Genomic DNA, 56426 nt, shown 5'->3' on the forward strand with positions numbered 1-56426 from the left:
TCAGGTCGGCGTCACGCTCGCGAACGTCGGCAAGGAATTCGGCTCGGTCACCGGCCGTCCGCGCCGCACCGGCTGGCTCGACGCGGCCGCGCTGCGCCGCTCGATCCAGATCAACGGCGTGTCGGGCCTCTGCATGACGAAGCTCGACGTGCTCGACGGTCTCGACGAAGTCCGGCTGTGCGTGGGCTACAAGATCGACGGCAAGGACGCGGACATCCTGCCGCGCGGCGCCGCCGATGTCGCACGCTGCGAACCGGTGTACGAAACGTTCGAAGGCTGGAAGGAAAGCACGGTCGGCATCAAGACGTGGGACGCGCTGCCGACGAACGCGCAGGCTTATCTGACGCGCGTCCAGGAAGTGGCCGGCGTGCCGATCGACATGGTGTCGACCGGCCCGGACCGCGACGAAACGATCCTGCTCCGCCATCCGTTCAAGGTGTAATTTCCAGATGACGCAGCAAAACACGATCAAGGCGGCCGACCTGATGACGGATCCGCGTAACGACGACAAGAACCTCTGGGTGGGCTGGGACGAATATCACCGGCTCATCGAACTGCTCGCGCTGCAGGTGCACGAGTCCGGCTGGAAGTTCGACCAGATCCTGTGCCTCGCGCGTGGCGGCCTGCGTGTCGGCGATCAGCTTTCGCGCATCTACGACGTGCCGCTCGCGATTCTCGCGACGAGTTCGTACCGCGAAGCGGCCGGCCGCGAGCAGGGCGAGCTCGACATCGCGCAGTACATTACGATGACGCGCGGCAACCTCGCAGGCAACGTGCTGCTCGTCGACGATCTGGTCGACTCGGGCGTCACGCTCGCGCGCGTGCAGGAGCACCTGAAGGAGCGTTATCCGGCCGTCACGGCGGTGCGCTCGGCGGTGCTCTGGTACAAGGGTTGCTCGAAGGTCAAGCCCGACTACCACACGCAGTTCCTGCCGACGAACCCGTGGATCCATCAGCCGTTCGAGGAGTGGGACACCGTGCGTCCGCACAACCTCGAAGCGTGGATCAAGCGCGGTCGCGCGCAGCGCGACGGCGCGGGCGCGTGAGCGCGCCGGTCGATCGACGAAAAGCCTCGTACGGCGCCGCTTGCGGCGCCGTTTTCGTTTGCAGGCCCGGCGGCCGCCGCGCACCCCCGCCGCGCCCCCCGATAGGCAGACGGTGCGGCCCCGGCTATGATGGCAGCCCTGCCACAGCTCGCGCTGCAATGCATGTGCGCGATCGGTTACGTGGCTTCGGGGCAACACGGCGGCGCGGTGTTTGCGGGACGCGCGGGTAGAATAGCGCTCGTTTTGTCCGAATCCGGACCCGATTATTACGCTTCATATGAACGATACGACCCACGCGGCCGACGCCGCTCACGCGCCGCACCCGATGCACCAACACTCGTTGCGGGCGCTGGCGATAGCGGCCATCGGCGTGGTGTTCGGCGACATCGGCACGAGCCCGTTGTATTCGCTGAAGGAGGCGTTCAGCCCCGCGCACGGGATTCCGCTCACGGAAAGCTCGATCCTCGGCGTGATCTCGCTGCTGTTCTGGGCGATCATCCTCGTGGTCGGCGTCAAATATCTGCTGTTCGTGATGCGGGCCGACAACAACGGCGAGGGCGGCGTGCTCGCGCTGATGGCGCTGTCGCTGCGGCCGCTCGACCCGAAGACGCGTGTCGCGGGCGCGCTGATGGCGCTCGGCATCTTCGGCGCGTGCATGTTCTACGGCGACGCGGTCATCACGCCGGCGATTTCGGTGATGTCGGCGGTCGAAGGTCTCGAGATCGCGACGCCGCATCTGTCCCATCTGGTGCTGCCGATCACGATCGTGATTCTGATCGCGCTGTTCTGGATCCAGCGTCACGGCACGGCAACGGTCGGCAAGCTGTTCGGCCCGATCATGGTGCTGTGGTTCATCGCGATCGCGGCGCTCGGCGTGTACCACATCGTGCGTGCGCCCGGCATCGTCGCGGCGATCAATCCGTACTACGCAGCGTCGTTCATGTCCGAGCACTTGCTGCAGGCCTATGTCGTGCTCGGTTCCGTCGTGCTGGTGCTGACCGGTGCAGAAGCGCTCTATGCGGACATGGGCCACTTCGGCGCGAAGCCGATCCGCCTCGCCGCATACGGGCTCGTGATGCCGTCGCTGGTGCTGAACTACTTCGGGCAAGGCGCGTTGCTGATCCAGAATCCGCGTGCGATCGAAAACCCGTTCTTCCTGCTCGCGCCCGACTGGGCGCTGCTGCCGCTCGTCGTGCTGTCGACCGTCGCGACCGTGATCGCGTCGCAGGCGGTGATCTCCGGCGCCTATTCGTTGACGTCGCAGGCGATCCAGCTCGGCTATGTGCCGCGCATGAAGGTGCTGCACACGTCCGAACTCGCGATCGGCCAGATCTACGTGCCGCTCGTGAACTGGCTGCTGCTGTTCGTGATCCTCTGCATCGTGATCGGCTTCAAGAGCTCCGACAACCTCGCGGCCGCGTACGGGATCGCGGTGACCGCAACGATGGTGATCACGACCGTGCTCGCATGCGTCGTGATGGTGAAGGTGTGGAACTGGAACCGGCTGCTGGTCGGCGCGATCATCGCCGTCTTCCTGACGATCGATCTCGGCTTTTTCGGCGCGAACCTGCTGAAGGTCGCGCAGGGCGGCTGGCTGCCGCTCGGCATCGGCGCGCTGCTGTTCTTCCTGCTAATGACGTGGTACAAGGGCCGCCACATCGTAAAGGAACGCACGGCCGCCGACGGCATTCCGCTCGAGCCGTTCCTGCAGGGGCTGCTCGCGCATCCGCCGCACCGCGTGTCGGGCACCGCGATCTATCTGACCGGCAACGACAAGCTCGTGCCCGTGAGCCTGCTGCACAACCTGAAGCACAACAAGGTGCTGCACGAGCGCACGCTGTTCATGACGTTCGTCACGCGCGATATCCCGTACGTGCGCGACGACAAGCGGCTGAGCGCGCGCGACGCCGGCGGCGGCCTGTACATCGTGAAGGCCGAGTACGGGTTCAACGAGACGCCGGACGTGAAGGCCGTGCTCGAAGAGTTCGGCCGCACGCACGACATGACGTTCGAGCTGATGGACACATCGTTCTTCCTCGCACGCGAGACGGTCGTGCCGACGCAGCTGCCCGGCATGTCGATCTGGCGCGAGCGCGTGTTCGCGTGGATGCACCAGAACGCCGCGAAGCCGACCGACTTCTTCGCGATTCCGGCGAACCGCGTCGTCGAGCTCGGCACGAAGATCGAGATCTGAGCGCCACGAGGCGTGCGCGATCGCGCATGCCGCTTGACGGCTCGCTCGCCGAGACGCTGCGCCAACAAAAAGCCCGCCTGACGGCGGGCTTTTCTCATTGCGGCACGGTCCGCACGTTCAGCGCTGCTTGAGCTTCGCGAACGCGGCGGCCATCGCGCCAGCCGGTTCCGGTTCGCGCGCGCGGGGCGGGCGGGCGCCGCCGCGCGCGGCGGTGCCGCGTTCCTGCGCGCCGCGCGAGGACAGGCCGGGCGCCGCTTCGTCGTCGAGCCGCATCGTCAGCGAGATGCGCTGGCGCTTCACGTCGACGTCGAGCACCTTGACCTTCACGACCTGGCCGGCCTTCACGACTTCGTGCGGATCCTTGATGAACTTCGTCGACATCGCGGATACGTGGACGAGCCCGTCCTGATGGACGCCGATGTCGACGAACGCACCGAATGCGGCGACGTTCGTCACGACGCCTTCGAGCGTCATGCCCGGCACGAGGTCCGACACCTTCTCGACGCCTTCGCGGAACGTCGCAGTCTTGAACTCCGGACGCGGATCGCGGCCGGGCTTCTCGAGCTCGGACAGGATGTCGCGCACCGTCGGCAGGCCGAAACGTTCGTCGACGAATTCGGCGGGCGACAGGCCCGACAGCGCGTCGCGATTGCCGAGCACGTCGTCGATGCGCTTGTTGATCTTCGCGAGGATCCGTTCGACGACCGGATACGCCTCCGGGTGCACCGACGAGCGATCGAGCGGATTCTCGCCGCCGTTGATCCGCAGGAAGCCGGCGGCCTGCTCGAACGTCTTGTCGCCGAGGCGCGGCACCTTGCGCAGGTGCTCGCGCGACGGGAACGGGCCGTTCGCGTCGCGGTAGTCGACGATGTTGCGCGCGAGCGTCGCGTTCAGCCCCGACACGCGCGCGAGCAGCGGCGCCGATGCGGTGTTGGCGTCGACGCCGACCGCGTTCACGCAGTCTTCGACGACCGCGTCGAGCGAGCGCGCGAGCTCGCGCTGATTCACGTCGTGCTGATACTGGCCGACGCCGATCGCCTTCGGCTCGATCTTCACGAGTTCGGCGAGCGGATCCTGCAGCCGGCGCGCGATCGACACGGCGCCGCGCAGCGATACGTCGAGTTCCGGGAATTCCTTGGCCGCGAGTTCGGACGCCGAGTAGACCGACGCGCCGGCTTCCGACACGACGATCTTCTGCAACCGCAGCTCGGGGTGCTTCGCGATCAGTTCGCTCGCGAGCTTGTCGGTTTCGCGCGACGCGGTGCCGTTGCCGATGCTGATCAGTTCGGCCCGCGTCTGCGCGGCGAGGCGCGCGAGCTTCGCGATCGAGCCGTCCCAGTCGCGACGCGGTTCATGCGGATAGATCGTGTCGGTCGCGAGCAGCTTGCCGGTGCGGTCGACGACGGCGACCTTCACGCCGGTGCGCAAGCCGGGGTCGAGACCGATCACGGCCTTCGGGCCGGCCGGCGCCGCGAGCAGCAGATCCTTCAGGTTGCGCGCGAAGACGCGGATCGCCTCGGTTTCGGCCGTTTCGCGCAGCTGCGTCAGCAGCTCGTTCTCGATGTGCGGCTGAACCTTCACGCGCCAGCACCAGCGGCACACGTCGCTCAGCCATTTGTCGGCCGGGCGATTCTGGTTCGCGATCCCGAAATGGCGCGCGATCATCGCTTCGCCGGGATGCGGCACCTGCGCGTCGAGTTCCTCGCCGAGGCCCAGCCGGATCGTCAGCACGCCGGCGTTGCGGCCGCGGAACAGTGCGAGCGCACGGTGCGAAGGCACGGTCTTCAGCGTCTCGGCGTAGTCGTAATAGTCGCGGAATTTCTCGCCTTCTTCGTTTTCCTTGCCTTCGACGACCGCCGACGACACGACGCCGCGATCGTGCAGATAGTCGCGCAGCTTGCCGAGCAGCTCGGCCGTCTCGCCGAACTGTTCGGACAGGATGTCGCGCGCGCCGTCGAGCGCGGCCTTCACGTCGGCGACGCCCTTGTCGGCATCGACGTACGCGGCCGCCTCGGTTTGCGGATCGAGCATCGGATTGGCGAGCAGCGCCTGCGCGAGCGGTTCGAGGCCCGCTTCGCGCGCGATCTGGGCGCGCGTGCGGCGCTTCGGCTTGTACGGCAGATAAAGGTCTTCGAGCACCTGTTTGCTGTCGGCCGCATCGATTGCCGCGCGCAGTTCGTCGGTCAGCTTGCCCTGTTCCTCGATGCTCGACAGGATCGCCGCGCGGCGATCCTCGAGTTCGCGCAGATACAGGAGGCGCTCTTCGAGCTGGCGCAGTTGCGTGTCGTCCAGGTTGCCGGTCACTTCCTTCCGATACCGGGCAATGAACGGAACGGTCGAGCCTTCGTCGAGAAGTTGCACCGCGGCCGCGACCTGGCGCGGCTGGACGGACAGTTCGGTGGCGATGCGCTGTACGATCTTGAGTGCTACGGTTTCCGTCATGTCGTTGATGAGCTTCTGCCTGCTGAAATCGCGGCGCGGGCCGGCATGCCCGGCGCGGCGGGCTGCATGGCGGGCCCGCCGGACCAGATGCCGCGGGTGAGTGAAGCGGGGCATTTTGCCATAAATGGCAGAGCGTCCAGCCGGGGGTGATAGAATTTGACACATGTCCCGCAGCTTTCCTACGACGTTGCCAACTTCCCGTTTTTCTCTCGTCGCGCTCGGCGCAGCGCTTGCCGCCGCTTTGTCCGTCGGCACGTCCGGCGTGTACGCGCAGGCCTCGACCGTCACGGCCGATAGCGCCGCGTCGGCGCCTGCCGCGCCCGGTCTCGCGGACGATTTCGCCGCCCGTCAAAAAGTGCTCGATCAACGTTCCGCGGAAAACGATTATCGTTATGCGGTGGCCGAGCACGATTGCTACAGCCGGTTCTTCGTCAATCACTGCCTGGGCGTCGCACGCGACAAGATGCGCGAGGAGCGCGCGAGCATCCGGCAGGCGCAGCTCGCGCTCGACGACGAGCAGCGTGCGGTGCGTGCGAAGCAGCGCGACGAGCAGATCGCGCTGAAGCAGGCGCAGAACGCGGCGGAGGCGCCGCAGCGCGCCGCGAACGAGGCGGCGAACGCGGCCGCGTTCCGCGACAAGCAGGAGCAGAATGCGCTGAAGCAGGCGCAGCGCGGCGCGGAGGCGCCGCAGCGCGCGGCGAACAAGCAGGCGTACGACCAGAAGCAGGCCGATTTCCAGCGCAAGCTCGACGAGGCGCACGCCCAGGCCGCGCAGAAGGCGCAGGCACGTGCGGAGAACGCGACGCGCTACGAGCAGAAGCAGAAGGAGGCCGCGCAGCACAAGGCCGAGGTCGAGCAGCGTCAGCGGGAAGCGGCCGAGAAGGCCAAGCAGCAGCAACAGCAGGGGCAGTAACGTGTTGGGTTGATCCGGAAACAGCTCGTGCGCGTCGGCACGCCGGTCGGCGCGTTGCTTCGATGAGGAGGCGTATATGCAAAACCGTCACGCGGAACAGCAGCAGGAATTGCACAACCGTTTGGCTGCATTGCAGGAACAGCACCAGCAGCTCGCTCGCGAGATCGAACTGAAGGAAGGCCGCTCCGATATCGACGACCTCACGTTGCACAGGCTGAAGAAGGAAAAGCTGCTGGCCAAAGACAAGATCATCATGCTGCAATCGCAGCTCGAACCGGATAAGCGCGCCTGAGCGCGGCCTGGCAAGCGCCGGCGCCGCCCGGGCGCTGGATACAGGAACGCTTGCCTTGAATTCACCGCTTGAAGCCACCCCCGATGCCCGGCGCGACGCGTCGCCCGGGCGCGTTCGTGCGTCCGAAGGCACCTTCGAACTGAGCCGCAAGCGCGTCGACGAACTCGACGCGATTTTCGGCGACGGCGGGTTGCTGGCGCGCGCGCTCGACGGCTATCGTCCGCGCACATCGCAGATCGAGATGGCGCGTGCGGTCGCGTCCGCGATGGAGGCGTCCGCGCGCCGGATGCCGGAGCCGGAAATCTTCGAAGCGCGCAAGCGGCCGGCGCGCCGGCTCGGCGAAACGGGCGGCGGGGGCGGCGCGGCCGACGCCGGCGTGAGCGACGCCGCGAACGAAGCCGACGCCGATGCCGGCGACAACACGCTGATCGTCGAGGCCGGCACCGGCACGGGCAAGACCTATGCGTATCTCGTGCCGGCAATGCTGTGGGGCGGCAAGGTGATCGTGTCGACCGGCACGAAGCATCTGCAGGACCAGCTGTTCCTGCGCGACATTCCGACCGTGCGCAACGCGCTCGCGGTGCCGGTGACGGTCGCGATGCTGAAGGGCCGCGCGAACTATCTGTGCCACTACTATCTGCAGCGCACCGCGGACAACGGCCGCCTGCCGTCGCGGCAGGACACCGCGTATCTGCAGGAGATCGTCCGTTTCGCGAAGATCACGAAAAGCGGCGACAAGGCCGAGCTCGCGAGCGTGCCGGAGACGGCGCCCGTATGGTCGATGGTCACGTCGACGCGCGACAACTGCCTCGGCCAGGAGTGTCCGCACTACAAGGAATGCTTCGTGATGCAGGCGCGGCGCGAAGCGCAACAGGCCGACATCGTCGTCGTCAACCATCATCTGTTCTTCGCGGACATCATGCTGCGCGACACCGGCATGGCCGAGCTGCTGCCGAATGCGAACACGGTGATTTTCGACGAAGCGCATCAGCTGCCGGAGACGGCGACGCTGTTTTTCGGCGAGACGCTATCGACGACGCAGATTCTCGAACTCGCGCGCGACACGGTCGCCGAGGGCCTCAGTCACGCGCGCGACGCCGTCGAATGGGTGAAGCTCGGCGGCGCGCTCGAACGCGCGGCGCGCGACGTGCGGCTCGCGTTCGCCGACGATCAGATCGTGCGGATGTCGCTCGCGCAACTCGGCGACGATCATCCGCTGTTCGCCGCGCTCGATGCGCTCGAAGCGGCGCTCGACGCGCTGGCTTCTGCGCTCGCGAGTCAGGCCGAGCGCGCGGAATCGCTCGGCGCGTGCCTGCGTCGCGCGCGCGAGCTGCAGGATCTGCTCGCGGGCTGGGTCGCGCCCGGCGCGGCCGAGGCCGCTGCGCAGGCCGATGCGGCGGCCGCCGGCGAGGCGGCAGCCGCGGCCGGCGATCCGAACGAGAAGGTGCGCTGGGTCGAGGTGTTCGCGCATACGGTGCAGCTGCACGAAACGCCGCTGTCGGTGGCGCCGATCTTCGCGAAGCAGCGCGCGGGCGTGCCGCGCGCGTGGATCTTCACGTCGGCGACGCTGTCGGTGCGCGGCGACTTCACGCACTACGCGGCGCAGATGGGCCTGAGCTCGCGCCGTTCGATGACGCTCGCGAGCCCGTTCGACTACCAGACGCAGGGGCTGCTGTACGTGCCGCGCAATCTGCCGCAGCCGTCGTCGCCCGCGTTTACCGATGCCGTGTTCGATGCGGCGCTGCCGGCGATCGAGGCCTCGGGTGGCGGCGTGTTCATGCTGTGCACGACATTGCGTGCGGTCGACCGGATCGCCTCGAAACTGCGCGACGTGATCGAATCGCGCGGCTGGAACACGCCGCTGCTCGTGCAGGGCGATGCGAGCCGGACCGAACTGCTCGATCGCTTCCGTGCGTACGGCAACGCGATCCTCGTCGGCAGCCAGAGCTTCTGGGAAGGCGTCGACGTGCGCGGCGACGCGCTGTCGCTCGTCGTGATCGACAAGCTGCCGTTCGCGCCGCCCGACGATCCGGTGCTGGCCGCGCGGCTCGACGCGCTCGCGAAGAAGGGCTTGAGCCCGTTCGCCGTGCATCAGCTGCCGCAGGCCGTCATCACGCTGAAGCAGGGCGCCGGGCGGCTGATCCGTGCGGAGACCGATCGCGGCGTGCTGATGATCTGCGACACGCGGCTCGTCGACAAGCCGTACGGCCGCCGGATCTGGCAGAGCCTGCCGCCGTTCAAGCGCACGCGCGAAATCGCGGTCGTGCAGGACTTCTTCGACGAGCAGCGCGCCGCGCGTCGCGCCTGACGGCAAGGGCGGCCCGTGCGGCCGCCGCCGGTCGCATCGCCGTCGGCCGGCGTCTCGCACCAATGAAAAACCCGGCTCGCACGCCGGGTTTTTCTATGGCTGCCGCGTTCGCGCGGCATGCGGCATCGCTCAGAACTGCCACCACGACTTCTTCGTGCCGGGACGCGCGCGGCCCGTGATGTAGGGGCTGTCCGGGAACGTGCCCGCGAGCACGCGCTTCGTGTCTTCGGCGAGCTGCGGCTGATTCAGCTTTTGGTACGACAGGACCATGATGTGCAGCGCGTCCTCGATGGCCGGCGCGCCCTTGTAGTCCTTGATCGCGAGCTGTGCGCGGTTGATGGCCGCGACATACGCGCCGCGCCGGTAGTAGTAGTCGGCCGCATGCACTTCGTGCGACGCGAGCGCGTTCACGATGTAGCGCATCCGTGCCGCTGCGTCGGGCGCGTATTTGCTCTTCGGATAGCGATCGACGACGACCTTGAACGCGTCGTAGGACTCGCGCAGCGCCTGCGGGTCGCGCTCGCTCATGTCCTGCCCGGAGAAGCGGCCGAACAGCCCGAGATCGTCGTTGAAGTGGATCATCCCTTTCAGGTAGTACGCGTAGGCGATGTCGGGATGATCGGGGTGGAGCTGGATGAAGCGGTCGACGGCCTGATCGGCGGCGGCCGGTTCGTTGTCCTTCCAGTTGCAGTACGCGACGTTGATCTGCGCCTGCTGCGCGAAATGGCCGAACGGATCGCGACCTTGCAGCGCCTCGAAATATTTCGCGCACTTGCCCCAGTCGCCGCCGGACAGGGCGTCCTGGGCCTCTGAGTATAATTTGTTGTTCGACCAGGTAGCCGTCTCGTCCTGCTTCTGCGGCAAGCCGTGGCAGCCGGCGATGAGGGCCGCGGCCGCTACCGCCGCAGCCCGGGCGGCGACGGTTTTAGCCGTGCGTTTGGTCGAATTCGTCATGCTCGCATGTCCTAGCTTCAAGTCTCGGTGACCCAGTCTAAATGACCCGTTCAAGTTCGCAGAATGCCCGCTCGGGCACGTCAAATCGCGAAGATTATAGCCCAAGCGATCGGCCCGCCGACGCTGCCCTCGGGGATTCCCTCGACGACGATCTGATCGGCGACGCGTTGCAGCCGCCTGTTGCGCCGTCCGGCGGCGGCGACGATGCGCCGCGCGTCGTCGAAGTGCCCGCGTCGCTCGCGGGCGAGCGACTCGACAAGGCGCTTGCCCAGTTGTTTCCCGAATTCTCGCGCAGCCGGCTGCAGAGCTGGATCGATGCGCAGCGTGTGCGCGTCGACGGCGCGCCGGCGAAGATCCGCCAGCCGGTGCCGCTCGGCGCGACGATCGAGCTCGTGCCCGATCTGCTGCCCGAACAGCTTGCGTTCACACCCGAGCCGGTGCCGCTCGACATCGTCTACGAAGACGACGCGCTCGTCGTCATCGACAAGCCGGCCGGGCTCGTGGTGCATCCCGCGGCCGGCAACTGGAGCGGCACGATCCTGAACGGGCTGCTGCATCGCTACGGCGACGCCGCGGCCGGCCTGCCGCGCGCGGGCATCGTGCATCGGCTCGACAAGGAGACGTCCGGCCTGATGGTGGTCGCGCGCACGCTGGCCGCGCAGACCGATCTCGTGCGCCAGCTGCAGGCGCGCACGGTCAAGCGCCGCTATTTCGCGCTCGTGTGGGGCGCGATGCCCGACGAAGGGACGATCGACGCGCCGATCGGGCGCGATCCGCGCGAACGCACGCGCATGGCCGTCGTCACCGGCGCGTCGGGCAAGCCGGCGCGCACGCATTTCCGCACGGTTGACACATGCCTGTGGCAACGTCAGCCGGTGTCGGCGATCCAGTGCGATCTCGAAACGGGCCGCACGCACCAGATCCGCGTGCATTGTTCGCATGTCGGGCATCCGCTGCTCGGCGATCCGGTGTACGGACGTGCGCGCGGCAAGCGCTCGGTCGCGCCGCTGCCGGGCGGCTTCGCGCGGCAGGCGCTGCACGCGTGGCGGCTCGGGCTCGTGCATCCGGTCACCGGCAGTGCGATGCAGTGGCGCTGTCCGCTGCCCGACGACATGACCGCGCTCGTCGAAGCGCTCGGTTTCGGGCAGAACGACGAGGAATTCGACGACGACGGCATCGACGACGATTTCGGCGGCGATTACCACGACGAAGCGTCGTATCCGGACGACGAGAGGGAGTAAAGCCGATGACGAACCCCACGCCGCTGAGCTGGCGGGATTGCGTGCTGCCGGACTGGCAGGTGTCGCCGCGCGTGCGCGCGTTGATCACGACGCGCGACGGCGGCGTCAGCGAAGGGCCGTACGGCCGCTGGCAGGACGGTGCCGCGCTGCCGGGCGGCATGAATCTCGGCTTGCATACCGGCGACGATCCCGCGCATGTCGCGCAGAACCGCGCGCGACTGCTCGCGCTGACCGGGCGTCCGCGCGCCGCGTGGCTCGAGCAGGTGCACGGCGCGCAGATCGTGCGCGCGGACGAAGTGATCGCGTCGGCCGGCGACGGCGCGACGCCGGTGCAGGCCGACGCGAGCGTCACCGATCGCGCGGGCGCCGTGTGCGTCGTGATGGTGGCCGACTGCCTGCCCGTGTTGCTGTGCGACGCGCACGGCCGCGCGGTGGGCGCCGCCCATGCGGGCTGGCGCGGGCTCGCGGCCGGCATCGTCGAACGGACGGCCGCGCGCGTCGCGGCGCTGGCCGGCGGCGCGGCGGCCGACGTCCATGCGTTTCTCGGCCCGGCGATTGGGCCGCGCGCGTTCGAAGTCGGTGCGGACGTGCGCGACGCGTTTCTCGACACGGCCACGCAGTCGGAGCATGATGAAACCCGTCGTGCGTTCGTCGCGATCGACGGCGCGCCGGGCAAGTATCTGGCCGATCTGTATGCGCTTGCGCGCGTGCGTGTCGCGCGGGCCGGCGTCGTGCACGTGAGCGGCGGCGATGCATGCACGCTCACCGAGCGCGCGCGTTTCTATTCGTATCGCCGCGACCGCGTGACGGGCAGGATGGCCGCGGCGATCTGGCTGGCCGATTGACCGATGCGTGCGCAGCTTGTTTGCTGCGCCGCGCAATCGATTTATCTCGATATTGATGCGGCAATGGTGGGCAGTATGCTTGACCGATTGAAAAATCCGGGAGTCGCGTTGGACAAAATGTTTTATGTTTCCCCGAAACCCTTGTCCCGCCTGTTTTCCGCCGATTATTGCGGTGTTCGAATGTTCGGTGGTTTGACGCACGGCTTCACATGGGGAAAACGATAATGATAAAAATACCGCACTGCGGCAGAATCTGGAGACGCCTCTCCAGGGCATGACGGCCCGGCTCGCAGCCGGCATGCCGCGCGCGAGCAGGATTTCGCGATTGACGCTCACGAATCACCGGTAAGGCAGGTAATGACAGCATCGAAAAATTCGTCGACGTCCGCTGCGGCGGGCACTTCCGCGGGCAATACGGGATTCGGTTCCGCGGCGCAGCCGATGCAGCAGATGTTCGAAGCTTGGCTGAACGCATGGCGCGATTTTGCCGATCCGGCGCGTGCCGCGACTGCGTCGGCTGCCGTCAATCCGTTCGCTACGTTCCAGTTTCCGAAGTCGTTCCCGTTCCAGATGCCGTCGATGCCCGATTTCGGCGCGATGGCGTCGCCGTTCGCGGGGCTCACGCTGCCGGTCGCGGCGATTCCGCCCGAGCGGCTGCAGAAGCTGCAGGCCGACTATGCGCGCGACTGCGTCGCGCTGATGCAGCAGGCGGCCGCAGCGAAGCTCGAGGCTCCCGAACTGAAGGATCGGCGCTTCAGCGGCGACGCATGGAAGGCATCGCCGGCCCATGCATTCGCGGCCGCGTGGTATCTGCTCAATGCACGCTATCTGCAGGAACTCGCCGACGCGCTCGAGACCGATCCGAAAACGCGCGAGCGCATCCGTTTCGCCGTGCAGCAGTGGACGGCCGCCGCCGCGCCGAGCAACTTCCTCGCGCTGAATCCCGATGCGCAGAAGTCGATTCTCGAAACGCAGGGCGAAAGCCTGCGGCAGGGGATGATGAACTTGCTGGGCGATCTGCAGCGCGGCAAGATTTCGCAGACCGACGAATCGCAATTCGTCGTCGGCAAGAATCTCGGGTGCACGGAAGGCGCGGTCGTCTACGAGAACGACTTGATCCAGCTGATCCAGTACACGCCGAAGACGGCGAAGGTGTTCGAGCGGCCGCTGCTGATCGTGCCGCCGTGCATCAACAAGTTCTACATCCTCGATCTGCAGCCCGAGAACTCGCTCGTCGCGCACGCGGTGTCGAGCGGCCATCAGGTGTTTCTCGTGTCGTGGCGCAATGCCGATGCGTCGGTCGCGCACAAGACGTGGGACGACTACATGAACGAAGGGCTGCTCGCCGCGATCGACGCGGTGCAGCAGGTGAGCGGACGCGAACAGATCAATACGCTCGGCTTCTGCGTCGGCGGCACGATGCTCGCGACCGCGCTCGCGGTGCTCGCTGCGCGCGGCGAACATCCGGCCGCGTCGATGACGCTGCTCACCGCGATGCTCGATTTCTCCGATACGGGCGTGCTCGACGTGTTCGTCGACGAGGCGCACGTGCAGATGCGCGAGCAGACGATCGGCGGCAAGAACGGGACGCCGCCCGGGTTGATGCGCGGCGTCGAATTCGCGAACACGTTCTCGTTCCTGCGCCCGAACGATCTCGTCTGGAACTACGTCGTCGACAACTACCTGAAGGGCCGCACGCCGGCGCCGTTCGACCTGCTGTACTGGAACAGCGATTCGACGAGCCTGCCGGGGCCGATGTACGCGTGGTACCTGCGCAATACGTATCTCGAGAACAAGCTGCGTGAGCCGGGCGCGCTGACCGTCTGCGGCGAGCCGGTCGATCTGTCGCGCATCGACGTGCCGACCTTCATCTACGGGTCGCGCGAGGATCACATCGTGCCGTGGCAGACGGCCTATGCGTCGACGTCGATCCTGACGGGCCCGCTGAAGTTCGTGCTCGGCGCCTCGGGCCACATCGCCGGCGTGATCAATCCGCCCGCGAAGAAAAAGCGCAGCTACTGGGTGAACGACGACGACCTGCCGAGCGCCGCCGACGACTGGTTCGCCGGCGCGATCGAGCATCCGGGCAGCTGGTGGCCGACCTGGATCGAATGGCTCGACCAGTACGGCGGCCGCAAGGTGGCGGCGCCGGCCGAGCTCGGCTCCGCGCAGTTCCCGGTGATCGAACCGGCGCCCGGCCGTTACGTATTGCAGCGCGATTGACGAAAGCCGGACAGCGGCGCACGCTGTCCGACGCACCGCAGTTTTTTTAACAGGGTCGGCAGCGACGCGCCGTGTCGCGCGGGCTCGGAGGAATGGAAAATGACGGACGTAGTGATCGTATCGGCCGCGCGGACCGCGGTCGGCAAATTCGGCGGCTCGCTGGCGAAGGTGGCGGCGCCCGAACTGGGCGCGACGGTGATCCGCGCGGTGCTGGAGCGCGCGGGCGTGAAGCCGGAGCAGGTCAGCGAAGTGATCATGGGACAGGTGCTGACGGCGGGTTCGGGCCAGAACCCGGCGCGCCAGTCGCTGATCAAGGCCGGACTGCCGAGCGCGGTGCCGGGGATGACGATCAACAAGGTGTGCGGCTCGGGGCTGAAGGCCGTGATGCTGGCCGCGAACGCGATCGTCGCGGGCGACGCGGAGATCGTCGTGGCGGGCGGGCAGGAGAACATGAGCGCGGCGCCGCACGTGCTGCCGGGCTCGCGCGACGGGTTCCGGATGGGCGACGCGAAGCTGGTCGACACGATGATCGTCGACGGCCTGTGGGACGTGTACAACCAGTACCACATGGGCATCACGGCGGAGAACGTCGCGAAGGAATACGGCATTACGCGCGAAGAGCAGGATGCGTTCGCGGCGCTGTCGCAGAACAAGGCCGAAGCGGCGCAGAAGGCGGGGCGCTTCAATGACGAGATCGTGCCGGTGTCGATTCCGCAGCGCAAGGGCGAGCCGCTGCAGTTCGCGACCGACGAGTTCGTGCGTCACGGCGTGACGGCGGAGTCGCTCGCGGGGCTGAAGCCGGCGTTCGCGAAGGACGGCACGGTGACGGCGGCCAACGCGTCGGGCATCAACGACGGCGCGGCGGCGGTGCTCGTGATGTCGGCGCAGAAGGCCCAGGCGCTGGGCCTGACGCCGCTCGCGCGGATCAAGGCGTATGCGAACGCCGGTGTGGATCCGAGCGTGATGGGGATGGGCCCGGTGCCGGCATCGCGCCGATGCCTGGAGCGCGCGGGCTGGACGCCGGGCGATCTGGATCTGATGGAGATCAACGAGGCGTTTGCGGCGCAGGCGCTGGCCGTGCACAAGCAGATGGGCTGGGACACGTCGAAGGTGAACGTGAACGGCGGGGCGATCGCGATCGGTCACCCGATCGGCGCGTCGGGCTGCCGGATCCTGGTGACGCTGCTGCACGAGATGGTCAAGCGCGATGCGAAGCGCGGGCTCGCGTCGCTGTGCATCGGCGGCGGGATGGGCGTCGCGCTGGCGGTCGAACGTCCGTAACGGGCGAACCGTATCCCGGCGCCGGCCGGCCCAGCAGCGGGCGGCGCCGTGTGAAGTCGGAGGGCGCTTCGGCGGCTCTCGAAACCCAAAAATGGAGTGAGATTTATGTCTCAGCGAATTGCGTACGTAACGGGCGGGATGGGCGGCATCGGCACCAGCATCTGCCAGCGTCTGTCGAAAGACGGCTTCAAGGTGGTCGCAGGCTGCGGCCCGAACTCGCCGCGCCGCGTGAAGTGGCTCGAGGAGCAGAAGGCGCTCGGGTTCGACTTCATCGCGTCGGAAGGCAACGTCGGCGACTGGGACTCCACGAAGGCGGCATTCGACAAGGTCAAGGCCGAAGTCGGCGAAATCGACGTGCTGGTGAACAATGCGGGCATTACGCGCGACGTCGTGTTCCGCAAGATGACGCACGAAGACTGGACTGCCGTCATCGATACCAACCTGACGAGCCTGTTCAACGTGACGAAACAGGTGATCGACGGGATGGTCGAGCGTGGCTGGGGCCGCATCATCAACATTTCGTCGGTGAACGGCCAGAAGGGGCAATTCGGCCAGACCAACTACTCGACCGCAAAGGCCGGCATTCACGGCTTCACGATGGCGCTCGCGCAGGAAGTCGCGACGAAGGGCGTGACCGTCAACACCGTGTCGCCCGGTTATATCGGCACCGACATGGTGAAGGCGATCCGCCCCGACGTGCTCGAGAAGATCGTGGCGACGATTCCGGTGCGCCGTCTCGGCACGCCGGAGGAAATCGGCTCGATCGTCGCGTGGCTCGCGTCGAACGATTCCGGCTTCGCGACGGGCGCCGACTTCTCGCTGAACGGCGGCCTGCACATGGGCTGAACCCGCGGGCTGCGCGGATCGAACAGCGCGCGGCCCCGGGCTTTCCGAAGCGCCCCGCCACCCGGTTCCGGGCGGCGGGGATTCGTCACTTGCGCTACGCTGCACTCAAAGGCGTTACATGACTACTACAAAGAAGACGGCCGAGCGGCTCATCAAGAAATATCCGAACCGCCGGCTTTACGATACCGAGACGAGCACGTACATCACGCTTACCGACGTGAAGCAACTCGTGCTGGACCAGGAGGATTTCAAGGTCGTCGATGCGAAGTCGAACGAAGACCTGACGCGCAGCATCCTGCTGCAGATCATCCTCGAGGAGGAAAGCGGCGGCGTACCGATGTTCTCGTCGTCGATGCTGTCGCAGATCATCCGTTTCTACGGACACGCGATGCAGGGCATGATGGGCACGTACCTGGAAAAGAACATCCAGGCGTTCATCGACATCCAGCACAAGCTCGCGGATCAGTCGAAGAACCTGTACGAAAACAACGCGATGAATCCCGAGATCTGGTCGCAGTTCATGAACATGCAGGCGCCGATGATGCAGGGGATGATGACCAGCTACATCGAGCAGTCGAAGAACATGTTCGTGCAGATGCAGGAGCAGATGCAGAACCAGGCGAAGTCGATGTTCGCGACGTTCCCGTTCAAGCAGCCGGGCGCATCGGAGCCCGAGAAGAAGTAACGCGCGTTCGAGGCTGGCCGGCTAGCCGCGGCGGCGAGCGCCGCCGAACAGCCGGCGCCGCGACGTGCGGCACGCGTGCAGCGTCGGCGCCGCGGCATGCCGTTGTTGGCGGCCGCGTTTTCAGTACGCCGGATCGAGGCCCTGATCGTCGCCCGGCGGCAGGTCGAGCACCAGCTTGACCGCGCTGAAGTTCGCCTTCAGCGAGAACACGCGGCCGATCACGAGAAACGTCTGCGGCGCATGCTCGAGCTCGACGAAATCGCCCGGCTGCGGCAGGTGCGCGCTCTGATCGTACGAAAAGCTCGTGCTGGTTTGCTCGCCGATGGCTTCCGCGGCCTGGTCGGTGAACTCGATCGTGATGTGGGTCGTCATGCGGGATTCCGTCGCTGTTGCGTTGTAGGGATGAAGGCCTCGATTTTCGCATAGCGGCGCAGTGCGGTCGGGCCGTTCGGTTCGCCAATTCGCGCGGTGCACGGGCAGGGCCCGGCGCCGGGCCGCTCCGGCGCGGCAGCGTCCGTCGCCGAAAGGGCCGCATCGCTGCACGCATTCGCGGCCGGTTTTGGCTCGGCGGACCTAAATGGCTGTAAACTCACGGTTTTGCTGCCACGCCCCCACACTCCAGATGTCTCAATCCCCCAAAGTCGGCTTCGTTTCCCTCGGCTGCCCGAAAGCGCTCGTCGACTCCGAACAGATCATCACCCAGCTGCGCGCCGAAGGCTATGAAATCTCCGGCACCTACGACGGCGCCGACCTCGTCGTCGTCAACACGTGCGGCTTCATCGACGAAGCGGTGCAGGAAAGCCTCGACGCGATCGGCGAAGCGCTGACCGAGAACGGCAAGGTGATCGTGACCGGCTGTCTCGGCGCGAAGAAGAGCGCGAGCGGCTCGGGCCTGATCGAGGAAGTGCACCCGAAGGTGCTCGCCGTCACGGGCCCGCATGCGGTGGGCGAAGTGATGCAGGCCGTGCACTCGCACCTGCCGAAGCCGCACGATCCGTTCGTCGATCTCGTGCCGCCGGCCGGCATCAAGCTCACGCCGCGCCACTATGCGTACCTGAAGATTTCCGAAGGCTGCAACCACCGCTGCACGTTCTGCATCATCCCGTCGATGCGCGGCGATCTGGTGTCGCGTCCCGTCGCCGAAGTGATGCTCGAGGCGGAAAACCTGTTCAAGTCGGGCGTGAAGGAACTGCTCGTGATCTCGCAGGACACGAGCGCGTACGGCGTCGACGTCAAATACCGGACGGGCTTCTGGAACGGCAAGCCGATCAAGACGCGCATGACCGATCTCGTCGCCGCGCTCGGCGAACTCGCCGCGCAGTACGGCGCGTGGGTGCGTCTGCATTACGTGTATCCGTATCCGAGCGTCGACGAAGTGATTCCGCTGATGGCCGAGGGTCCGTTCAAGGGCCATGTGCTGCCGTATCTCGACGTGCCGTTCCAGCACGCGCATCCGGAAGTGCTGAAGCGGATGAAGCGTCCGGCGAACGCCGAGAAGGTGCTCGAACGCGTGCAGAAGTGGCGCGAGATCTGCCCCGATCTGACGATCCGCAGCACGTTCATCGCGGGCTTTCCGGGCGAGACGGAAGAACAGTTCGAAACGCTGCTCGACTTCATCCGCGAGGCGGAACTCGATCGCGTCGGCTGCTTTGCGTATTCGCCGGTCGAAGGCGCGAGCGCGAACGAACTCGACGGCGCGCTGCCGGACGACGTCCGCGAGGAACGTCGCGCGCGCTTCATGGAAGTCGCCGAGGAAGTGTCGGCCCAGCGCATCGCGCGCAAGGTCGGCAAGACGCTCAAGGTGCTGATCGACGAAGTCAGCGACGAAGGCGGTATCGGACGCACGGCGGCCGATGCGCCGGAGATCGACGGCGTCGTCTATGTCGAGCCGGCGACCAAGGCATCGAAGCGCTACAAGGTCGGCGATTTCGTGTCGGTGAAGATCACCGGTGCGGACGGCCACGACCTGTGGGGCGAGGTGTAAGCGATGAGCGCCGCGTTTCCGGAGATCCTCGCGCTTGGCGAGGCGATGATCGAGTTCAACCAGGCGCAGCCCGGCCGTGCCGAGTTCCTGCAGGGCTTCGGCGGCGACACGTCGAATTTCTGCGTCGCGGCCGCGCGCCAGGGCGCGTCGGCGGGCTTCGTGTCGGCCGTCGGCGACGATCCGTTCGGCCGGCTGCTCGGCGAACTATGGCGCACCGAAGGCGTCGACACGCGCTTCGTGCGCATCGACCCTGGCGCACCGACGGGCGTGTATTTCGTCACGCACGGTGCGGACGGCCATCGGTTCGATTATCTGCGCGCCGGTTCGGCCGCGAGCCGCTACGCGCCGGCCGACCTGCCGCTCGATGCGCTGGCGGCCGCGAAGGCCGTGCATCTGTCGGGCATTAGTCTTGCCATCAGCACGAGCGCGTGCGATGCCGCGTTCGCGGCGATCGATCATGCGCGCGCGCATCGCGCGAAGATCAGCTTCGACACGAATCTGCGTCTGAAGCTGTGGCCGCTGCCGCGCGCGCGTGCGGTGATGCGCGAGGCGTTGCGCCACACCGATATCTGTCTGCCGAGCTGGGACGACGTGACGGCGCTGACCGGCGCGAACGATCGCGACGCGATCGTCGACGCGATGCTCGAACACGGGCCGCAGATCGTCGCGCTGAAGCTTGGCAAGGAAGGCGCCTACGTCGCGACGCCGCACGAGCGGCGCGTGGTGCCGGGTTTCGCGGTCGAGGCCGTCGATGCGACCGGTGCGGGCGACTGCTTCGGCGGCGCATTCGTCGCGCGGATCGTCGCCGGCGACGATCCGTTTGCCGCCGCACGCTATGCGAACGCGGCCGCCGCGCTGTCGACGACGGGCTACGGCGCGGTCGCGCCGATTCCGCACCGCGACGCGGTCGAACGGCTGATGCAGGGCTGACGCGCGATGCCGCGTGCCGCCGCGGCGCTCGCGCGCATGGGAAGCAAGGACTGGAGCAAGGAGCAACACAACGTGGGTCGACATTCGAAATCGCACCGGGCGCTCGTCGTCGCGGGGGCGCTGGCGGCCTGTTTCGCGATGCCGGGCGCGTCGATCGCGCAGCCGCTGACGCCGGACGCCCGGCAGCAGGACGACACGGCACCCGCGCGGCCGCTGCGGCCGAATCCCGAGTTCGCGCGGCTGCCGCGCTACGAAGGGACGCTCGGCGGACGGCCGATTGTCGTGCATCTGGGGCCGAAGACGGACGAGGAGGGCGTGCACGGCGAATACCAGTTCGCGGACACCGGCGAAGTCATTCTGCTGGCCGGCGACCGCGACGGCGACACGCTCGAAGTCGAGGAATCGAACGACGGCACGAACATCACCGGCGTCTGGATCGGTCGGTTCGACGCGGCGGGCGGCCTGAAGGCCGACCGGATGAACGCGGACGAATCCGATCCACAGCCGGTCGTGCTGCGCGCGGCGCCCGGCAAGCGCGCGGCATTGCAGGTGCGCGACGGCCGCGCGCAGGAGATCGAAACGGTCGGCAACGTGGTCATGCTGCGCAGCGACGACTGACGTGCGCTGGCTCGGTTGGCGCGCCGCGCATTGTACCGGGCCAAACGCGGCGGTTTTGACTAACCTAGCGACATATCCGCAACCGTAGGCCGCCTGTCCGGCTTCCTTGTCATGACTGAATCCACCTCGAAGCGCGCACTGCAGACCCGTATCGTTCAACCCGACGACGTCATTCCGGAAGGCTTCCGCTCGTTCGTGCCGCCGGTCGCGCGCGCGTCGACGGTCGTGTTTCCCGATCTCGCGACGATGCGCCAGCTCGACTGGCGCAAGGACGGCCAGTGGCGCTACGGGCTGCATGCGACGCCGACGTCGCTCGCGCTCGCGCAGCGGCTCGCCGAGATCGAGGGCGGCACGCACGCGCTGCTGCAGCCGTCGGGGCTCGCGGCGATCATGAACGTGTATTTCGCCGTCGTGAAAGCGGGCGACGACGTGCTGATTCCGCACAACGTGTACGGCCCGAACGCCGATTTCGGCAACTGGCTCGCGAAGGACTTCGGCATTTCCGCGCGCTTCTACGACCCGCTGATCGGTGCCGGCATCGCCGAGCTGATCCAGCCCAACACGCGGCTGATCTGGCTCGAGGCGCCCGGCTCGGTGACGATGGAAGTGCCCGATGTGGGCGCGATCACGGCGGCCGCCCGTGCGCGCGGCGTCGTCACCGCGATCGACAACACGTATTCGGCGGGCCTCGCGTTCAAGCCGTTCGAGCACGGCGTCGACATCTCGGTGCAGGCGCTGACCAAGTATCAGTCCGGCGGCAGCGATCTGCTGATGGGCGCGACGATCACCGCGAACGCCGAACTGCATGCGCAGCTGAAGCTCGCACGCATGCGCTGCGGCGTCGGCGTGTCGGTCGACGACTGCTCGCTCGTGCTGCGCAGCTTGCCGAGCATGCAGCTGCGCTTCGACGCGCACAGCAAGAGCGCGCTGTCGCTCGCGAAGTGGCTGAAGACGCGGCCCGAGATCGCTACCGTGCTGCATCCGCAACTGCCCGACTGTCCCGGCCACGAGTCGTTCGTTCGCGACTTCACGGGCGCGGGCGGGCTGTTCTCGGTGGTGTTCGACGAACGGTACAGCGCCGCGCAGGTCGATCGTTTCGTCGAGTCGCTCGCGTTGTTCGCGATCGGCTGGAGCTGGGGCGGCGCATGCAGCCTCGCGGTGCCGTACGACGTCGCGTCGATGCGGCCCGAGTGGCCGCATCGCGGCACGCTGGTGCGCTTCTACATCGGTCTCGAAGATGAAGCCGACCTGCGCGCGGACATCGAACGCGCGCTGCACGCGGCGCTCGGCTGAGCCCCGCGCAGAACGCTGCAAAAAGAAACGCCGGCGCGAAGCGATTCGCGCCGGCGTTGTCGTTTCTAGTGTCTAGTGTGCGCGGCGTTGCGCGTCAGAGCAGCCGCAGCAGCCCGTCAAGGCCGACGTGATCGAACGCGACCGTCGCCGCGTCGCGCACGACCGGCTTCGCGTGGAACGCGACCGACAGCCCGGCCTCCGCCATCATCTTCAGATCGTTCGAGCCGTCGCCCATCGCGATCGCGCGGCTCGGCGCGATGCCGAGCGACGCGCAGGTGTCGCGCAGCATGCGCGCCTTCACGTCCGCGTTGACGATTTCGCCGAGCACCTTGCCGGTCAGCTTGCCGTCGACGATCTCCAGCGTGTTCGCATGCGTGTAATCGAGACCGAGCCGCGCCTTCAGCCGTTCGGTGAAGAACGTGAAGCCGCCCGATACGAGCAGCGTCTTCAGGCCGGCTGCCTTCACGCCGGCGAGCATCGTCTCGGCGCCCGGCGACAGTTGCAGCCGTTCTTCGTAGACACGTTCCAGCGAGTGCGCGTCGAGCCCCGCGAGCAGCGCGACGCGCCGCGTGAGGCTTTCGTTGAAGTCGCGGATCTCGCCGCGCATCGACGCTTCCGTGATTGCCGCGACCTGGTCCTTCAGCCCGCAGAAATCGGCGATCTCGTCGATGCATTCGATCGTGATCAGCGTCGAATCCATGTCCATCACGACGAGGCCGAAGTCGCGCAGCGTGCGGCCTGCATCGACGAACGCGAAGTCGAGCGCGTGCGTGCCGCAGTACACGGCAAGGTCGCCGCGCTGTGCGGGATCGGCGCCTTCGACGCGCAGCGCGCAATCGTCGGTCTGGACGATGCGGGTGCCGCGCGACAGCGCGAGCAGCGGTTTGTGGTGCGCGTTCGACAGCGGCGCGACGCTCTGGATGACGAGGTTCTGGCTCATGACGGGATGGTTGGGAAGCGAATCAAACGCGTGCGCGGCCGGCATGCGGCCGCCTGCGGACGCGCGCTCCGGTCGGCTGCCGGGCCGGCGCGTCGCGAACGCGACATTGTAGCCGGTCGGCCGCACGCGGCGGCTAGCGGGCGTCGATGCGGTCCCAGTACGGCGGATCGCCGAAATGCTCGGCGAGGAACGCGATGAACGCGAGCGTCTTCAGCGGCACGTGCGCACGACTCGGATAGACGGCCCAGACGGCGATGTCCTCGGCGAACGGATAGTCGTCGAGCACGGTGACGAGCGCGCCGCTCGCGAGCAGCGGGCCGACGTCCCAGGTCGACTTGATCGCGATCCCGAAGCCGTCGACCAGCGCTTCGCGGATCGCCTCGCCGTTACTCGCGACGAGCCGGCCGCCGACGCGCACCGTGAGCGGCCCCTGCGGCGTCGCGAACGACCAGTCGCGCTGGTCGCCGAGGATCACGCACTCGTGCTGCGCGAGATCGGCCGGATGGCGCGGCGTGCCGCGCTCGGCGAGATAGGCGGGCGAGCAGCACAGCACGCGGCGGTTGGTCGCGAGCTTGCGCGCGACGAGCGTCGAGTCCTTCAGTGCGCCGAGACGGATCGCGACGTCGTAGCCTTCGTCGACCAGATCGACGATTTCATCGGACAGCCGCAGGTCGAGCGATACCGACGGATAGCGGCGCAGGAACGCCGGGATCACCGGCGCCACATGCTGGCGGCCGAACGACGACGACATCGACACCTTCAGCCGCCCGTAAGGCTCGGTGCGGCCGCGGCCGACCGATGCGCGCGCGGCGTCGGCAGCCGAGAGCAGCGCTTCGGCGCGCGCCATGAAGATTTCGCCGTCCTGCGTCAGGCTGATCCGGCGCGTGGTGCGGTGCAGCAGCCGCGCGCCGAGCTGGCGTTCGAGCTGCGCGATGCGCGCGCTCGCGACCGCGGCCGACACGCCGAATTCGCGCCCGGCCGCCGTCACGTTTGCGAGCAGTGCGGCGCGCACGAACAGCCCGACGTCGAGCAGATCGAGCGGCTTGTCGGGCGCGGGAATCGGGTCGGCATTCATTGTTCGGAAATTCCTGAAAATGTTTCAGGAAATATAGCGGTTTTTTCTAAGGATCGCGCGGCCTACGATGACGTTCATGGGGCCGCGCCGCGGCCCGCTGCTGACAAGGAGTGTCGACATGAAAGCCGTTGGACTGACCCGTTATTTGCCGATCGACGACCCGCAGGCGTTGCTCGACGTGGAACTGCCGCAGCCCGTGCCCGGTGCGCGCGACGTGCTCGTGAAGATCGAAGCGATTTCCGTGAACCCCGTCGATACGAAGGTGCGTGCACCGAAGCCGCAGGTCGAGGAGACGCCGCGCGTGCTCGGCTGGGACGCGGCCGGGACGGTCGTCGCGGTCGGTGCCGACGTGACGCTGCTCAAGCCGGGCGACGAGGTGTTCTATGCCGGCAGCATCACGCGGCCCGGTGCGAACAGCGAGTTCCACGCAGTCGACGAGCGGATCGTCGCACTGAAGCCGCGCACGCTCGACTTCGCGGCGTCGGCCGCGCTGCCGCTGACGGCGTTGACCGCCTGGGAAGCGCTGTTCGACCGGCTCAACGTGTCGCCGCAGGGCGCCGACGCCGGCAAGACGGTGCTGATCATCGGCGGCGCGGGCGGCGTCGGTTCGATCGCGATCCAGCTCGCGAAGACGCTCGGCAAGCTGCACGTGATCGCGACCGCGTCGCGGCCTGCGTCGTCCGAATGGGTGCGCTCGCTCGGCGCCGACGAAGTCGTCGACCATTTCGGCGATCTGCCGGCGCAGCTGCGCGACGCGGGACACGCGAATGTCGACTACGTGCTGATCTTCAACGACACGGACCACCATTTCCCGGCGGCTGCCGAAGTCATTCGGCCGCAAGGCGGCATCTGCACGATCGTCGAGAACGCGAAGCCGGTGCCGGTCGAGCTGCTCAAGGCGAAGAGCGCGGCGTTTCACTGGGAGTTCATGTTCACGCGCGCGATGTTCGAGACGCCCGACATGATCGAGCAGCACCGCATTCTCAGCGAAGTCGCACGGCTCATCGACGACGGCACGCTGCGCACGACGGTCGGCGAGCATCTCGGCACGATCAATGCGGCCAACGTGCGGCGCGCGCATCAACTGCTCGAAGGCGGCCGCGCGATCGGCAAGCTCGTGCTGAGCGGCTTCTGAGTACACAGCGTCCCTAAGCGGTGCGATGCCGCGAGCGCAAGCGGGGTAACACCCGATGCGTTCGCAACGCATCGCGCCGCGCTTGGCGGTAGACTGGCAGCGCATCATGCACGCATCGAAAACCGCACGGCACGCGCGTGCCGTCGCAAGACAAGGAGGTCAGCATGAGCCAACGCAGCTTGTCGGTCGCCGCAGCGTGGTCCGTCGCCATCGCGGCGGTGTGCGTGAGCGCGAGCGCGGTCGCGGCCCCGCCCGTCAAGGGCAGCCTGAAGGGCGGCGGCACGGGGCAGCTCGAATACACGGTGAAGGTCGACTCGAAGACCTTCGGCAGCATGCAGGAGACGCGCAAGATCCGCTCGGGCGAGACCGACGACTTCAACTGGAAGTCGGTGCCGCCGAGCGGCGCGGTCGCGATGCCGGACGGCTGTCCGAACGCGCAGAACCTGCCGCGCGACGCGAACGGCGCGATGGTGCGGCAGACGCAGGTGCGGCTCGCGCCGTCGGTCGACGCGAAGGGCATCGCCAACGTACAGATGAGCTTTCAGGCGGCCGCGCCGAAGGGCACGCGCAGCGTGACGGCCGGCGGCAAGTCGCTGCAATGCCCGGACGTCGTCGCGGTGAGCCAGGTGAAGTGGGTGTCGCTTTCGACGAACGGCGGCTCGAAATCCATCACGATGAACGACGGCACGAAAGTGACCGTGTCGATCAAGCGCTGAGCCGGCGCGCGGCCGGCATCGTCCGGTGCGCGCGCAACGAGTGGGCGGCCCGCGTTCGTACGGGTGGCGCCAGGCCGTATCTGCAGCCGAAGGCCATCGATACCAGCGCCACGCCCGCTCGCTGCGGCTTCGCTTCACGCCGTTTCGCGCTGCGTCGATCCGCTGCGGCGCTCCATGGTTCGCGCGCCGCGTGACGCGATGCCGATGTCGCGCTATGCTCGCCGGCATCGTCCCTCTCTGCCAACGACCGTCCGATGAAACATCGAATGCGTGTGCTGCTGTCGGTCGTAGCGTTCTTCGCGGCCCATCATGCGCAGGCCGCCGACGACTGCAGCTTCGTGAAGAAAGTCGCGCTGCCGGCGCGGCAGCAGACGATCGTCGTGTCGAGCGGCGCGCTCGAGCCGTGCTCGACCGGCAGCTATGCGGTGCGCGTCTATTCGACCGCGAACACGGCGCCCGGCTTCGATACCGACGACTACGTGACCGGCGCGCTGCATGCGCGCGACGGCACCGTCACCGATGCGTTCGTCGCCGATCTGGGCGCGCGTGCGCCGCATGCGCTGATCGTGACGACGCGTTCGGCCGGCAGCGGCGGCTACGTCGGCGCCCAGGCCTATCTGACGACGACGCGGGCCGTGACGCTCGTCGCGTCGGTCGACGGGCTCGCGCCCGATGCCGATGTCGCGGCGGCGCTGCGTCGCGCGCTCGGCGCACGTCGCGGCACGCACTGAGCGCAGCCGACGTGCTTACGACGTGCGCTCTTCGAGCCGCGACGCGAGAAAGCGGTGATCGGCCGAGAACAGCCGGCGATACGTGAGCAGCACGGCGCCGACGGTACCGAGCGCGGACGCCGCCGCGATCAGGAACATGATCACGATCTGATAGCGCACCGCCTGCAGCGGCGACTGGCCGGCGAGCACCTGGCCCGTCATCATGCCCGGCAGGCTCACGACGCCGACCACGGCCATCTGGTTCAGCGTCGGCAGCATCCCCGCGCGCACGGCCTGACGCGCGGCGTCCTGCGCGGCTTCCCAGCGCGTCGCGCCGAGCGCGAGCGCCGTTTCGACGCGATCGCGGCGCGCCGTCAGCTCCTCCATCATCCGCTCGACGCCGAGTGCGACGCCCGTCAGCGTGTTGCCGAGGATCATCCCGAGTATCGGGACCGTATATTGCGGCGCGTACCACGGATGCACGCGAATCACGACGAACAGCCCGATCGCCGCGACGAGCCAGCTGCTGAACCAGATCGACGCGATGCTGTCGATGCGCTGCCCGCGGTACGTGCGCTTGCTGCGCCCGGCGCCTGCGAATCCGGCCACGGCGGTCATCAGCGCGGTGAGCGGCAGCACGACGTACCAGTGCGGATGGCCGAATACCCAGCCGAGCACGTAGCCGATCGCGAGCAGTTGCACGACGGTGCGCACGGCGGCGAGCGCCAGCTTGCGGCCGAGGCCGAGCGACAGCGCCGCCGAAATCGCGCCGTTCACGGCGACGAGCGCCGCCGCGATGCCGACGTCGACGAGGCTCAGATCCTGCAGGGCGGGGCTCATTGCGCGGCCTCCGGTGCGTCGGCGGCGCGCAGCACGCCGGCCTGCATGCGCAGTTGCGCGGTCGCGATCCGCGCTGCCTGCGCCGGATCGTGCGAGATCCACAGGTAGGCGCGCGCATCGGGCGCGGCGTCGAACCATGCGCCGACCAGCGCCTCGATCGCGCGCGTCGAGTCCGGGTCGAGCGCGGAGGTCGGTTCGTCGAGCAGCAGCACGTCGGGGTCGAGCTGCAGCACGCGCAGCAATGCCGCGATCTGCGCTTCGCCGCCCGACAGCTCGCTCGCGCGCTTCGCGAGGAAGTCGGCGCCGCGGCCCGCACGCGCGGCCAGCGCTTGCACGCGTGCGCGATCGAACGCGACGTCGTGGTAGATCGCGAGCGAATACGGATAGCGCAGTTGCGATTCGACGGTGCCGTCCATCGGCGCGGGCCGCTGGCGCACGTACGCGACGCTGCGCCGATAGCGCGGAATCGCGCTGCGCCGGATGCGCGCGCCGCGCCACAGGATCTGGCCGCCATCGAGCGGGTCGAGCAGCGCGAGCGCGCGCAGCAGCACGCTCTTGCCCGAGCCCGACGGGCCGGTGAGGGCCATTCTCGCGCCGGCGGCGAGACTGAAGTCGGTCGGCTCGAGCAGCGTCTTGCCGGAGGCTGCGTCGCGACGTGTGATCTGGTGCGCGTCGATGAGGCCGGTGGGGGCGGTCATGTCGTAAATGAAAAAAAGCGTTAATGGCGCCGAGGTCGTGCGACGGCGTGCGCCATAATACCTATTGCAAATTCCGCGCGGGTGCGCGCGCCGTTCGCGGTGCGGCACGGCGCGACGCCTGCGCAGAACAACAACGGAACAGCCATGACGCTTACCCGAGTCATCGGAAAGACGGCTGCATGGATCGTCGGCATCGTCGCGATCTTGATCGCGGCCACCGTCGTCTTCATCGTCACCTTCGACTGGAACCGCGCGAAGCCGTGGATCAACGAGCACGTCAGCGACGCGCTCGGCCGCCCGTTCGCGATCAACGGCGACATCAAGGTCGACTGGCGTCGGCCCGACGGCGAAACCGGCTGGCGCGCGTGGGTGCCGTGGCCGAGCTTCTCTGCGACGCAGATCGAGATCGGCAACCCGGACTGGGCCAAGTCGCCGCGATTCGCGACGCTCGACGCCGCGCATTTCGATCTTGCGCTCCTGCCGCTGCTCGCCCACCGGATCGTCATTCCGTCGATCGACGTCGTCAATCCCGCGATCGATCTCGAACGGCTCGCGGATGGCCGCAACACCTGGACTTTTCAGTTCAAGCAATCGTCGCAGCCGTCGCGTTGGGACGTGCGGCTCGACAACTTCGGATTCGCGAAGGGCACCGTCACGTATCGCGACGCGATCACGAAGGCCGATCTGACGATCGCGATCGATACGCTCGGCCAGCCGATTCCGCTCGGCGACGTGCTCAAGGAGCAGGAGCGCACGTCGCGCGCGGCGTCCGCGCAGCGCGTCGGCAAGCGCGGCGCCGCGCAGCTCGGCGCACGAGCCGATGCGCAGGTCGCGTCCGAGGCGTCTGCGGCGTCCGCGCCGGAAGCCGCGAGCGGTGCGTCGGCGACGGTTGCATCTTCAACGTCGGCGGCCTCGGCGGCTTCGGCATCGGGTACGTCCGCCACGGCGCCCGCGTCCGGCGCGAGCGGTGCGACCGCACCTGCGCGGCCGACCGGCCCGACTTACGCGCTCGGGCTGAAGGTCGACGGCCGCTACAGGAACGTGCCGATCAGCGGCACCGGCAAGATCGGCGGCGTGCTCGCGGTGCAGGACGCGACGCGGCCGTTTCCGCTGCAGGCCGACGTGAAGGCCGGCGACACGCGGCTCGCGATCGTCGGCACGCTGACCGATCCGATGCATCTCGCGGCGCTCGACCTGCGGCTGTGGCTGCAGGGCACGTCGATGTCGCATCTGTATCCGCTCACCGGCATCACGCTGCCCGACACGCCGCCGTATGCGACCGAAGGGCGGCTGATCGGCAACTTCAAGCGCAACGCGAGCACGTTCCGCTACGAACACTTCAACGGCCGCGTCGGCGGCAGCGATCTCGGCGGCACGCTCACGTACGCGCAGCGCGACCCGCGTCCGAAGCTGTCCGGCGAGCTCGTGTCGAACCTGCTGCAGTTCTCCGATCTCGCGCCGGTGATCGGCGCCGATACGGCCGCGAGCAAGGCGCAGCGCGGCGATACGACGCGCCAGCCGCCGGGACGCGTGCTGCCGGTCGAGACGTTCCGCACCGATCGCTGGCGCGCGCTCGACGCCGACGTGAAGTTCACCGGCCGCAAGCTGATCAAGAGCGCGAAGCTGCCGATCACGAATCTCTATACGCATATCGTGCTGACCGACGGCGTGCTGTCGCTGCAGCCGCTGCAGTTCGGCGTCGCGGGCGGCACGCTGGCGACCACCGCGCACCTCGACGGCAGCAGTACGCCGCTGAAGGGGCGCTTCACGGTCGCGGCACGGCATCTGAAGCTCAGGCAGCTGTTCCCGACGCAGCAGGTGATGCAGTCGGCGCTCGGCGAAATCAACGGCGACGCGTCGCTGTCGGCGCGCGGCAATTCGCCGGCCGCGCTCGCGGCCACCTCGACCGGCGAGGTGAAGGCGCTCGTGACGGACGGCCGCATCAGCCGGCTGCTGATGGAGGCGGCCGGGCTGAACGTCGCGAACGTCGTCTACGAAAAGCTGTTCGGCAATCGCGACGTGAAGATCAACTGCGCGGCGATCGATTTCGTCGCGACCGACGGGATGCTCGATCCGAAGGTGTTCGCGCTCGATACCGACGACGCGCTGATCAACGTCGACGGCAGGATCAACCTGCGCGACGAATCGCTCGACCTGAAGATCCATCCGCACACGAAGGGCTTCCGGATCTTCTCGCTGCGCTCGCCGCTGTATGCGAAGGGGACGTTCAAGAATCCGAACGTCGGCGTCGACGCGGGCGCGCTCGCGCTGCGCGCGGGCGCAATGGTCGGCCTCGGGCTCCTCAATCCGTTCGCGGCGCTGATTCCGCTGATCGCGCCGAGCAACAACAAGGACGTGCCGTGCTCGCAATTGTTCGCGCAGATGAAGGCGCCGGCGAAGGGGGCAGCGAAGGCGTCCAAATGAGGCGGCCGGCGGGCGGCATCGCCCGCCGCGCGCGGTGCTCTTGGCGGGGACGGAACGGTGCCGTCTGCAGTTTCTTCGACACCTGCTAAAATACACGGTTTTCCGTCGATTTCTCTCTTAACGGGACCTGCCGTGCTTTCTACTGCCAACATCACGATGCAATTCGGGCCGAAGCCCTTGTTCGAGAATATCTCGGTCAAATTCGGCGAGGGCAACCGCTATGGTCTGATCGGCGCGAACGGCTGCGGCAAGTCGACGTTCATGAAGATTCTGGGCGGCGATCTCGAGCCGAGCGGCGGCAACGTCGCGCTCGAGCCGAACGTCCGTCTCGGCAAGCTGCGCCAGGATCAGTTCGCGTACGAAGACGTGCGCGTGCTCGACGTCGTGATGATGGGCCACACCGAGATGTGGGCCGCGATGACCGAGCGCGATGCGATCTACGCGAACCCGGACGCGACCGACGACGACTACATGCACGCAGCCGAACTCGAAGGCAAGTTCGCCGAATACGGCGGCTACGACGCCGAGGCGCGCGCGGGCGCGCTGCTGCTCGGCATCGGCATCGAGGAGAAGTTCCACAACGGTCCGATGCGCGACGTCGCGCCGGGCTGGAAGCTGCGCGTGCTGCTCGCGCAGGCGCTGTTCTCGAAGCCGGACGTGCTGCTGCTCGACGAACCGACCAACAACCTCGACATCAACTCGATCCGTTGGCTCGAGCACACGCTGAACGAGTACAACTCGACGATGATCATCATTTCGCATGATCGTCACTTCCTGAACTCGGTGTGCACGCACATGGCCGACATGGACTACGGCACGCTGAAGGTCTGGCCGGGCAACTACGACGACTACATGCTCGCGTCCGCGCAGGCGCGCGAGCGTCAGGCGGCCGCGAACGCGCGTGCGAAGGAGCGCGTGGCCGAACTGCAGGACTTCGTGCGCCGCTTCTCGGCGAACAAGTCGAAGGCGCGTCAGGCGACGAGCCGTGCGAAGCAGATCGACAAGATCAAGATCGAGGAATTCAAGCCGTCCTCGCGACAGAACCCGTTCATCCGTTTCGAGTTCGAGAAGAAGCTGCACAACATCGCGGTGGTCGCCGAAGGCATCACGAAGAAGTACGACCGCACGATCTTCGAGAACTTCAACCTGTCGGTGCAGCCGGGCGAGCGGATCGCGATCATCGGCGAGAACGGCGCGGGCAAGACGACGCTGCTGCGCGCGCTGTACGGCAACCTGACGCTCGATCACGGCTCGGTGAAGTGGGCCGAGAACGCGAACGTCGGCTACATGCCGCAGGACACGTACGAGGAGTTCCCGGACGACATCACGCTGATGGACTGGATCGACCAGTACCGCAAGGACGGCGACGACGAGACGATGGTGCGCGGCACGCTCGGCCGCCTGCTGTTCTCGGCCGACGACATCAAGAAGTCGGTGAAGGTGCTGTCGGGCGGCGAGAAGGGCCGCATGATCTGGGGCAAGCTGATGCTCGGCCGCCACAACGTGCTGCTGATGGACGAGCCGACGAACCACATGGACATGGAATCGATCGAGTCGCTGCAGATCGCGCTCGAGAAGTTCGAAGGGACGCTGATTTTCGTGTCGCACGACCGCGAGTTCGTGAGCGGGCTGGCGAACCGGATCATCGAAGTGAAGACGGACGGTACGCTCGTCGACTTCGGTGGGAATTACGAGGATTTCCTCGCGAGCCAGGGGCAGGATTGATTCGCTGATTTGTGCCGAATCTGATTTACGCAATTGCGCTCAGGAAGCCCGCCAAGTTGTACTCGGCGGGCTTTTTTGTTGTACCCACGATAAGACGGCGCGGATGATCGCAAGTACCCGGTCAGACGTCGCCATTCACTCTTCACCTCCCGATCGCCGTTGGCCGGCATGCTGCTCTGCGAATTGCCGTCCGGCCGTGTCGTTCGCCTCGATCGGCGCGGCGCTCGCGATCGCCGCCGCGCCTCTCTCACGTCAAGCATTGTCAAATCCCCGCGGAATCACGATGTCTGACATTTCAAATCGCGTACAGGGGCTGTCATGCCCGGATCGATTGCCTATCCTTGAATGCGCTCTACCGCACTCACGCAGTCAGAACCCGGGAGGTTTTGCATGAATGCACGTCTATACCGCGCGACCGTCGCCGGCGCGCTGATCGGATTGCTCGCACCGTTTTCCGTGGCCCACGCGCAGCTCGGCGACGTACTGAAACAGGTCGGCGGTGGTGGCGATTCGGGCGGCAGCGCCGGCGGCGCGCTGGGCAATCTCGGCGGCCTCGGCGGTGCACTGGGCGGTGGCGGCTCGTCGCTCATGCCGGGCAGCACCGGCAATGTCGCGGGCGTGCTGCAGTTCTGCATCCAGAACAATTATCTCGGCGGCGCGGCCGGCAGCGCGTCGTCGGTGAAGGACGCGCTGCTCGGCAAGCTGGGCGGCAATGCGTCGTCCGACAGCGGGTACACGAGCGGCTCCAGCGGAATTCTGGACGCCGGCAACGGCAACAAGCTCGATCTGAGCGGCGGCGGCCTGAAGCAGCAGGTCACGAAGCAGATCTGCGACAAGGTGTTGTCGCAGGCGAAATCGCTGCTGTAAGCCGCAGCGCGCACCGTTCGCGTGCGTCGGGCCGTCGCGCGCGAACGGTGCGCGCAACGCGATGCCGGACGACGCGATGGCGCGCCCGGCATCCGCTTTCAGCGCGAAAAATCCGTCACGACCGTCACACCGGCGCCTTCGAACCGGCTCATGTTCATCAGCGCGTCGACCGATTCGCCGAGGCTGATTTCCTTGCCGATCAACCGGCTCGGCGCCAGCTTGCCGGCGCGCACCATTTCGAGCATGGCATCGTAGCGATGCGCCTGCATTCCGTGGCTGCCGAGAATTTCGAGCTCGTGGGCGATCACCTTGCTCATCGGCACCGCCGGCGTCGCATGCTCGCCGAGCATCAGCCCGACCTGCACGTGCCGGCCGCGGCGACGCAGGTTCGCAATCGAGTTGAAGCAGGTGCTCGGGTGACCCAACGCGTCGAGCGACACGTGCGCGCCGCCGCCGGTGATGTCCTTCACCGCATCGACGACGTCGGCGACCTGCGATGCATCGACGGTCGCCGCGGCGCCTACCGCGCGCGCGAGCGCGAGCGCGGCCGCCGAAATGTCGACCGCGACGACATTCGCACCGATCGCGTTCGCGATCATGATCGCCGACAACCCGACGCCGCCGCAGCCGTGCACCGCGACCCATTCGCCTGCCGACGTGCGCCCCTGATCGACGACCGCGCGAAACGACGTGACGAACCGGCAGCCGAGGCTCGCCGCGGTCGGAAAATCGAGCGAGTCGGGCAGCCGCACGAGGTTCAGGTCCGCATGATGGATGCCGACGAATTCGGCGAACGAACCCCAGTGCGTGAAGCCCGGCTGAAACTGCCGCTCGCACACTTGCTGGTTGCCGGAGTGGCACTCCGGGCAGCGGCCGCAGCCGGCGACGAACGGCACGGTCACGCGGTCGCCGGCCTTCCAGCGCGTGACGTCCGCACCGGTCGCGACGACCATGCCTGCCAGTTCGTGTCCCGGCACGTGCGGCAGCACGATGTCCGGATCGTGCCCCATCCAGCCGTGCCAGTCGCTGCGGCAGACGCCGGTCGCCTTCACCTCGATCACGACGCCGTCCGGCGCGGGCGTCGGGTCCGCGACCTGCATCACGCGCGGCGCGGCGCCGAACGCTTCGTAAACGACTGCTTTCACCATTTCCTCCTGTTGCGAATGACTCTTTCACTATAAGCGCGCAATATCGGATTTATCTTTCGTTTTTCGATTGAGGCGCAGGCTCTTTTGGGCTAGCCTTGCGACCGATGCGCCATCGCTGCAAGGAGCTTTCATGGAACAACTGGACAAGATCGATCGCGGGATGCTCGACATGCTGCAGCGGGACGGGCGCGTGTCGAATGCGCGGCTCGCGGAAGCGTTCTCGCTGAGCGAGACGTCGTGCTGGCGCCGGCTCAGGCGCCTCGAGGAAGCGGGGCTGATCGAGGGCTATCACGCGCGGCTCGACCGCCGCAAGCTCGGACTCGGCGTGATGGCGTTCGTGCAGATCGTCTGCACGCAGCACAGCGAGGAAGTGACCGCCGAATTCGAACGGCTGATCGCCGCGAGCCCGAACGTGCTCGCGTGCGACAACACGACCGGCGAAGCGGATTTCCTGTTGCAGGTGGTCGCGGCCGATCTCGACGACTACAGCCATTTCGTCGAGAAGGTGCTGCGCAAGCTGCCGGGCGTGCTGAGCATCCGCTCCAATCTGTCGCTGCGCCAGCTGAAGTCGACGCACCGGCTGCCGATCGTCTGACCCGGGCGGCGATTAGTCCGCCAGCCGTTTGTCGGCGAGCGCCTTGCAGCAGTCGTCGTACACCCACTGCACGAGCTTCGCGCGATAGTCGAGATCGTCGGTGTCGACGATTTCCTCGACGGCGTCGCGTGCCCACGTGGCGTCGACGAAACTCGCATGGCGCTTCGCGATGTCCTGCGCGAGCGCCGCGAGCTTCGCGATCGCGAGCCAGTCGGCTTGCCGCTGATGACGATCGAGCCAGCGGTGCGCGGCCTTCACTTGAAAGGCGGCGTCGGGCCAGGATTCGTTCAGGTAAAACGCGCCGAGATTGCCGCAGGTGAGCCAGCAAAGCAGCTCGAGGCGGTCGTGCGAGCCGAGGGTGTGGGATGCGTCGGTCATGGCAGCGCTCACGAAAGGCATCGGTTCCGGGTGGCGCGGCCGCGCGGGCCGGCGCCGATATTAAAAACATAGCACGATGCAGGCCACGCCGCGCATCCGTCGTCGTGCCGGTGTTGCGCCGGTGTTGCATCGCCGGAACGGCGTGCACGCGCGCGTGGCGGGCGTCGTCGGCGCGTGCGGCGGTCGCTGGAATGACCGCTTTCCCGAGGCGGGCCGGCAGCGACGAGCGCGCGCTGCGCGTCGCACGCCGGCTCCGCACGGGCCAGGTCGACATCAACGGCGGCGCGTGGAATCCGGCCGCGCCGTTCGGCGGCTTCAAGCAGTCGGGGTGCGGCCGCGAGAACGGCGTGTACGGTCTCGACGAATATCTCGAGTACAAGTCGCTGCCGCTGCCCGCGCGCAAGCCCACCTGAGCGGCGCGACGACGGCGCGCACGCGTGCCGTCGTCGTTCGTTGACGGCCGTCAACGTGCGCGGCGGCCGATCGTCGATCATCGCGTTTCCGACGATGTTTCGACGAGGCTTCAGATGACCGTCCGCAGTTCTTTCCCGCCGCTCACGATCCGCGGCCGTCCCTTGTTGCCGATCGTGCAGGGCGGCATGGGCGTCGGCATCTCCGCGCACCGGCTGGCCGGCAGCGTCGCGCACGAGGGCGCGCTCGGCACGATCGCGAGCATCGACCTGCGGCACCATCATGCGGATCTGCTCGCACGCTGTCGCGCGCAGCCCGACCGTGCGACGCTCGAAGCGGCGAACCTCGAAGCGCTCGCGCGCGAGATCCGGCTCGCGAAGACGTACGCGCAAGGGCGCGGGATGATCGCAGTCAACGTGATGAAGGCGGTGAGCGCGCATGCGGACTACGTCCGCGTGGCCTGCGACGAGGGCGCCGACGCGATCGTGATGGGCGCCGGTCTGCCGCTCGAATTGCCCGATCTCGTGCAGGGCCGCGACATTGCGCTGATTCCGATCCTGTCGGACGGCCGCGGGATCGCGCTGGTCCTCAAGAAGTGGATGAAGAAGGGCCGGCTGCCCGACGCGATCGTGATCGAGCATCCCGCGCATGCGGGCGGCCACCTCGGCGTCACGCAGCTCGCCGACATGCACGATCCGCGCTTCGACTTCGCACGCGTGCTCGACGACGCCGCGCAGGCGATCGCGTCGCTCGGCATCGCCCGCGACGCGATTCCGCTGATCGTCGCGGGCGGCATCAACAGCCACGACGCGGTGCGCGCGGCGCTCGACGCCGGTGCGCACGGCGTCCAGGTCGGCACGCCGTTCGCGGTGACCGAGGAGGGCGACGCGCATCCGAACTTCAAGCGCGTGCTCGCCGATGCGACGCCGGACGACATCGTCGAATTCGTCAGCGTGACGGGCCTGCCCGCGCGCGCGGTCAGAACGCCGTGGCTCGACCGCTATCTGCGCAACGAGGCGCGCATCCGCGCGAAACTCGGCGCGCTGAAGCAGCGCTGCCCGACCGCGCTCGAATGCCTGAGCGTATGCGGGCTGCGCGACGGCATCGAACGGTTCGGGCATTTCTGCATCGATACGCGGCTCGCCGCCGCACTGCGCGGCGACGTCGCCAACGGCCTGTTCTTCCGCGGCCGCGAAGCGCTGCCGTTCGGCCGTGCGATCCGCAGCGTGCGCGATCTGCTCGACCTGCTGCTGACCGGCCGCGCGGCAGAGCCTGCGACAAACCGTCCCGCGTTTACGCTGGCTTGACGGACATCAAGATGCGCGAAAGACCCTACACAGAAAATGGAGATCATTATTCGGGGGTCCGTACCATGCACCAAACCATTGACACGATTCGAACACGTCTCATCGCCGCGGCCGTGGCGGCCGTGGCGGCCGCGAGCGTCGCGCTGCCGTCGCTCGCGCAGGCGGCGTCGCCCGGCGACGGCATTCATCAGGGCGACGTCCTCGCGCGGCTGCGCGCGATCAGCATCCAGCCGAACGAGCGCGGCAGCGACACGCTCGGCGCGCTGAACGTCGGCGTGAACAACGCGATCGTGCCGGAGCTCGATTTCACGTACATGATCCGCGACTACCTGGGCGTCGAGCTGATCCTCGGCACGTCGCGGCATCAGGTGACGTCGAGCGCCGGCCATCTCGGCGGCGTGAACGTGCTGCCGCCGACGCTGCTGCTGCAGTACCACTTCAATCATGCGGGCAAGGTGCGGCCGTACGTGGGCGCGGGGCTGAACTACACGTACTTCTACAACAACGGGCTCAACGTCGGCGGCGAGGGCGTGTCGATCGGCAAGAGCAGCTTCGGGCCGGCGCTGCAGTTCGGCGTGGACGTGCAGATGACGAAGCGCGTGTTCCTGAACGTCGACGTGAAGAAGATCTGGATGAGCACGGACGCGACGCTCGGCGACCGCGGCATCGGCACGCTGCATATCGATCCGCTGATCGTCGGCGTGGGTGTCGGGATGAAGTTCTAGCGCCGCACGCGGCACGAAACGAACGGAGTTGGGGTTCGCGGCATGGCAGTCGGCATGCCGCGTTTTTTATTCGTGCGGCGCGCGCTTACAGCTTGTCGTTGCGGAACCGCATCGCGGTGCCTTCGCGCGTGATGCGCGCCCACACGGCGCGCTTTTCGTCGTCGCTCATGAACACCCAGTTGGAGACCTCGGCGGCCGTGCGGCCGCAGCCCTTGCAGACTTCGTCGAAGAGGGTCGAGCAGACGCCGATGCAGGGGCTGTCGGGCAGGTCGTGGAGATTGGAGGCCATCGGGACGGTTCGCGCGGAGGAAATCGTGAGCGCGCCATTTTAAAGCATCGCGCCGGACGGCTGCCGCGACGCGGTCGCACGACACCACGCCCGGCGTTCTTTTTCCGATGGACAGCCGCGGATTACCCGATAGAATTTCCCCCGGAATGCCCCGCCGCACGGGCGGCCGAGGCGGCCGGCGGCGGGAATCTGTTCCGTTTGCGCGACACCGGCATGATTTTTTTGTGACGGGGCGCGAATGATGGTAGCGTTCGGGGTTTTCTAGGGGCGGCGCGACGGAATGCGGCGCCATCACGAGGCAGACGGCAGCCGGGCAAGCGGTCCGGCCGAAGGGAGAACGGGATGAAAGCAAAGGTGGCGGGCCGGTTCGCGGCGCTCGCGCTCTGTGTGGGCGCATCGGCGGCAGCAGCGAAGGATACGCAGCTCAATGTCTATAACTGGTCGGACTACATTGCGAAGGACACGATCCCGAACTTCGAGAAGCAGACCGGCGTCAAGGTCCGCTACGACAACTACGACAGCGACGACACGCTGCAGGCGAAACTGCTGACCGGCAGCTCGGGCTACGACATCGTCGTGCCGACCAGCAACTACGCGGGCAAGCAGATCGCGGCCGGCATCTTCACGCCGCTCGACAAGTCGAAGCTGCCGAACCTCAAGTATCTCGATCCGCAGCTGATGTCGCTCGTCGCCGGCGCGGATCCGGGCAACAAGTACGTGGTGCCCTGGGCCTACGGCACGACGGGCCTCGCGTACAACGTCAACAAGGCGCAGCAGGTGCTCGGCAAGGTTGCGCTCGACAACTGGGACATCCTGTTCAAGCCCGAGAACATCTCGAAGCTGAAGACCTGCGGCGTGTCGGTGCTCGACGCACCCGACCAGATGTTCGCGGCGACGCTGCACTACATCGGCAAGGATCCGATGAGCACGAACCCGGCCGACTACAAGGCCGCGATGGAAGTGCTGAAGAAGATCCGTCCGTACATCACGCAATTCAACTCGTCGGGCTACATCAACGACATGGTCGGCGGCGACATCTGCTTCGCGTTCGGCTGGTCGGGCGACGTCGTGATCGCGAAGCACCGCGCGCTCGAGGCGAAGAAGCCGTACAAGATCGAGTACTACATTCCGAAGGGCGGCGCGCCGGTCTGGTTCGACGTGATGGCGATTCCGAAGGACGCGAAGAACAAGGAAGCCGCGCTGCAGTGGATCAACTACATCGAGGATCCGAAGGTGCATGCGGCGATCACCAACGCCGTGTACTACCCGAGCGCGAACGCCGAAGCCCGCAAGTACGTGCGGCCCGACGTCGCGAACGACCCGGCCGTGTACCCGCCGGCCGACGTCGTGAAGACGCTGTTCCTGCTCAAGCCGCTGCCGCCCGAGATTCAGCGTCTGCAGACGCGTCTGTGGACCGAGCTGAAGTCGGGACGCTGATACGCGTCGCAGTGAAGCCAGCAGTCATCAAGCCCCTGGTGTCCCCGGGGGCTTTGTTCGTTCAAACGCAGGAGAGAAGCAGCACATCATGAAGAGCCAGTCGAGTCCGCCGGCCACGGGCGCGCCGTCTTTCGTTTCCCCGCCGGGCTCCCCGTCGGGCGCGGACGCACGCGCGGAGAACTTTGTCCAGATCATCGACGTCGTGAAGAAGTTCGGCGACACCGAAGCGGTGCGCAGCGTCAACCTGAACGTGCGCCAGGGCGAACTGTTCGCGCTGCTCGGCAGCTCGGGCTGCGGCAAGTCGACGCTGCTGCGCATGCTTGCCGGCCTCGAGACGGTCACGTCCGGCAAGATCCTGATCGACGGCGAGGACCTCGCGCAGATGCCGCCGTACCGGCGGCCCGTGAACATGATGTTCCAGTCGTATGCGCTGTTTCCGCACATGTCGGTCGAGTCGAACGTCGCATTCGGGCTGAAGCAGGAAGGCACGCCGAAGGCCGAGCTGAAGGAGCGCGTCGCCGCGGCGCTCGATCTCGTGCAGATGGGCAAGTACGCGAAGCGCAAGCCGCACCAGCTGTCGGGCGGCCAGCAGCAGCGCGTCGCGCTCGCGCGCTCGCTCGTGAAGCGCCCGAAGCTGCTGCTGCTCGACGAGCCGATGTCGGCGCTCGACAAGCAGATCCGCCAGCGCACGCAGATCGAGCTCGTCAACATCCTGCACAAGGTCGGCGTGACCTGCATCATGGTCACGCACGACCAGGAAGAGGCGATGACGATGGCCAACCGCCTCGCCGTGATGAGCGAAGGCCAGATCGTCCAGATCGGCTCGCCGAACGAAGTCTACGAATATCCGAACAGCCGCTTCTCGGCCGAATTCATCGGGTCGACGAACCTGTTCGACGGCGTGACCGTCGAGGACGAGCCCGACCACGTGTATATCGAATCGCCGGCGCTGCCGAGCCGGCTGTACGTGAGCCACGGGATCACCGGCCCGCTCGGGATGCCGGTGACGGTATCGGTGCGCCCCGAGCGGATCGCGCTCACGCGCAAGCCGCCCGAAGGCGCGTTCAACTGGGCGCGCGGCGCGATCACGAACGTCGCGTACATGGGCGGCTACTCGCTGTATCACGTGAAGCTCGATGGCGGCAAGACGGTCATCGCCAACGTGTCGAGCCTCGCGATTTCGGAACTCGACACGCCGGCGCTCGGCGACGAGATCTACGTGCGCTGGAGCGCGACGGCAGGGGTGGTGCTGACGTCATGAACGCGCTCAAGTCCCTGCTCGCGTGGCCGGTGCGGCGCTTCAACCTGACGGGCGGCACCGCGGTAGTGGCCGGACCGTTCACGTGGCTCGTGCTGTTCTTCCTCGTGCCGTTCGTGCTGGTCGTGAAGATCAGCTTCGCGGAGCTGCAGCTCGGCATTCCGCCGTATTCGGAGCTCGCGTCGTACGCGGACGGCGTCGTGCACATCGCGCTGAACCTGTCGCACTACGCGTTCCTGTTGTCGGACAGCCTGTACTTCGCGACGTACGTGAACTCGGTGGTCGTCGCCGCGATCACGACGCTGCTCTGTCTGCTGATCGGCTATCCGATGGCGTACTACATCGCGCGCTCGAATCCGGCCACGCGCAATCTGCTGATGATGGGCGTGATGCTGCCGTTCTGGACGTCGTTCCTGATCCGCGTGTATGCGTGGATCGGGATCCTGAAGAACAACGGCCTGCTGAACAACTTCCTGATGTGGATCGGGCTGATCCACACGCCGATCGAGCTGTACCGGACCAACTACGCGGTCTATATCGGCATGGTCTATTCGTATCTGCCGTTCCTCGTCATGCCGCTCTATGCGCATCTCGTGAAGATGGATCTGCGTCTGCTCGAAGCCGCGTACGACCTTGGCGCGAAGCCGTGGAAGGCGTTCGTGCAGATCACGCTGCCGCTGTCGAAGAACGGGATCATCGCGGGCTGCCTGCTCGTGTTCATTCCGGCAGTCGGCGAGTACGTGATCCCCGAACTGCTCGGCGGTGCGAACACGCTGATGATCGGCCGCGTCATGTGGAACGAGTTCTTCAACAACGCAGACTGGCCGATGGCGTCGGCCGTGACCTGCGCGATGGTGCTGCTGCTGCTCGTGCCGATGGCGATGTTCCAGCACTTCCAGGCGAAGGAGCAGGAGGGCCGTCGTCGATGAAACCGAATCGTTATCTGCAGTTCGCCGCGCTGTTTGCCGGGTTCGCGTTCCTGTACATCCCGATCATCAGCCTGATCGTCTACTCGTTCAACGAGTCGAAGCTCGTCACCGTGTGGTCGGGCTTCTCGTTCCGCTGGTATGCGGCGCTCGTCGACGACGACGAGCTGCTGACGGCCGCGTGGCTGTCGCTGAAGATCGGCGTGCTGACCGCGTTCGCATCGGTGATCATCGGCACGTGGGCCGGCTTCGTGCTCGCGCGGATGGGGCGCTTTCGCGGCTTCGCGCTGTTCAGCGGGATGATCAACGCGCCGCTCGTGATTCCCGAAGTGATTCAGGGGATCTCGCTGCTGCTGCTGTTCATCGAACTCGCGAAGTGGATCGGCTGGCCGGCCGAGCGCGGCATCTTCACGATCTGGCTCGGCCACGTGATGCTGTGCATCTCGTACGTCGCGATCATCGTGCAGTCGCGCGTGCGCGAGCTGAATCCGTCGCTGGAAGAGGCCGCGCTCGATCTCGGCGCGACGCCGCTGAAGGTGTTCTTCACGATCACGCTGCCGCTGATCTCGCAGGCGCTGATCGCGGGCTGGCTGTTGTCGTTCACGCTATCGATCGACGATCTGGTGCTGTCGGCGTTCCTGTCGGGCCCCGGCTCGACGACGCTGCCGCTCGTCGTGTTCTCGCGCGTGCGCCTCGGCCTGAACCCGGAGATGAACGCGCTCGCGACGCTGTTCATCGTCGCGGTGACGATCGGCGTCGTCGTTGCGAACTTCGTGATGCTGCGGCAAGAGCGCAAGCGGATGGCGGCGTTCGCGACGGCCTGACCCGAAGGTTGCGATCGCAACCAGCAACGCCCGGTGCCGATGTCGATCGGCCCGGGCGTTGTCTTTGATTGCGTGCGGCGGCCGCTCACGCGCCGAACGCGGCCTTGGCGAGCAGCCCGAGTGCGACGCAGACGAGCACCGTCGCGAAGCCCGCCTGCACATGCCGCGCGGACAAGTGCCGCGACGCGCCGCGGCCGGCCGCCATGCCGAGCGCGGTCGCGACCGTAAACCACAGCATCACGTCGATCGCTGCGTGCGTGCCGGCCGCGAGCGTCGCGAACACGCCGCCCGTGCCGACGAGCGCGATCACCATCAGCGACGTCGAGACGATGCCGTGCATCGACACGTTGGTGAACTTGCGCAGCATCGGCACGATGACGAAGCCGCCGCCGACGCCGAGCAGGCCCGTCATCAGCCCGGTGACCGCGCCCGTCGATGCGAGCGCGAGGCCGACGGGCCAGGACCACACGAGACGGCCCGTGTCGGGATTCACGCGACCGACGCAGAGCGGCGAAACCTGCGCATCGGCCGTCGGCTGCCGCAGCGCCTGGCGCAGCAGGCGCGTGGCGACGATCAGCATCGTCAGCGCGAACAGCGCGAGCAGCACGCGCTGCGGCAGCACGTGCGCGAGGCGGGCGCCGAGTGTCGTCAGCGGCACGCCGGCCACGGCCATCAGGAGCGCCGCCCGATAGCGGACGAGCCCGCGGCGAAAGCCTTCGAGCGCGCCGAGCGCGGCGCTGCCGGCCACCGCGACGAGCGCGACGGGCGTCGCCTGCTGCATCGGCCAGCCCATGCCGACGACGAGTGCCGGCACTGCGAGGATGCCGCCGCCGGCGCCGGTCAGACCGAGCACCGCGCCGACGCAGCCGCCGAGTAGGAGAGAAACCAGCATGATTGGATTCCGTCGAACGGGCGGCGCTTATCGGACGATCGCGGGCTGCGCGAGCCACTCGCGGCCTTTCAGCATCGCGTCCCAGTACAGCGGCGGCAGCACGCGCGCCTTCAGCAGCCAGGCGAGCCGCGACGGGCGCCGGCCGTCGAGCAGCCAGGCGGGGAAGGTCGGCGCGACCTTGCCGCCGTACAGGAATTCGGCGAGCACGATCTTGCCGCGTTCGACCGTCAGCGGGCAGGAGCCGTAGCCGTCGTAGGCCGCTTCGCCCGCCGCGCGGCCGAGCGATGCGAGCACGTTGTGCGCGACGACGGGCGCCTGCTTGCGCGCGGCCGCCGCGGTCTTCGCGTTTGTCGTGTTGGTCGCGTCGCCGAGCGCGAAGATGTCCGCGTAGCGGCGGTGGCGCAGCGTCGCCGGATCGACGTCGACCCAGCCGGCGGCGTCGGCGAGCGCGCTCGTGCGCACGAAATCGGGTGCCTTCTGCGGCGGCACGACGTGGATCATGTCGAACGCGCGGACGACCGTTTCGGTGCCGCCGTCGGGCAGTGTGCGCACGAACGTCGCGCGGCGTGCGGGGCCGTCGATCGCGACGAGGTTGTGGCCGAACGACAGCGCGATCCCGTAGCGTTTCACATACGCCATCAGCGCGGGCACGTAGTCGGCAACGCCGAACAGCGCGTTGCCGGCATTGAGGAACTCGACGTGGGCGGCGCCTAGGCGCCCCGTGCGCTGCCAGTGATCGCAGGACAGATACATGGCCTTCTGCGGCGCGCCCGCGCACTTGATCGGCATCGGCGGCTGCGTGAACAGCGCGTTGCCGCCGCGAAATGCCTGCACGAGCTGCCACGTGTACGGCGCGAGGTCGTAGCGGTAGTTCGACGTGACGCCGTTGCGGCCGAGCGTGTCGGCGAGACCGTCGATCGCCTGCCAGTCGAGCTTGAGCCCCGCACAGACGATGAGTTTGCCGTAGCCGATGCGCCGGCCGTCGTCGAGCACGACCGCATGCGCGTCAGGTTCGAACGCGGCGACCGCCGCACGGATGCGCTGCACGCCGCGCGGCAGCACGTCGGCGATCGCGCGCGCAGTCGTGCCGGCCTCGAAAACGCCCGCGCCGACCATCGTCCAGCCCGGCTGGTAGTAGTGGACGTCGGCCGGATCGACGATCGCGATGTCGAGCCTGCGCTCGCGCGCAAGCAAGCTCGATGCGACCGCGATGCCCGCCGCACCGGCGCCGACGATCACGATCTCGTGGCGCGCGTCGGGCGCGTGCGTCGCGTCGGCGGTCCCGCCTGCAAGCCGCGGCGCGAGCGCGGCGAGGTCGTAGCCGGCCGCGGCGGCCGTTGCGACGATGTCGTCGGCGCGCATGCGGCCTGCCTGCGACAGCGCCCATAGCGTCGCCGAGCGCGTGCCGGTGCGGCAGTAGGCGAGCGTCGGGCCGGCGGCCGACGCGAGCAGCGCGCGGAACTGCGCGACGTGGTCGTCGGTGATCCTGCCCGGTTCGACCGGCAGATGGTGGACCGCGATGCCGAGCGGCGCGGCGGCCGCGCGGATCTCGGCGAGGTCGGGCTGGTCGGCGCTTTCGCGGTCCGGACGGTTGCAGACGATCGTGCGGATGCCGGCGGCGTGCAGCGCGGGCAGGTCGGCAACGGCAATCTGCGGCGACACGGCGAGCGTGTCGGTCAGCGTGCGAAGAGTCATGTCGGGGTTCTCGTGTGCAGGGCGGGTCGGGTCTCAGATCGCGTCGAGCGGGATCTTCAGATAGCGCACGCCGTTGTTTTCGGGTTCGGGCAGATGGCCGGCGCGCATGTTGACCTGCACGGACGGCAGCATCAGCACCGGCATCTCCAGCGTTGCGTCACGCGCGGTGCGCATCGCGACGAAGTCGTCCTCGGTCACGCCGTCCTTGACGTGCACGTTCGTGCGGCGTTGCTCGGCGACGGTCGTCACGAACTGCACATCGCGCCCGCCCGGCTGGTAGTCGTGGCACAGATAGAGCCGCGTGTCGGGCGGCAGCGCGAGTACGCGCGCGATCGAGCGGTACAGCGTGCGCGCGTCGCCGCCCGGAAAATCGCAGCGGGCGGTGCCGTAGTCGGGCATGAAGAGCGTATCGCCGACGAATGCCGCACGCTGCGTCGCGTCGTCGACGCAGTAGGTCATGCATGCGGGCGTATGGCCGGGTGTGTGCAGTGCACGGATCGTCAGCGTGCCGAGCACGAGCGTGTCGCCGTCGTCGAGCAGCGCGTCGAACTGGCTGCCGTCGCGCGCGAAGTCGGGGCCCGCATTGAAGAGGTCGCCGAACACGTGCTGCACGCGCCGAACGTGTGCGCCGATCGCGATTTGCCCGCCGACGCGCGCCTTCAGGTACGGCGCGGCCGACAGGTGATCGGCATGCACGTGTGTCTCCAGCAGCCAATGGACGGTCGCGCCGAGTTCGGCGACGCGCGCGATCAGCCGATCGGCGCTGTCCGTGCGCGTGCGGCCGGACTTCGGGTCGTAATCGAGCACGCTGTCGATCAGCGCGCAGGCGCGCGTCGCGGTGTCGAGCAGCAGATAGCTGACGGTGTGGGTCGCCGGGTCGAAAAAGCCTTCGACCGCCAGGCCGGCAGAGTGCGTCACGGGAATGTCCTCGAACGGTGGATGGAACAACGACGATCCATGGCTCAAGAACCGTGCCAGCGAGCAGGGCGACGCTCGCTGTCCAGGCAGGTCGTTGATTGCGCACAGGTTTTCGGCGCGCGCGAGGCGGCGCGCGGACGTCGCCACGTCACGGTCCGCGCGGCTTGCTGCCATGCTTGGCAGTCGTGTGGCAGAATTGGCAGTCTTTATGGCAGTTCAGGCCGAGCGTCCTCGTCCGCTGCGGCCGCCGCCCCTCCGATCGAACCTCCGGAATCCCGATGAATCCGCACGACACCATTCCGATCGTTCCCGTGCCGCCGCACGCGCCGGCGCTCGCGCCCGACGTGCGTGCGCTCGTCGCCTATCTCGAACAGGATCCGCAGCCGACGATCGTCGTCGATCCCGACTACCGGATCCTCGCGGCGAACGGCGCGTACCGGCGGCAGTTCGGCGTCGCGGGCGTCGAGCACGTCGGCCGGCACTGTTTTCAGGTATCGCACCACTACGACGTGCCGTGCGACCAGGCCGGCGAGCACTGCCCGATGAAGCGCGCGAAAGCGCTGCGCGGCCTCGATCGCGTGCTGCATATTCATCACACGCCGCGCGGGCCCGAGCACGTCGACGTCGAGCTGCGGCCGATCTTCGACGCGGGCGGCGACGTGATCGCGTACGTCGAGCGGCTGACGACCGTGCGCAGCGCCTCGGCGCAGCCGAGCGCGGAAGGGCTCGTCGGCAGCGCGGAGTCGTTCAATGCGGCGCTGGGTGCGCTGCAGCGCGTCGCCCCGTCGACGCTGCCGGTGCTGCTGCTCGGCGAGTCGGGCACCGGCAAGGAATTGTTCGCGCGTGCGCTGCACGAGGCGAGCGATCGCGCGATGGGGCCGTTCGTCGTCGTCGACTGTTCGGGAATTGCCGAAACGCTGTTCGAGAGCGAACTGTTCGGCTACGAGAAGGGCGCATTTACGGGCGCGAACCAGCGCAAGCCGGGCCTCGTCGAGACGGCGCAGGGCGGCACGCTGTTTCTCGACGAGATCGGCGACGTGCCGCTGCCGATGCAGGTGAAGCTGCTGCGGCTGATCGAATCGGGCACGTTCCGGCGCGTCGGCGGCGTCGAGGCGCTGCGCGCCGATTTCCGGCTCGTCGCGGCGACGCACAAGCCGCTGCGCGACATGATCGTCGACGGCCGCTTTCGGCAGGATCTGTACTACCGGATCAATGCGTTTCCGATCGCGCTGCCGCCGCTGCGCGAGCGGCGCGGCGACGTCGCGCTGCTTGCCGAGTCGATCCTGCGACGGATCGCGAACGCGCGCGCGGCCGCCGGCGACGCGCTCGCGCGCCCGTACGTGCTGACCGAACCGGCGCTCGCGTGTCTCGATGCGTATGCGTGGCCCGGCAACATCCGCGAGCTGCGCAACGTGCTCGAACGCGCGTGCCTGTTCGCGGACGACGGCACGATCCGCGTCGAGCATTTGCCGGCCGAACTCGTGTCGGCCACCGCGGCGGCGCCATCTGTGGCGGCGGCCGCGCGCGGCGTATCCGACGCGGAACTCGTGCGGCTCGCCGCGTCGTTCGACGGCGCGCGCAAGGCGCTGGCCGCGCAGGTCGGCCTCAGCGAGCGCACGCTGTACCGGCGGATGAAGGCGCTCGGGTTACGCGTGCGCACGCGCTGAATCGCGCGTGCGTTGCATCGCGCGACACCGCGCGGCACACGCTGCACAGCGCGCGACACGCGGCACACGGCAGACGGCGCGCGACGCGTAACACGCACCGCACACCGCATTCGGCGCTCAGCGCGCCGGCGCGAGCTGCGCCATCGCTTCGCGCATGAAGCCGAGCAGCGCATCGTCGACCCACGCGTCCTTCTTCAGCGCCGGCTCGTTCGCCATCGCCTGACGGAATTTCGCGTGCGTGGCCGGATCGTCGCCCGCATAGCCGCGGAACAGCGCCATCCAGCGCTGCGCGAGCGCACGGCCTTCCGGCGAATCGGGCCGCTTGCCGGCTTCGAGCGCATCGCGCACGTCGGCCATCAGCTGCGGCCACTCCATCGCGCGTTCGCCGTAGTGCGCACGCATGAAACGAATCTCGTCCGGATCGAGATACTTCTCGAAGATCCGCATCTTCGTTTCGGCGTTCGCGCGCAGCACGTAGTCGCGCAGCGCCGTGGTAATGCCGATCTGCGCCTGCATCGACGGCTCGCGCTCGTGCATCAGGTTCAGCTTCGCGAGCAGCCGCGGATCGTTGTTCGTGTCGCGCACGAGCAGCGCCATCCAGCGATCGGCGAGCGCACGTACGCGCTCGTCCTCGGCCGGCACGCCGGCGTCGTGGAGCGCACGCACGTCGGCGACGAGCGCGATCCATTCGGCATCGCCGGTCTGGCTCTTGCGATACATCGGCAGGCGCGCGAGTTCTTCCTCGGAAAAATATTTGTCGTACACGGTCATCAACTCCAGTGTGGTGAGCCAATCGGCCAGCTCCGGCTCGGTACCCGCCGCGAGCTGCGCGTGCAGTTGCACGAGCCGCTCGCGCAGCTGCGCGGCTTGCGCGAGTTGCCGGTCGAGCGACGCGATCTGCTTCGCGACGAGCTCGACGAGCGGCGTGTCGGGCTGGTTCAGGTAGTCGCCGATTTCGGCGAGCGACAGTCCGAACCGACGCAGCGCCTGGATCTGATGCAGCCGGGCGATGTCGCGGCGGTCGTACAGCCGATAGCCGTTGTCGGCACGCGCCGAAGGGGTCAGCAGGCCGATCGCGTGATAGTGATGAAGCGTGCGGACGGTCAGTCCGCTGCGTTTCGCCAGTTCTCCCACTTTCAGCCGCATGATGTCCTCCGTTCGGTGCGCACACTGGAGTCTCGAACGTTACGCTACGTGAGGGTCAAGCGGAAGTTGCAAAGCGCTCGCGCATCGCGCGAGCGCACGCGGCGCGGCTACGGCGACACCGGCGACGACGGTGGCCGTGACGCCGCCGCCGCATCGCGCGCAGGCCGATCGGTCGCGACCGTGTCGACGCGCTCGGTCGGCGGCGTGCCCATCGCCTGGTAGAGGCGCGCGGTATCCGCGAGGCGCGCCCCGGTCGCGCGAATCGCGTCGAGCTGCGCGTTGCGGTATTGCAGTTCGCTCGCGCGCGCCGCCGACGGCGGCAGCGCGCCGAGCCGCACGCGCGCGGCGGCGTCGTCCGATGCGCCGCGCGCGGCGAGCGCCGCCTGCGACGACGCGTCGAGCGCTTGCGCATCGTGTTCGAGCGCCGCGAGCGAATCGGCGACGTTCTGGAAGGCGGCGAGCACGGTCTGCCGGTACTGGTCGACGGCGGCTTCATACGTCGCCTTTGCGGCGCGGCGTTGCGCGAGCAGCGCGCCGCCGTGGAACAGCGGCTGCGTCAGCGACGCGCCGACGCTCCAGATCGCGCCGGCGCCCGACAGCATCGTCGGCCAGTCGAAGCCGCCTTTGCCCATCGAGGCCGACAGCGATAGCTGCGGGAACAGCTGCGCGGTCGCGACGCCGACTTCGGCCGCGGCGGCCTTCAGCGCCGCGTCGGCGGCGCGGATGTCGGGGCGGCTTTGCAGCAGGTCGGACGGCACGACGACGGGCACCTGTTCGGGCAGATGCAGATCGGCGAGCGCGATCCCGGCCGGCGGCCGGTCCGGCGTACGGCCGACCAGCACCGCGAGCGCATGGCGCGCGCTATCGCGCTGCTGGCGCAGCGCGGGCAGGCTCGCGGCGAACGTGTCCGCGCTTTGCCGCGCGCTCAGCGCATCGCTGCGCGCCGCTGCGCCGAGCGCATGGCGGCGCTCGGCGTCGCGCGCCTGATCGTTCGCGAGCGCGACGAGCCGTTCGGTCGTGTCGATCTGCGCGTCGAGCACCGACACGGTGATCGCCGCGGTCACGATGTTCGCGGCGAGTGCGCGCCGCGCGGACTCGAGCTGGAACGCGCTGACGTCGACACGGTTCGCGAGCGACCGGTTCGCGAAGCGCGCGGCGCCGAACAGGTCGATCGTGTAGCTCGCCTGCAGCTGTCCGACGAACGTGTCGTACAGCAGCGTCGGCGCGCCGAGCGCGCGAATCGGCACGCCGAGCGCACGCTGACGCGCCGCCTGGCCGCCCGCATCGATCGACGGCAGCAGCGAACTGCCGATCTGCGCGCGCAACTGCTCGCGCGCGGCATCGAGCGAGTGCGACGCGGCCGCGAGCGTCGGGCTGTTGCGCAGCCCTTCGTCGACGAGCGCGTTCAGCGCGTCGGAACGGTATTGCGTCCACCAGTCGGACACCGGCTGCGCGCCGACTTCGAACTGCTGCGCGATGCCTTGTGCGGCAACGGTCTGCTGCGGCTGCGGCGCCGCGCCGTAATGCGCGGGCGACGGCATCGCGGGCGGTGCGCCGCTCGGCGCGAACGCGCTGCAGCCGGCGAGCGGGCCGGCGACGCTCGCGACGGCGAGCGCGCGCACGACTTTCGTTTTCAGGTTCATCGACGATTCCATGGTCAGGCTCCCGACGGCGCGCCATGCGGCGGCCCGTCCTGCGGGTCGCGCTCGTCGCGCTTCACGCGGAACCACGTCGCGTACAGCGCGGGCAGGTAGAACAGCGTCAGCACGGTTGCGCTCGTGATGCCGCCCATCAGCGCGGTGGCCATCGGCCCGAAGAAGTTCGAGCGCAGCAGCGGAATCAGCGCGAGCACGGCTGCCGCGGCGGTCAGCGTGATGGGCCGGAAGCGCCGCACGGTCGCGCCGACGATCGCATCGAAGCGGCCGTGACCGGCCGCGATGTCCTGCTCGATCTGGTCGACGAGAATCACCGAGTTGCGCATGATGATCCCGAACATCGCGATCACGCCGAGCATCGCGACGAAGCCGAACGGCTGGCCGAACAGCAGCAGCGTGCCCACCACGCCGATCAGCCCGAGCGGCGCGGTCAGCACGACCATCAGCACGCGCGAGAAGCTTTGCAGCTGGATCATCAGCAGCGTGAACACGGCGATCGCCATCAGCGGCATCTGCGCATTGATTGAGGCCTGCGCCTTCGCGCTTTCCTCGACCGAGCCGCCGATCTCGACGCGGTAGCCGACCGGCAGCTGCGCGCGCAGCGCATTCAGCTTGCCGTCGATCGCGTGCGTGACGTCGATGCCTTGCGCGCCCGCGCGCACGTCCGACTGCACGGTGATCGTCGGCTGGCGGTCGCGCTCCCAGATCACGCCGTATTCGAGCGTCGGCGTGAAGCGGCCGAGCGAGCCGAGCGGCACCGCGCCGTTCGGCGTCGGCATCGCGAGGCCGGCGAGCCGGGCCGGATCGACGCGATCGGGCTGCGCCGCGCGCAGGTCGACGGCGATCAGCTTGTCGCGTTCGCGATACTGCGTGACGGTCGTGCCGGACAGCGTCATCGCGAGGAAGCTCGACACGTCCTGCGACGTGACGTTCAGCTCGCGCGCCTTCTTCTGGTCGAGCTCGAAGCGCACCGAGCGTTCGGCGGGCTCGTCCCAGTCGAACTGCACGTTGACCGTGCGCGCATCGCCGCGCATCGTCGCTGCGACCTTGTCGGCGATCGAGCGGACCGTCGCGATGTCGTCGCCGCTTACGCGGAACTGCACGGGGTAGCCGACGGGCGGCCCGTTCTCGAGCCGCGACAGCCGCCAGCGCACGGCCGGGAAACGGTCGCGTAGCGTCGTTTCGAGCCAGCTCGCGAGTTTTTCGCGATCCTCGACCGATTTCGCGGTGATCACGAACTGCGCGAAGTTCGGCAGTTGCAGCTGCTGATCGAGCGGCAGATAGAAACGCGGCGCGCCGCTGCCGACGAAGTTGACCCAGTGGTCGATCTCCGGCCGCTTCGCGATCGCCTGCTCGACGCGCTCGGTCTCGCGCAGCGTCGCCGCGAACGACGCGCCTTCGGGCAGCCGCAGATCGACGAGCAGCTCCGGGCGATCCGAGCTCGGGAAGAACTGCTGCGGCACGAGCGAGAAACCGAGCAGCGACACGACGAACAGCGCGACCGTGATCGCGAGCACGACGAAGCGCCGCTCGATGCACCAGTCGATCCAGCCGCGCAGCCGCCGGTAGAACCGCGTGTCGTAGATCTCGTGCTCGTGATCGTCCGGCAGATGCGCGTCATGCGCGTGCTTCTTGCGCTCGGGCAGCAGGTGATAGCCGAGCAGCGGAATCAGCACGACGGCCGCGAACCACGACGCGATCAGCGCGATCGCCGAAACCTCGAAAATCGAGCGCGTGTATTCGCCGGTGCTCGACTTCGCGAGCGCGATCGGCAGGAAACCCGACACGGTGACGAGCGTGCCGGTCAGCATCGGGAATGCGGTACTCGTGTAGGCGAACGCGGCGGCACGTGCGCGGTTGTAGCCTTGTTCGAGCTTCACGGCCATCATCTCGACGGCGATGATCGCGTCGTCGACGAGCAGCCCGAGCGCGAGCACGAGCGTGCCGAGCGACACCTTGTGCAGCCCGATGTCGAACAGGTACATGAAGAGCGCGGTGACCGCGAGCACGACCGGAATCGAGATCACGACGACCATCCCGGTGCGCAGCCCGAGCGAGACGAGGCTCACGATCAGCACGATCGCGACGGCTTCGGCGACGGCTTCGAGGAAGTCGTCGACCGAGTGCGATACCGCGTGCGGCATGCTCGACACCTCGGTGAGCTTGAGCCCGGCTGGCAGCTGCGCCTGCAGCGCCTTCGACTGCGCGTCGAGCGCCTTGCCGAGCCGGATCACGTCGCCGCCGGGCTGCATCGTCACGCCGATGCCGAGCACCGGCTTGCCGGCGCCCGTGCCCGACGCGGCGGTGCGCATCTGCGTGACGGCCGGGTCGTCGTAGCCGCGCCGCACCGTCGCGAGATCGCCGAGCCGGAACGTGCGGCCGTTGATGCGGATCAGCGTGTCGGCGATCGCGGCGACGTTGTCGAACTGGCCGCTCGGCCGCACGAACACGCGGTCGTCGGTCGTCGTCAGCACGCCGGCGGACGACACGTCGTTCTGCGCATTGATCGCCTGCCCGAGCTGCTGCGGCGAGATGCCGAGCCGCGTGAGCTTCGCGTTGTCGACCTCGATGAAGATGCGCTGGGCCGGATCGCCGAAGTAGTCGACCTTCGCGACGCCCGGCACGCGCAGCAGCACGGTGCGCAGCTGGTCCGCATAGTCGTGCAGCTGCGCGGGGGAGAAGCCGTCGCCTTCGAGCGTCCAGATATTCGTGTAGACGTCGCCGAACTCGTCGTTGAAGAACGGACCCTGCACGCCGGGTGGCAGCGTATAGCCGATATCGCCGACCTTCTTGCGGATCTGGTACCAGGTTTCAGGCACGTCCTTGACCGGCGCGGAATCCTTCATCGTGAAGAAGATCAGCGATTCGCCGGGCCGCGAATAGCTGCGCAGGAAGTCGATCGCCGGCGTTTCCTGCAGCTTGCGGCCGATCCGGTCGGTCACCTGTTCCTGCACCTGGCGCGCGGTCGCGCCCGGCCAGAACGTGCGGATCACCATCACGCGGAACGTGAACGGCGGATCCTCGGATTGTGCGAGCCGCGTGTACGCGAGGATGCCCGCGACCGTCGCGAGCACGATCAGATAGACGACGAGCGCCTGATGGCGCAGCGCCCACGCGGACAGGTTGAAGCGTCCTTCTTCGCGGGCCGCGCTCATGACGCGAAATCCTCGGGATGCAGCGGCGCGATCGCGCGGACCTTCTCGCCCGCGCTGACCGTATGCACGCCCTGCAGCACGACGCGCTCGCCCGGCTGCACGCCGTGCGACACGGTGACCGTGCGCTCGTTGAAGCGCGCGACCTCGACGCGGCGCAGCTCGAGCGTGTCGTCCTTCGCGCGCACGATCCAGACGGCCGGATGCGGACCGTCGTGGAACAGCGCGGTCGCCGGCAGCGTGACCGGTTGCGCGTCGGCGGCGCGCGGCGCGCCGTCGAACGCGACGTTCGCGGTCATCCCGAGACGGACCGCAGCCGCGTCCGGCACGGCGAGCGTGAGCCGCATCCGATACGTCCGGCTTTGCGGATCGGCGGCCGGCGCGATCTCGCGCACCTTCGCCGCGAACGTGCGGCCGGGCAGCGACGGCAGCGTGACGGTCGCCGGATGGCCGGGCGACAGCGCCGCGAGCGCCGTTTCCGGTACGTCGACGACCACGTCGACGTCGCCGGCCCATGCGAGCTGATAGACGGGCTGGCCGGCCGACACGTTCTGCCCGGTGTCGGCCTGCTCGGCGGTGATGTAGCCCGCATGATCGGCGACGAGCGTCGCGTAGCGCAGCTGATTCTTCGCGAGCGCGAGCTGCTGCTGCGCCTGATCGCGCTGCGCGAGCGCGGTCGTGTAGCTGTCCTCGGTCTGCTCGAGCTGCGCGGTCGCGATCAGGTTCTCGCGCGCCTGCGCGCGGTCGCGGTCGAGCTGCTGTTTGGCGAACGCGAGCCGGTGCGAGGCGGCGTCGAGCTGCGCCTGCGCGCTCGCCGCGTTTTTCTCGACGTCGGACGGATCGAGCAGCGCGACGACCTGGCCGGCCTTCACCGTATCGCCGAGCCGCACCTTGCGCTCGACGATCTTGCCCGCGATGCGGAACGACAGCGGCGTCGCGTAACGCGGCTGGATTTCGCCGGGCAGCGTGAAGGCGGACGCGGCGGCATCCGCGCGCGCGGGCAGCGCAACGACCGGGCGCGGCGCCGGCGGCGCGGATTCCTTCGGATGACAGGCGGCGAGAACGAGTGCGGCGCCGATCAGCAGCGCGGCACGGGAACCGGAGCGATTCACGAAACCCCCAAGGGACGAGAGCGAAAGAGGTCGGCAAGCGCGGCGGCGCCTGCCCCGAAGGGGCCGCGCGAGCGCGACGCCCGGACAGCACGATCGGATACTGCGGCGGATTCTAATACACCTCTGTATCCGAATGCAAAGATGAATCTGAAAGGGGAATGGTGCTAGACTGCGCGCCATGAAACCACAGCGCTTAACTCGCGAGCAGAGCAGGGATCAGACGCGCGAACGTCTGCTGAATGCCGCGCATCGGATTTTTCTGAAGAAAGGCTACGTCGCCGCGAGCGTCGAGGACATCGCGGCAGCTGCGGGCTATACGCGCGGCGCGTTCTATTCGAACTTCCGCAGCAAGTCGGAATTGCTGCTCGAGCTGCTGGAGCGCGATCACGCGTCGGTGCAGGCCGATTTCGAGGCGATCTTCGAGGAGGGCGGGCCGCGCGAGCAGATGGAGTCGATGGCGCTCGCCTATTACCGGAAGCTGTTTCGCGACGACGAGTATTCGCTGCTATGGGTCGAGGCGAAGCTGCAGGCGGCGCGCGACGCGAAATTCCGCGTGCGCTTCAACCAGTTCCTGCACGGCAAGCGCGTGCAGATGGCCGAATTCATCCGCCGCTTCGCGGATCGCGCGGGCACGCCGCTGCTGCTGCCGGCCGAAACGCTCGCGTTCGGGCTGATGTCTCTGTGCGACGGCGTGCAGTCGTATTACACGGCCGATCCGCAGCACGTGTCGGCCGAGGCCGCCGAATCGGTGCTGGCCGGCTTCTTCGCGCGCGTCGTGCTGGGGCGCGCGCCCGACTGACGGCGGCGCGGCGGCTCAGCGCTCGCCCGTCATGCGCCGATACGCGTCGAGCAGCGAGGTCTTGTACACGACGCCCGCGAGCGTCGGCTCGGCTTCGCTCTCGATCACCGGCAGACGTTCGCCCTTGAACGCCATGAAGCGTTCGAGCGCGGTCGCGAGCGGCATGTCGGGCGTGAGCAGCGGAAACGGCGTGTGCACATAGTGCGCGGCCGTCTTGTCGGTCGTGTCGCGCTTGTCGAGCAGGTCGGACGTGATGTCCTTCAGCGCGACCGCGCCGCGAAAGCGCCCGGCGTCGTCGGTCACGTACAGATACTTCACCGGATATTCGAGAAACACGCGCGTCATGTCGGCGACGCTCGCCGTGAGCGGCACGACCGTCTGCGCGGGTTGGATCAGCTCGCGCATCTGCGTGGTGCGCAGCCGCATCCGCTCGGCCGCGTCCTGATGATGGCGCAGCGTGATCTCGTACATCGACGTCGTGCCGGTCGCGCGCGCGACGAAGTACGCGAACACGCACGACACCATCAGCGGCAGCACGACCTGATAGCTGAGCGTCATCTCGAAGATCATCAGGATCGCCATCAGCGGCGCCTGTGTCGCGCCCGCCATGAACGCGCCCATCCCGACGATCGCATAGGCGAAGTACGCGGACGTATGCCCCGGCCACAGCGCGTTCATCGCGAGCCCGAACAGCGAACCGAATACCGCGCCGACGAACAGCGTCGGCGTAAACACGCCGCCGATCGCGCCCGAGCCCGTCGTCGCGGCGGTCGCGAGCACCTTGAATACGAGCACCGCGACGAGCGCCTGCCAGGTCCACGGCGAATGCAGGATGTTGTTCACGACGCTGTAGCCGTTGCCCCATAC

Annotated in this window: 50 protein-coding genes and 1 pseudogene (2 of these 51 cut by a window edge); 33 read left to right on the top strand and 18 right to left on the bottom strand. The window is 67.7% G+C overall.

What is annotated here, in order from left to right; all coding sequences use genetic code 11:
* The 3 genes from BCR55_RS15220 to BCR55_RS15230 form a co-directional block, all read left to right on the top strand.
* A protein-coding gene (locus tag BCR55_RS15220) for an adenylosuccinate synthase (protein WP_006399934.1) crosses the window boundary here: on the top strand, positions 1-442 show its final stretch. It extends 905 nt beyond the left edge of the window; only the last 442 of its 1347 coding nucleotides appear in the window; its start codon lies off the left edge, out of view; the stop codon is at positions 440-442.
* A gap of 7 nt (positions 443-449) precedes the next feature.
* A complete protein-coding gene (locus BCR55_RS15225) occupies positions 450-1046 on the top strand; it encodes a phosphoribosyltransferase (RefSeq protein ID WP_006399935.1) in 597 nt (198 codons plus the stop codon).
* A gap of 277 nt (positions 1047-1323) precedes the next feature.
* Complete coding sequence (locus BCR55_RS15230) at positions 1324-3240, top strand: potassium transporter Kup (RefSeq protein WP_006399937.1); 1917 nt, start codon at positions 1324-1326, stop codon at positions 3238-3240.
* Between the two features lie 117 nt (positions 3241-3357).
* Here BCR55_RS15230 and BCR55_RS15235 read toward each other — a convergent pair whose 3' ends face one another.
* Complete coding sequence (locus BCR55_RS15235) at positions 3358-5682, bottom strand: Tex family protein (protein WP_065494754.1); 2325 nt, start codon at positions 5680-5682, stop codon at positions 3358-3360.
* A 163-nt stretch (positions 5683-5845) separates the two neighbouring features.
* On the opposite strand from BCR55_RS15235, the gene BCR55_RS15240 reads away from it, so the two are divergent.
* From BCR55_RS15240 to BCR55_RS15250, 3 genes are all read left to right on the top strand, one after another.
* Positions 5846-6595 (top strand): hypothetical protein, encoded by a 750-nt coding sequence (locus BCR55_RS15240; protein WP_065494755.1) that lies wholly within the window; start codon positions 5846-5848, stop codon positions 6593-6595.
* Between the two features lie 76 nt (positions 6596-6671).
* Entirely contained in the window at positions 6672-6887 is a 216-nt protein-coding gene (locus tag BCR55_RS15245; RefSeq protein ID WP_006399940.1) for a YdcH family protein, read from the top strand.
* A 55-nt stretch (positions 6888-6942) separates the two neighbouring features.
* Entirely contained in the window at positions 6943-9195 is a 2253-nt protein-coding gene (locus BCR55_RS15250; RefSeq protein ID WP_065494756.1) for an ATP-dependent DNA helicase, read from the top strand.
* Positions 9196-9324: 129 nt separating this feature from the next.
* Here BCR55_RS15250 and BCR55_RS15255 read toward each other — a convergent pair whose 3' ends face one another.
* Positions 9325-10149, bottom strand: coding sequence for an outer membrane protein assembly factor BamD (locus BCR55_RS15255; protein WP_006399942.1), 825 nt, complete (start codon positions 10147-10149; stop codon positions 9325-9327).
* A 41-nt stretch (positions 10150-10190) separates the two neighbouring features.
* On the opposite strand from BCR55_RS15255, the gene BCR55_RS15260 reads away from it, so the two are divergent.
* The 7 genes from BCR55_RS15260 to phaR all read left to right on the top strand — a co-directional run bounded on the left by BCR55_RS15260 (position 10191) and on the right by phaR (position 17270).
* On the top strand, positions 10191-11390 hold the full coding sequence (locus BCR55_RS15260; RefSeq protein WP_059938270.1) for an RluA family pseudouridine synthase: 1200 nt from the start codon (positions 10191-10193) through the stop codon (positions 11388-11390).
* A 5-nt stretch (positions 11391-11395) separates the two neighbouring features.
* Entirely contained in the window at positions 11396-12235 is an 840-nt protein-coding gene (gene pgeF, locus BCR55_RS15265) for a peptidoglycan editing factor PgeF (protein ID WP_065494757.1), read from the top strand.
* 3 nt (positions 12236-12238) lie between these two features.
* Positions 12239-12460: a hypothetical protein gene (locus tag BCR55_RS32485; protein WP_125902772.1), complete on the top strand. Its 222-nt coding sequence runs from the start codon at positions 12239-12241 to the stop codon at positions 12458-12460.
* A 132-nt stretch (positions 12461-12592) separates the two neighbouring features.
* On the top strand, positions 12593-14458 hold the full coding sequence (gene phaC / locus BCR55_RS15270) for a class I poly(R)-hydroxyalkanoic acid synthase (protein ID WP_065494758.1): 1866 nt from the start codon (positions 12593-12595) through the stop codon (positions 14456-14458).
* A gap of 99 nt (positions 14459-14557) precedes the next feature.
* Positions 14558-15739: an acetyl-CoA C-acetyltransferase gene (locus BCR55_RS15275; protein WP_006404724.1), complete on the top strand. Its 1182-nt coding sequence runs from the start codon at positions 14558-14560 to the stop codon at positions 15737-15739.
* Positions 15740-15844: 105 nt separating this feature from the next.
* Positions 15845-16585 carry a 3-ketoacyl-ACP reductase gene (locus tag BCR55_RS15280; RefSeq protein ID WP_006399947.1) on the top strand — a complete coding sequence of 247 codons (741 nt, stop codon included), beginning with the start codon at positions 15845-15847 and terminating at the stop codon, positions 16583-16585.
* A 118-nt stretch (positions 16586-16703) separates the two neighbouring features.
* The gene (phaR, locus tag BCR55_RS15285; RefSeq protein ID WP_006399948.1) at positions 16704-17270 is read left to right on the top strand and encodes a polyhydroxyalkanoate synthesis repressor PhaR; all 567 of its coding nucleotides are present in this window, start codon (positions 16704-16706) and stop codon (positions 17268-17270) included.
* Between the two features lie 120 nt (positions 17271-17390).
* On the opposite strand, the gene BCR55_RS15290 is transcribed toward phaR, so the two are convergent.
* Positions 17391-17642, bottom strand: coding sequence for a hypothetical protein (locus tag BCR55_RS15290; RefSeq protein ID WP_006404725.1), 252 nt, complete (start codon positions 17640-17642; stop codon positions 17391-17393).
* Between the two features lie 250 nt (positions 17643-17892).
* Between BCR55_RS15290 and rimO the strand changes: the two genes are divergently transcribed.
* The 4 genes from rimO to BCR55_RS15310 all read left to right on the top strand — a co-directional run bounded on the left by rimO (position 17893) and on the right by BCR55_RS15310 (position 22095).
* Positions 17893-19254, top strand: coding sequence for a 30S ribosomal protein S12 methylthiotransferase RimO (gene rimO, locus BCR55_RS15295; RefSeq protein WP_006404726.1), 1362 nt, complete (start codon positions 17893-17895; stop codon positions 19252-19254).
* Positions 19255-19257: 3 nt separating this feature from the next.
* The gene (locus BCR55_RS15300) at positions 19258-20184 is read left to right on the top strand and encodes a sugar kinase (RefSeq protein WP_006404727.1); all 927 of its coding nucleotides are present in this window, start codon (positions 19258-19260) and stop codon (positions 20182-20184) included.
* A 72-nt stretch (positions 20185-20256) separates the two neighbouring features.
* Positions 20257-20802, top strand: a complete 546-nt coding sequence (locus BCR55_RS15305; RefSeq protein ID WP_065494985.1) for a hypothetical protein — start codon at positions 20257-20259, stop codon at positions 20800-20802.
* A gap of 111 nt (positions 20803-20913) precedes the next feature.
* On the top strand, positions 20914-22095 hold the full coding sequence (locus BCR55_RS15310; protein WP_006404729.1) for a cystathionine beta-lyase: 1182 nt from the start codon (positions 20914-20916) through the stop codon (positions 22093-22095).
* Between the two features lie 94 nt (positions 22096-22189).
* Here the strand turns inward: BCR55_RS15310 and serB are convergent, their stop codons facing one another.
* Together serB and BCR55_RS15320 are read right to left on the bottom strand one after the other, a co-directional pair.
* Positions 22190-23035 (bottom strand): phosphoserine phosphatase SerB, encoded by an 846-nt coding sequence (serB, locus tag BCR55_RS15315; RefSeq protein WP_065494986.1) that lies wholly within the window; start codon positions 23033-23035, stop codon positions 22190-22192.
* Between the two features lie 133 nt (positions 23036-23168).
* Entirely contained in the window at positions 23169-24110 is a 942-nt protein-coding gene (locus tag BCR55_RS15320; protein ID WP_065494759.1) for a LysR family transcriptional regulator, read from the bottom strand.
* A gap of 118 nt (positions 24111-24228) precedes the next feature.
* Here BCR55_RS15320 and BCR55_RS15325 point away from each other — a divergent pair, with 118 nt between their 5' ends.
* From BCR55_RS15325 to BCR55_RS15335, 3 genes are all read left to right on the top strand, one after another.
* Entirely contained in the window at positions 24229-25245 is a 1017-nt protein-coding gene (locus BCR55_RS15325; RefSeq protein WP_065494760.1) for a zinc-binding alcohol dehydrogenase family protein, read from the top strand.
* 164 nt (positions 25246-25409) lie between these two features.
* Complete coding sequence (locus BCR55_RS15330; RefSeq protein WP_059785515.1) at positions 25410-25961, top strand: DUF6013 family protein; 552 nt, start codon at positions 25410-25412, stop codon at positions 25959-25961.
* Positions 25962-26215: 254 nt separating this feature from the next.
* Positions 26216-26692: a PliI family lysozyme inhibitor of I-type lysozyme gene (locus BCR55_RS15335; protein WP_065494761.1), complete on the top strand. Its 477-nt coding sequence runs from the start codon at positions 26216-26218 to the stop codon at positions 26690-26692.
* Between the two features lie 15 nt (positions 26693-26707).
* On the opposite strand, the gene fetB is transcribed toward BCR55_RS15335, so the two are convergent.
* Together fetB and BCR55_RS15345 are read right to left on the bottom strand one after the other, a co-directional pair.
* Complete coding sequence (fetB, locus tag BCR55_RS15340) at positions 26708-27511, bottom strand: iron export ABC transporter permease subunit FetB (RefSeq protein ID WP_006399960.1); 804 nt, start codon at positions 27509-27511, stop codon at positions 26708-26710.
* Positions 27508-28209: an ATP-binding cassette domain-containing protein gene (locus tag BCR55_RS15345; protein WP_065494762.1), complete on the bottom strand. Its 702-nt coding sequence runs from the start codon at positions 28207-28209 to the stop codon at positions 27508-27510. The genes fetB and BCR55_RS15345 overlap by 4 nt, the downstream gene beginning before the upstream one ends.
* 144 nt (positions 28210-28353) lie before the next feature.
* On the opposite strand from BCR55_RS15345, the gene BCR55_RS15350 reads away from it, so the two are divergent.
* The 3 genes from BCR55_RS15350 (at position 28354) to BCR55_RS15360 (ending at position 33225) form a co-directional block, all read left to right on the top strand.
* Complete coding sequence (locus tag BCR55_RS15350) at positions 28354-30633, top strand: AsmA family protein (RefSeq protein ID WP_065494987.1); 2280 nt, start codon at positions 28354-28356, stop codon at positions 30631-30633.
* A 132-nt stretch (positions 30634-30765) separates the two neighbouring features.
* A complete protein-coding gene (locus BCR55_RS15355; RefSeq protein ID WP_006404738.1) occupies positions 30766-32358 on the top strand; it encodes an ABC-F family ATPase in 1593 nt (530 codons plus the stop codon).
* Positions 32359-32748: 390 nt separating this feature from the next.
* Positions 32749-33225: a DUF2501 domain-containing protein gene (locus tag BCR55_RS15360; protein ID WP_065494763.1), complete on the top strand. Its 477-nt coding sequence runs from the start codon at positions 32749-32751 to the stop codon at positions 33223-33225.
* Positions 33226-33323: 98 nt separating this feature from the next.
* On the opposite strand, the gene BCR55_RS15365 is transcribed toward BCR55_RS15360, so the two are convergent.
* A complete protein-coding gene (locus tag BCR55_RS15365; protein WP_065494991.1) occupies positions 33324-34370 on the bottom strand; it encodes a zinc-dependent alcohol dehydrogenase family protein in 1047 nt (348 codons plus the stop codon).
* A gap of 133 nt (positions 34371-34503) precedes the next feature.
* Here BCR55_RS15365 and BCR55_RS15370 point away from each other — a divergent pair, with 133 nt between their 5' ends.
* The gene (locus BCR55_RS15370) at positions 34504-34968 is read left to right on the top strand and encodes an Lrp/AsnC family transcriptional regulator (RefSeq protein WP_006399980.1); all 465 of its coding nucleotides are present in this window, start codon (positions 34504-34506) and stop codon (positions 34966-34968) included.
* 12 nt (positions 34969-34980) lie between these two features.
* Here BCR55_RS15370 and BCR55_RS15375 read toward each other — a convergent pair whose 3' ends face one another.
* The gene (locus tag BCR55_RS15375; RefSeq protein WP_006399981.1) at positions 34981-35346 is read right to left on the bottom strand and encodes a hypothetical protein; all 366 of its coding nucleotides are present in this window, start codon (positions 35344-35346) and stop codon (positions 34981-34983) included.
* A 212-nt stretch (positions 35347-35558) separates the two neighbouring features.
* Between BCR55_RS15375 and BCR55_RS15380 the strand changes: the two are divergent.
* The 3 genes and pseudogenes from BCR55_RS15380 to BCR55_RS15390 form a co-directional block, all read left to right on the top strand.
* Positions 35559-35759: pseudogene (locus BCR55_RS15380) on the top strand (aldehyde dehydrogenase family protein); the annotation flags it as partial.
* A gap of 114 nt (positions 35760-35873) precedes the next feature.
* Positions 35874-37064: a nitronate monooxygenase family protein gene (locus BCR55_RS15385; RefSeq protein ID WP_065494764.1), complete on the top strand. Its 1191-nt coding sequence runs from the start codon at positions 35874-35876 to the stop codon at positions 37062-37064.
* A 65-nt stretch (positions 37065-37129) separates the two neighbouring features.
* Complete coding sequence (locus BCR55_RS15390) at positions 37130-37789, top strand: OmpW family protein (RefSeq protein ID WP_053297214.1); 660 nt, start codon at positions 37130-37132, stop codon at positions 37787-37789.
* Between the two features lie 85 nt (positions 37790-37874).
* Here BCR55_RS15390 and BCR55_RS15395 read toward each other — a convergent pair whose 3' ends face one another.
* Positions 37875-38078 carry a DUF1289 domain-containing protein gene (locus BCR55_RS15395; protein WP_053297215.1) on the bottom strand — a complete coding sequence of 68 codons (204 nt, stop codon included), beginning with the start codon at positions 38076-38078 and terminating at the stop codon, positions 37875-37877.
* 342 nt (positions 38079-38420) lie between these two features.
* Between BCR55_RS15395 and BCR55_RS15400 the strand changes: the two genes are divergently transcribed.
* The 4 genes from BCR55_RS15400 (at position 38421) to BCR55_RS15415 (ending at position 42523) form a co-directional block, all read left to right on the top strand.
* Positions 38421-39515, top strand: a complete 1095-nt coding sequence (locus BCR55_RS15400; protein WP_006399990.1) for a polyamine ABC transporter substrate-binding protein — start codon at positions 38421-38423, stop codon at positions 39513-39515.
* 88 nt (positions 39516-39603) lie between these two features.
* Complete coding sequence (locus BCR55_RS15405; RefSeq protein WP_006409517.1) at positions 39604-40776, top strand: ABC transporter ATP-binding protein; 1173 nt, start codon at positions 39604-39606, stop codon at positions 40774-40776.
* Positions 40773-41702 carry an ABC transporter permease subunit gene (locus BCR55_RS15410; protein ID WP_006399994.1) on the top strand — a complete coding sequence of 310 codons (930 nt, stop codon included), beginning with the start codon at positions 40773-40775 and terminating at the stop codon, positions 41700-41702. Before BCR55_RS15405 ends, BCR55_RS15410 begins: the two co-directional genes overlap by 4 nt.
* Positions 41699-42523 carry an ABC transporter permease subunit gene (locus tag BCR55_RS15415; RefSeq protein ID WP_006404747.1) on the top strand — a complete coding sequence of 275 codons (825 nt, stop codon included), beginning with the start codon at positions 41699-41701 and terminating at the stop codon, positions 42521-42523. The genes BCR55_RS15410 and BCR55_RS15415 overlap by 4 nt, the downstream gene beginning before the upstream one ends.
* A gap of 85 nt (positions 42524-42608) precedes the next feature.
* On the opposite strand, the gene BCR55_RS15420 is transcribed toward BCR55_RS15415, so the two are convergent.
* The 3 genes from BCR55_RS15420 to BCR55_RS15430 are packed head-to-tail and all read right to left on the bottom strand — an operon-like array spanning position 42609 to position 46028.
* A complete protein-coding gene (locus BCR55_RS15420) occupies positions 42609-43415 on the bottom strand; it encodes a sulfite exporter TauE/SafE family protein (RefSeq protein ID WP_065494765.1) in 807 nt (268 codons plus the stop codon).
* A gap of 27 nt (positions 43416-43442) precedes the next feature.
* Positions 43443-45110: a bifunctional protein tyrosine phosphatase family protein/NAD(P)/FAD-dependent oxidoreductase gene (locus BCR55_RS15425; RefSeq protein ID WP_065494766.1), complete on the bottom strand. Its 1668-nt coding sequence runs from the start codon at positions 45108-45110 to the stop codon at positions 43443-43445.
* 33 nt (positions 45111-45143) lie between these two features.
* The gene (locus BCR55_RS15430) at positions 45144-46028 is read right to left on the bottom strand and encodes an MBL fold metallo-hydrolase (RefSeq protein WP_065494993.1); all 885 of its coding nucleotides are present in this window, start codon (positions 46026-46028) and stop codon (positions 45144-45146) included.
* A gap of 278 nt (positions 46029-46306) precedes the next feature.
* On the opposite strand from BCR55_RS15430, the gene BCR55_RS15435 reads away from it, so the two are divergent.
* Positions 46307-47695 (top strand): sigma-54-dependent Fis family transcriptional regulator, encoded by a 1389-nt coding sequence (locus BCR55_RS15435; protein WP_065494767.1) that lies wholly within the window; start codon positions 46307-46309, stop codon positions 47693-47695.
* Between the two features lie 117 nt (positions 47696-47812).
* Here the strand turns inward: BCR55_RS15435 and BCR55_RS15440 are convergent, their stop codons facing one another.
* The 4 genes from BCR55_RS15440 to BCR55_RS15455 all read right to left on the bottom strand — a co-directional run bounded on the left by BCR55_RS15440 (position 47813) and on the right by BCR55_RS15455 (position 54760).
* Positions 47813-48841: a MerR family transcriptional regulator gene (locus BCR55_RS15440; RefSeq protein WP_065494768.1), complete on the bottom strand. Its 1029-nt coding sequence runs from the start codon at positions 48839-48841 to the stop codon at positions 47813-47815.
* Positions 48842-48948: 107 nt separating this feature from the next.
* A complete protein-coding gene (locus BCR55_RS15445; RefSeq protein ID WP_053297219.1) occupies positions 48949-50496 on the bottom strand; it encodes an efflux transporter outer membrane subunit in 1548 nt (515 codons plus the stop codon).
* A gap of 2 nt (positions 50497-50498) precedes the next feature.
* Positions 50499-53651 (bottom strand): efflux RND transporter permease subunit, encoded by a 3153-nt coding sequence (locus BCR55_RS15450; protein ID WP_065494769.1) that lies wholly within the window; start codon positions 53649-53651, stop codon positions 50499-50501.
* Positions 53648-54760 (bottom strand): efflux RND transporter periplasmic adaptor subunit, encoded by a 1113-nt coding sequence (locus tag BCR55_RS15455; protein WP_059940954.1) that lies wholly within the window; start codon positions 54758-54760, stop codon positions 53648-53650. Before BCR55_RS15455 ends, BCR55_RS15450 begins: the two co-directional genes overlap by 4 nt.
* Positions 54761-54938: 178 nt before the next feature.
* On the opposite strand from BCR55_RS15455, the gene BCR55_RS15460 reads away from it, so the two are divergent.
* Positions 54939-55559 (top strand): TetR/AcrR family transcriptional regulator, encoded by a 621-nt coding sequence (locus tag BCR55_RS15460; RefSeq protein WP_006400005.1) that lies wholly within the window; start codon positions 54939-54941, stop codon positions 55557-55559.
* 15 nt (positions 55560-55574) lie between these two features.
* Here BCR55_RS15460 and BCR55_RS15465 read toward each other — a convergent pair whose 3' ends face one another.
* Positions 55575-56426: the end of a ClcB-like voltage-gated chloride channel protein gene (locus BCR55_RS15465; protein WP_006404756.1), read on the bottom strand. Its footprint extends 882 nt past the window's final position; the window shows 852 of its 1734 coding nt (coding positions 883-1734); the start codon falls outside the window, past its right edge — the gene reads right to left on this strand; it ends in the stop codon at positions 55575-55577.

This window comes from Burkholderia sp. CCA53, assembly GCF_001685525.1.
GTDB lineage: Bacteria > Pseudomonadota > Gammaproteobacteria > Burkholderiales > Burkholderiaceae > Burkholderia > Burkholderia multivorans.

Excerpts from the sequence above, each read along its gene's own strand:
- BCR55_RS32485 (WP_125902772.1), top strand. The coding sequence starts at position 12,239 with ATGCGTGCGCAGCTTGTTTGCTGCGCCGCGCAATCGATTTATCTCGAT.
- BCR55_RS15360 (WP_065494763.1), top strand. The coding sequence starts at position 32,749 with ATGAATGCACGTCTATACCGCGCGACCGTCGCCGGCGCGCTGATCGGA.
- BCR55_RS15395 (WP_053297215.1), bottom strand. The coding sequence starts at position 38,078 with ATGGCCTCCAATCTCCACGACCTGCCCGACAGCCCCTGCATCGGCGTC.
- BCR55_RS15415 (WP_006404747.1), top strand. The coding sequence starts at position 41,699 with ATGAAACCGAATCGTTATCTGCAGTTCGCCGCGCTGTTTGCCGGGTTC.
- BCR55_RS15440 (WP_065494768.1), bottom strand. The coding sequence starts at position 48,841 with ATGCGGCTGAAAGTGGGAGAACTGGCGAAACGCAGCGGACTGACCGTC.
- BCR55_RS15335 (WP_065494761.1), top strand. The coding sequence starts at position 26,216 with ATGAAACATCGAATGCGTGTGCTGCTGTCGGTCGTAGCGTTCTTCGCG.
- BCR55_RS15280 (WP_006399947.1), top strand. The coding sequence starts at position 15,845 with ATGTCTCAGCGAATTGCGTACGTAACGGGCGGGATGGGCGGCATCGGC.
- BCR55_RS15325 (WP_065494760.1), top strand. The coding sequence starts at position 24,229 with ATGAAAGCCGTTGGACTGACCCGTTATTTGCCGATCGACGACCCGCAG.
- BCR55_RS15310 (WP_006404729.1), top strand. The coding sequence starts at position 20,914 with ATGACTGAATCCACCTCGAAGCGCGCACTGCAGACCCGTATCGTTCAA.
- BCR55_RS15370 (WP_006399980.1), top strand. The coding sequence starts at position 34,504 with ATGGAACAACTGGACAAGATCGATCGCGGGATGCTCGACATGCTGCAG.
- BCR55_RS15390 (WP_053297214.1), top strand. The coding sequence starts at position 37,130 with ATGCACCAAACCATTGACACGATTCGAACACGTCTCATCGCCGCGGCC.
- BCR55_RS15235 (WP_065494754.1), bottom strand. The coding sequence starts at position 5,682 with ATGACGGAAACCGTAGCACTCAAGATCGTACAGCGCATCGCCACCGAA.
- BCR55_RS15225 (WP_006399935.1), top strand. The coding sequence starts at position 450 with ATGACGCAGCAAAACACGATCAAGGCGGCCGACCTGATGACGGATCCG.
- BCR55_RS15375 (WP_006399981.1), bottom strand. The coding sequence starts at position 35,346 with ATGACCGACGCATCCCACACCCTCGGCTCGCACGACCGCCTCGAGCTG.
- BCR55_RS15255 (WP_006399942.1), bottom strand. The coding sequence starts at position 10,149 with ATGACGAATTCGACCAAACGCACGGCTAAAACCGTCGCCGCCCGGGCT.
- rimO (WP_006404726.1), top strand. The coding sequence starts at position 17,893 with ATGTCTCAATCCCCCAAAGTCGGCTTCGTTTCCCTCGGCTGCCCGAAA.
- serB (WP_065494986.1), bottom strand. The coding sequence starts at position 23,035 with ATGAGCCAGAACCTCGTCATCCAGAGCGTCGCGCCGCTGTCGAACGCG.
- BCR55_RS15405 (WP_006409517.1), top strand. The coding sequence starts at position 39,604 with ATGAAGAGCCAGTCGAGTCCGCCGGCCACGGGCGCGCCGTCTTTCGTT.
- fetB (WP_006399960.1), bottom strand. The coding sequence starts at position 27,511 with ATGAGCCCCGCCCTGCAGGATCTGAGCCTCGTCGACGTCGGCATCGCG.
- BCR55_RS15230 (WP_006399937.1), top strand. The coding sequence starts at position 1,324 with ATGAACGATACGACCCACGCGGCCGACGCCGCTCACGCGCCGCACCCG.
- BCR55_RS15330 (WP_059785515.1), top strand. The coding sequence starts at position 25,410 with ATGAGCCAACGCAGCTTGTCGGTCGCCGCAGCGTGGTCCGTCGCCATC.
- BCR55_RS15290 (WP_006404725.1), bottom strand. The coding sequence starts at position 17,642 with ATGACGACCCACATCACGATCGAGTTCACCGACCAGGCCGCGGAAGCC.
- BCR55_RS15320 (WP_065494759.1), bottom strand. The coding sequence starts at position 24,110 with ATGAATGCCGACCCGATTCCCGCGCCCGACAAGCCGCTCGATCTGCTC.
- phaC (WP_065494758.1), top strand. The coding sequence starts at position 12,593 with ATGACAGCATCGAAAAATTCGTCGACGTCCGCTGCGGCGGGCACTTCC.
- BCR55_RS15240 (WP_065494755.1), top strand. The coding sequence starts at position 5,846 with ATGTCCCGCAGCTTTCCTACGACGTTGCCAACTTCCCGTTTTTCTCTC.
- BCR55_RS15460 (WP_006400005.1), top strand. The coding sequence starts at position 54,939 with ATGAAACCACAGCGCTTAACTCGCGAGCAGAGCAGGGATCAGACGCGC.
- BCR55_RS15300 (WP_006404727.1), top strand. The coding sequence starts at position 19,258 with ATGAGCGCCGCGTTTCCGGAGATCCTCGCGCTTGGCGAGGCGATGATC.
- BCR55_RS15410 (WP_006399994.1), top strand. The coding sequence starts at position 40,773 with ATGAACGCGCTCAAGTCCCTGCTCGCGTGGCCGGTGCGGCGCTTCAAC.
- BCR55_RS15425 (WP_065494766.1), bottom strand. The coding sequence starts at position 45,110 with ATGACTCTTCGCACGCTGACCGACACGCTCGCCGTGTCGCCGCAGATT.
- phaR (WP_006399948.1), top strand. The coding sequence starts at position 16,704 with ATGACTACTACAAAGAAGACGGCCGAGCGGCTCATCAAGAAATATCCG.
- BCR55_RS15420 (WP_065494765.1), bottom strand. The coding sequence starts at position 43,415 with ATGCTGGTTTCTCTCCTACTCGGCGGCTGCGTCGGCGCGGTGCTCGGT.
- BCR55_RS15450 (WP_065494769.1), bottom strand. The coding sequence starts at position 53,651 with ATGAGCGCGGCCCGCGAAGAAGGACGCTTCAACCTGTCCGCGTGGGCG.
- BCR55_RS15275 (WP_006404724.1), top strand. The coding sequence starts at position 14,558 with ATGACGGACGTAGTGATCGTATCGGCCGCGCGGACCGCGGTCGGCAAA.
- BCR55_RS15245 (WP_006399940.1), top strand. The coding sequence starts at position 6,672 with ATGCAAAACCGTCACGCGGAACAGCAGCAGGAATTGCACAACCGTTTG.
- BCR55_RS15400 (WP_006399990.1), top strand. The coding sequence starts at position 38,421 with ATGAAAGCAAAGGTGGCGGGCCGGTTCGCGGCGCTCGCGCTCTGTGTG.
- BCR55_RS15260 (WP_059938270.1), top strand. The coding sequence starts at position 10,191 with ATGACCCGTTCAAGTTCGCAGAATGCCCGCTCGGGCACGTCAAATCGC.
- pgeF (WP_065494757.1), top strand. The coding sequence starts at position 11,396 with ATGACGAACCCCACGCCGCTGAGCTGGCGGGATTGCGTGCTGCCGGAC.
- BCR55_RS15385 (WP_065494764.1), top strand. The coding sequence starts at position 35,874 with ATGACCGTCCGCAGTTCTTTCCCGCCGCTCACGATCCGCGGCCGTCCC.
- BCR55_RS15435 (WP_065494767.1), top strand. The coding sequence starts at position 46,307 with ATGAATCCGCACGACACCATTCCGATCGTTCCCGTGCCGCCGCACGCG.
- BCR55_RS15445 (WP_053297219.1), bottom strand. The coding sequence starts at position 50,496 with ATGGAATCGTCGATGAACCTGAAAACGAAAGTCGTGCGCGCGCTCGCC.
- BCR55_RS15345 (WP_065494762.1), bottom strand. The coding sequence starts at position 28,209 with ATGACCGCCCCCACCGGCCTCATCGACGCGCACCAGATCACACGTCGC.
- BCR55_RS15350 (WP_065494987.1), top strand. The coding sequence starts at position 28,354 with ATGACGCTTACCCGAGTCATCGGAAAGACGGCTGCATGGATCGTCGGC.